This is a genomic window from Erwinia sp. PPS120 (genome assembly GCF_047918655.1).
Lineage (GTDB): Bacteria > Pseudomonadota > Gammaproteobacteria > Enterobacterales > Enterobacteriaceae > Erwinia > Erwinia tasmaniensis_A.
Window position 1 is genome coordinate 199,424 of record NZ_JBLREF010000034.1, and the last position, 53,255, is coordinate 252,678.

A 53,255-nucleotide genomic window follows, 5' to 3' on the forward strand; every position below is an offset into this window, starting at 1 on the left:
GGCAGGCGTACTCCCTGAGCTGACGGATATTACATTTGAACAGGCCATGATAAGCCGCATCAAAGCGGATCAGCGTCACGAACAGGCGAATATCCGCCTCGGTGAATCGCTCGCCGGTCAGAAAGCGGCGTCCGTCGCTTAAACGCTGCTCCAGCTTATCCAGCATGCTGAACACATCGCGACAGGCTTCCTGGTAGCTAACCTGGGTGGTGGCAAAACCCGCCCGGTACACTCCGTTGTTCAGCAGCGGATAAATCTCCGCGTTCAGTGACTCAATCTCCTGCTGGAGGTCGGCTGGGAAGAGGTCAAACTCCGCACTGGCCAGCTCACCAAAGCCGCTGTTAAACATTCGCACAATATCCGCGGACTCATTGCTCACGATGGTCTGGGTCTTTTTATCCCACAGCACCGGCACGGTGGCCCGGCCCGTATAATGCGCATCCGCGCGGGTGTATATCTGATGCATCCATTCGGCCTGATTCAGCGTATCGCGGTCGGCGCCAGGATAGTCACCAAAGTGCCAGCCCTGATCCAGCAGCCAGGGCTCTACCACCGACACGCTGACCACATCGCTAAGCCCTTTCAGGCTGCGGGCGATCAGGGTGCGTGAGGCCCATGGGCAGATTAGCGCCACATAGAGATGATACCGCCCCGCCTCGGCCTGAAAGCCACCCTTGCCGGTCACCCCTGGCGCGCCGTCAGGGGTTATCCAGCTGCGAAAGCTTGACGTCTGGCGGACAAAGCCGCCCTTCTCATCTTTCGCCTGAACGGGATGCCAGTCGGCGCTCCATTGTCCATTTACCAGCATGGGTCTGCTCCTTATCCTCTGACAGTGGTGGGCTTGAGGGCATATTTTCCGTCGCCGATCAGGGCAAGCGCAATCAGGCCAACGATCCAGAATGCAGGGAATTCCCAGCCGCCGTTAGGGTTAGTAAAGAAGAAGCCCGCCGGACCGTGAACGGTGAAAATGGCGCCAAGCAGGATGGGGATAAGCACCACGGCAGCGATGCGGCTATAAATCCCTAAAATCAGCGCGATAGCGCCTGCCAGCTCCACGGCCATCGTCAGCCAGGCCAGAGCACCCGGCAGTCCGAGTGAGACAAAGAACTTCTCGGTACCTGCGGGAGTGAAAACGAAAAACTTCAGGCCGAAGTGAGCAAGAAACAGGATACCCAGCGCAAGGCGCAGGATCAAAGCAGCCCAGGGGGCAGTACGGTTATCATTCATGGTCTTTCCTCCCAGTGAGTTGATATGAGAAAAGTACCTTATTTCCACTGAGATGATTATCCCCTCAAAAAGGGGATGTTTTGTTCCAAACTGGAAATAGTTACCAGCCCTTCTCCCACTCCGGCTCACCTGCGAACGCCTCGACCAGAAAATCAATCAGGGCGCGGGAACGATGCGCCAGATATTTTGCGGGAGGATAGAGGGCAAAAAGGCCCAGCGGCGGGATTTCATAGGATTCCAGTACCGGCACAAGGGTTTTATTGCGCAGGACTTCCCCCGCGACAAAGGCGGGCAGACGGGCAATGCCCAGCCCTGCGCATGCCGCCTGTAAACACACTTCGGCGTTAGAAAACTTCAGGCGGGCGTTGACCGGTTCCTGAACCATCTGTTCACCCTGTAAAAACGGCCAGCGGAAAGGATCGCGGAAGTTGGTGTCAATAATACAGTCATGCTGTGAGAGTTCACCCCAGTGGGAAGGCGTCCCCCGCTTTATCAGATAGTCCGGCGAGGCCACGGCGATAATGCGGATATCACACAGCTTTCTGGCCATCAGCGCGCTGTCGTTGAGCTTGCCGATGCGCAGCGCCAGGTCAAATCCTTCGTCTACCACGTTGACAGCCCGGTCGGCAAAGCTGACGTCCAGCTCAATACCCGGGAAGCGCCGGGCAAAGTCGATTAGCGGCTGGGTAAGCTGGGTGGTTCCAAAGGTCACCGGCGCGGAAACCCGCACCCTGCCAGCGGGGGAGTCTGAGGTGGTGCGCACGGATTCATTCAGGGCGTCGTACTCAGCCAGCAGGATCCTGACCTTTTCATAGTAGGCTCTTCCGACATCGGTCGCGGTCAGCGCCCGGGTGCTGCGCCGAAAAAGCTGCACGCCCAGCTCCCTTTCCAGACGTGAAATTAATTTGGACGCCTGGCCGTGGCTGGTGCCTAAACGCTGCGCGGCGGCGGTAAAACTTCCCGTCTCCATCACGCTAATAAACATCCTGTCGCAATCCAGTCTTTCCATTTTGCATCCTCACCACTCGCTGAGCCGGGAACTAACATAGCCCTATCGGCGCAGTGAGTCATCCGACAGATGCACAATCTGCCGTTTTGCCTTTAATGTAACAAGGATTTATCACCATGATGAGGAGCAAACTCCGCACTTTTTTTCGGCGCAGACGGCGTGCGCGTTAAGGCTATCGGCGCCGGTCTGACCATGACGGCCCTGACCGAACGGATCAGGAACGCGCCACGGCTGTTGGAAAAGCGCCACCAGCGTATCCCTTTAAATCGCGCCAGGGAAATCGAGGATATCGCCTGCGCCGCTGCCTGTAACGCCTGTGCCATTACTTATATCGCCTGCGCCGCGGCCTTTAACGCCTGCGGTGATGCGCGCTATATCACCAGCGTTAACCTGTCGGTGGTGGGCGGCGTGACCGCCCCTAACGGTTAGCCCGTCCAGGGCGCGCCTTACCTGCGGCACGGAATGATTTATGCAAAAAACCCTGAGCAATTACAATTAATTAGCTCGCCCGCACCCTGCCTTCACTTGCACTTCGCGCTAAGCCTGCCAGGCTTACACCCATGATTTAATTCGGTAATAATGATGAACAGGAGTTCAAAATGGCACGTTTTCAGCAAAAAGTAGTCGTCATCACCGGGGCAGGTTCAGGTATTGGCGAAGCCGCGGCGCAGCGCTTCGCCCGCGAAGGCGCATCGGTGGTACTGGTAGGCCGTACCGCTGAAAAGCTGGAAAAAACGCTGACCACGCTGACCCAGGGCGATCATCTGGTGGCCCCCTGTGACGTCGCCGACGCGGGCCAGGTCCAGGCGCTTGCGCGCAAGGTGCAGGATAAGTATGGCCGGGTGGACGTGCTGGTGAATAACGCCGGCATTATCGTTCAGGGGCGCATTCATGAAATCGCGCTTGAAGACTGGAAAAAGCTGATGGGCGTGGATTTGAACGGTGTATTCCACTGCGTCCACTACTTTATGCCCGCGCTGCTGAAAACCAAAGGCAACGTGGTGAATATCTCCTCCGTTTCCGGCCTGGGCGGCGACTGGGGTATGAGCGTCTATAACGCAGCGAAAGGCGCGGTGACCAACTTTACCCGTTCGCTGGCAATGGATTACGGCGCAGACGGCGTACGCGTCAATGCCGTCTGTCCCGGTCTGACCATGACCGATCTGACGGAAGGGATGAAGGATGACCCGCAGCTGCTGAATAAATTCTATGAGCGTATCCCGCTAAACCGCGCGGGTGAGCCGGAAGATATCGCTAACGCGATTGCCTTTATCGCCAGCGATGACGCCCGTTACATTACCGGGGTCAATCTGCCGGTAGACGGTGGCATCATGGCCTCAAACGGACAGCCTAAGCAGGCATAAGCCCGCCTTCCCTGCGCAGGGCGGCTTAATGGAGAGAGGCATGTCGGCTCGTCTACTGGTTGTCGCCCTTGCCCTGTTTCTGCCCTTCTCCGCGCTGGCGAACCTGTTTACGGTTGGCCAGCGTCTTCCCCCTGTAAGCGTACATGATGCAGGGGAAGTCATCGCAAGCCCGGGTGAAACGGGCTATCGGCCCTGGAGCAATAGCGGGTTAACCGGCAGGGTGCGCGTAGTGATGCATCTGGCCGGACGCCTCTCCGCAAGAGACGAAAATGCGCCGCTGAGTGCGGCACTCGCCGCGGCGCATCTGTCGTCGACGCGCTTTCAGACATCAATTATTGTTAACGCTGACGATGCCATCCCCGGTAGCGCCGTATTTGTGCGCGCCAGCCTGCGGTCCGCCAAACGCGAGTCGCCCTCGACACAGTTTATTATCGACAATCGCGGCGCGGTTAAGCGCGCCTGGCAACTGACCCCCGGCAGCGCAGCCGTGGTGGTGGTCGATAGCGCTGGCCTCATTCGCTTTGCCAAAGAGGGCGCGCTGACGCCTGCAGAGATCAATCAGGTTTTGTCGCTGCTGCACCAACTGCTGCAATAAGTCGCTGAAACGCAGGCGCGGATTGCTCCATACGGCCCCCATCCTGCATCAGTTAAGCTTTTTTTCATCGTTTATCAGCGCAATTTCTTAATAATACTCTAGCCTTATCAACAAGGACCGTGCATTTATTCCTGTAGCGTCCGTTCATTTTCCGGCCCATTAATTTACTGATTCGATTAAGAGTGACCATGACAGTGTTAGCAGAAAAATCCCCCGATATGGATACCGAATTGCTGGCGCTGCGTGAAGCCCTGGAGCGGCGACTCGACTCGCTGCTGCCTGCCGGTGGCGAGCGGGACCGCGTAAGGGCCGCTATGCGCGAAGGCACGCTGACGCCCGGAAAGCGCATGCGTCCCCTGCTGCTGCTGCTGGCCGCCTGTGATTTGGGGTGTGATAAAAGCCACCCCGGCCTGATTGATTTAGCCTGCGCCGTGGAGATGATCCATGCCGCCTCGCTGATCATTGATGATATTCCCTGCATGGATAACGCCCTGCTGCGCCGTGGCCGGGCCACCATTCATCGCCAGTTTGGCGAGGACGTGGCGGTGCTGGCTGCCGTCGCCCTGCTAAGCAGCGCCTTTGGCACCGTCGCGGCCGCAGAGGGGTTATCAGGAAACTGTCGCGCGCAGGCGGTGGCGGAGCTTTCTGCCGCCGTCGGTTTACAGGGTCTGGTACAGGGTCAGTTTCAGGATCTTAAGGAAGGCGGTGCATGCCGCAGCAGTGAAGCTATCGCCACCACAAATGATTTGAAAACCAGCATGCTGTTTGACGCCACCATCCAGATGGCGGCGCTGGCCGCCGATGCGCCCCCTGTCGTGCGCCAGAAGCTGCGCGGCTTCGCACAGGATCTGGGGCAGGCGTTCCAGCTCCTTGACGATCTGGCCGACAGCCATAGCGGCTCCGGCAAGGACCTTAATCAGGATGCGGGCAAATCGACGCTGGTGGCTCTGCTGGGAGCAGAAGAGGTGCACCGCCGCCTGCAAAATCACCTGCAAAGTGCCGATCGGCACTTTGCCTTCGTCTGTCATCAGGGGCTGGCGACCCGGCACTTTATGCACCGCTGGTTCAACCAGCAGCTGGCTACGTTGCGTTAACGTCTGTTTAAACGGGTGCCTGCGCGGGTATTGACGCCTGCGGTTGGTCAAAACTGCCCGCCGTAGTGATGCCTGCTAATGACCGAATAATGGATTCACCGGAGTACCCATGAAGGACGCGGATCTGATTCAGCGTAAAAACGACCACCTTGATATCGTGCTTAACCCGGCGCGCGCTGTCAGCAGGATCCGTACCGGATTTGAGCGCTGGCGTTTTGAGCACTGCGCCCTGCCCGAGATTGACTTTGATCGTATCGACCTCAGTACCTCCCTGTTTGGCCGGCCAATGAAAGCGCCGATTATGATCGGGTCAATGACCGGGGGAGCACGTCGCGCCCAGGAGATTAATCTTCATCTGGCGGCCACGGCGCAGGCGCTGGGACTGGCGATGGGCGTCGGCTCACAGCGCGTGGCGCTGGAGAGCGACGTCAACTTTGGCCTGAACAAGAATTTACGCACTATTGCGCCGGACATCCCATTAATGGCCAACCTCGGCGCGGCGCAGATTGTCGGCCCGACCGGACTGGACTATGCGCGTCGTGCCGTAGAGATGATCGAGGCCGACGCCCTGATCGTGCACCTCAACCCGCTCCAGGAAGCGCTGCAAAACGGCGGGGACCGCGACTGGCGGGGCGTACTGTCAGCGATTGCCGGGCTGGTTGACCAGCTGGCGGTGCCGGTGGTGGTCAAAGAGGTTGGGGCCGGACTCTCACCTGACGTGGCCCGTCGCCTGGCAGAGGCGGGCGTGGCCCTGCTGGACGTGGCTGGCGCGGGCGGCACCAGCTGGGCGGCGGTGGAGGGCGAGCGCGCTGCCAGCACACAGCAGCGTGCCGTGGCCATGGCTTTCGCCGACTGGGGCATCCCCACCAGCGAGGCGCTGCGGGGAATACGCGCCGCCCTGCCCGACCTGCCCCTGATCGCCTCTGGCGGAATTGTTGACGGCATTGATATTGCCAAAGCCATAGCCCTGGGCGCGGATATTGTCGGCCTTGCCGCCGCGATACTCCCCAGCGCCACCGCGTCAGAGCAGGCCGTCACGGCTTTTTTCCAGACGCTGATTGCGCAGCTGCAAACCGCCTGTTTCTGCACCGGCAGTGCTAACCTGCGCGAGCTGCGCCACGCGCCGATGCACGACACAGGACGTGGGGCATGAGCCACTATGCCGTGGTCGCGCCGCCGCTTTTCAGCCACGTTCGCGCGCTCCAGGCGCTGGCGCAGGCGCTGATGGCGCGGGGACATCGCATCACCTTTATTCAGCCGCCCGAAGCGCGAAGCCTGCTCAGCGATGTCAACATCGCCTTCGAGCCGGTGGAGAACCTGCCAGCAGGCACTCCCGCCCGCGCCTTCAGGCTGACCGTTAACCCGCGTAGTCTCTCCCTCTTCGGCGTGATTGATGATATGGCACACGCCACCGATCGGCTCTGCGGCGCCCTGCCTGCCATCCTGAACAGACTGGCAGTGGACGGCCTGATCGTCGACCAGATGGAGCCTGCGGGCGGGCTGGTCGCCGACGCGCTGGGGCTCCCCTTTGTCTCGGTTGCCTGCGCCCTGCCGGTTAACCGCGAGGCGGGCCTGCCGCTGCCGGTTATGCCGTTTGCCTGGGGCACAGACCACCGGGCGCAAAAACTCTATCATACCAGCCAGCAGCTCTATGACTGGATGATGCGCGGCCATACCAGGATCATCAACCGCCATGCACGCGCCTTTGGCCTGCCGACCCGTCAGGGACTGCACGACTGCCTGTCGCCGCTGGCGCAAATCAGCCAGACCCTGCCCGCGCTGGATTTCCCCCGCCGCGCGCTGCCCGCGGGATTTCATGCCGTGGGGCCGCTGCGATCACCCGGCAAAACGGACACGTCGCCCTGGCCCCTGAATCCATCGCGCCCTTTTATTTTTGCCTCGCTCGGCACCCTGCAGGGGCATCGGTTCCGCCTGTTTAACACCATTGCCCGCGCCTGCCGCCGCCTGGACGCCCAGCTGCTGATCGCCCACTGCGGCGGCCTGAATTCGCGCCAGGCGGAAAAATTACGCCGCGCCGGTGCCGGCTGGGTCACAGACTTTGCCGATCAGGATGCCGTCCTGCGTCAGGCGCAGGCGGTGGTAACGCACGGCGGCCTGAATACCGTGGTCGACGCGGTGAAAAATGCCACGCCGATCCTCGCCATCCCGATCGCCTTCGATCAGCCAGGGGTTGCCGCCCGCGTTGCCTGGCGCGGCATTGGCCGACGCGCTTCACGTTTCAGCACCACCAGCACGCTGGCTCGCCATCTCAATACGCTGCTAAGCGATAATCGCTACCGCGAGAACCTGTCAGCTATGCAGGCTCAGCTCAGCAGCGCGGGTGGCGCATCCGCCGCCGCACTCATCGTCGAGCAGGCATTAAGCCCCGCTTTCCCCACAGCGGATAAGGTGGCACCGTGAGAAAAACGGATGTGATCCTGCTGGGCGGCGGCCTGGCCAATGGCCTTATCGCCCTGCGCTTAGCGCAGCGTCAGCCCGCGCTCCGCGTGTTAATGCTGGAGGAAAGCGCGCGGTGCGGCGGTAATCACACCTGGTCCTTTCATCAAAGCGACCTGACGCCTGAACAGCAGGCGTGGATCGCCCCGCTGGTGGCCCACCGCTGGGACGGCTATGACGTGCAGTTTCCGCAGCTGACGCGCACCCTGCCCGGCGGCTATATGACGGTGACCGCCGATCGCTTTGCCGGCGTTGTCGAACAGGCCCTGGGCGACAATCTGCTGACGGCGTGTCCGGCCATCCCACTCTCCGCGAACAGCGTCCAGCTCGCTGACGGGCAGATCCTGCGGGCAAAAGCGGTGATTGATGGCCGTGGCTATCAGCCCGGCCCGGCGCTGACGGTCGGCAGTCAGGCCTTCCTGGGCCAGCAGTGGCGGCTGGCGCGGCCGCATGGCCTGACCCGCCCCATCCTGATGGATGCCACGGTAGATCAGCTGGCGGGCTATCGCTTTGTCTACACCCTGCCGCTGACGCCAGATACGCTGCTGATTGAGGATACGCACTACATTGACAGCGCGGCGCTGGACGCCGAACGGGCACGGCAGCGTATTGTGGACTATGCCGCTGAAAAAGGCTGGCTGTTACAGAAGCTGGTGCGCGAGGAGCAGGGCATTCTGCCCATTACGCTGGCGGGTCAGCCTGGGGCATTCTGGCGACAGCGCGACGGACTGCCGTGCAGCGGCCTGCGCGCCGGGCTTTTTCACCCGACCACCGGCTACTCACTGCCGCTGGCTGTTCAGCTGGCCGATCTGATCGCCAGCCAGCCTTCGCCGGATAGCGCCCAGCTGTTCCGGCTCATTCAGGATTTCGCGCTACGCCAGTGGCGGCATCAGCGCTTTTTCCGCCTGCTAAACCGTATGCTTTTTCTGGCCGGTCCTCCGGCCAGGCGCTGGCGCGTCATGCAACGCTTTTACGGCCTTAGCGACGGGCTGATTGCCCGCTTCTATGCCGGTCACCCTACCCGCATTGACCGGGTACGGATCCTGTCGGGTAAGTCGCCGGTTCCGGTGGGTGAAGCCCTGCGCGCCATCCTTAAACATCACCCAAGGCTGCGAGCCCCCAAATGAAAAGAACAATTGTTGTAGGAGCCGGCTTCGGCGGGCTGGCATTAGCCATCCGGCTTCAGTCGGCAGGCATTCCCACGCTGCTGCTTGAAGGACGAGACAAGCCCGGCGGGCGCGCTTACGTCTATCAGGATCAGGGTTTTACCTTTGACGCCGGCCCAACGGTGATCACCGACCCCACCGCCATCGAGGAGCTGTTTGCTCTGACCGGTAAACGTATGGCGGATTACGTCGAGCTACTGCCGGTTAAGCCCTTTTATCGCCTCTGCTGGGAAACGGGCCCTGTGCTGGACTACGATAACGATCAGCCCGCGCTGGAGGCGCAGATCGCCCGCTTCAATCCCCGTGATGTGGCGGGCTACCAGCGTTTTCTCGACTATTCGCGCGCGGTGTTTAAAGAGGGCTACCTGAAACTGGGCACCGTCCCCTTTCTCTCTTTCCGCGATATGCTCCGTGCCGGGCCTCAGCTGGCCCGCCTGCAGGCCTGGCGCAGCGTCTACAGCATGGTTTCCTCATTTATAGAGGATGAGCATCTGCGTCAGGCCTTCTCTTTTCACTCGCTGCTGGTCGGCGGGAACCCCTTTACCACCTCCTCCATTTATACCCTGATCCACGCGCTGGAGCGGGAATGGGGCGTGTGGTTCCCCCGGGGCGGAACCGGGGCATTGGTGCAGGGCATGGTGAAACTGTTTGAGGATCTTGGCGGCAAAATGGAGCTGAACGCTGAGGTTGATCGGCTGGAAACCCAGGGCAATAAGATTTCTGCGGTTCACCTGACCGATGGTCGCCGTATTGATACGCCCGCCGTCGCCTCAAATGCGGATGTGGTGCATACCTATGAAAAGCTGCTCGGCCACCACCCACGAGGTGCGGCGCGCGCGACCTCTCTTAAGCGTAAGCGCATGAGCAACTCTCTGTTCGTGCTCTACTTCGGGCTGAACCATCATCATAGCCAGCTGGCGCACCATACGGTGTGCTTCGGCCCGCGCTACGAAGAGCTGATCAGCGATATTTTTACCCGCAACAGCCTGGCCGACGACTTTTCGCTCTATCTGCATGCCCCCTGCGTCACCGACCCGTCGCTGGCCCCGCCGGGCTGCGGCAGCTACTACGTGCTGGCCCCCGTGCCGCACCTGGGTACTGCCGATCTCGACTGGGACGTGGAAGGGCCGCGCCTGCGCGATCGCATCTTCGCCTATCTGGAGGAGCGCTATATGCCGGGCCTGCGCCAGCAGCTGGTCACCCACCGGATGTTTACCCCCTTCGATTTTCGCGACCAGCTCGGCGCACATCTTGGTTCCGCCTTCTCGGTAGAACCCATTCTGACGCAGAGCGCCTGGTTCCGTCCGCACAACCGCGACAGTCACATTACTAACCTCTACCTGGTCGGTGCAGGCACGCACCCTGGCGCAGGCGTACCGGGCGTAATCGGTTCCGCCAGGGCCACCGCGGGTCTGATGCTGGAGGATTTAACCCGTTGAATCAGCCTTTACTTAATCACGCTACCCGGACCATGGCGGTTGGCTCAAAGAGCTTTGCCTCCGCCTCAAAGCTGTTTGACGCGGATACGCGTCGCAGCGCGCTGATGCTCTATGCCTGGTGCCGTCACTGCGACGACGTTATAGATGGCCAGGAGCTGGGTTTTAGCCGCGATGCGGCGGCATACAGTCCGCACTCTGCGCTTAGCCGCCCGCTATCTGACAGCCCGGCCGCTGGCGCGGGCTACGTAACCGCTGACGGCAGCCCGGAGCAGCGGCTGGAAAGGCTTAAAGTCCTCACCCATCAGGCGCTTAGCGGTGCCCCTGTGTCGGAGCCCGCCTTTGCCGCCTTTCAGGAGGTCGCCCTGGCCAGCGCCATTCCAGAACGGCTGGCTTTCGATCACCTCGAAGGTTACGCCATGGACGTGCGGGGCGAGGCTTATTACACCCTTGATGACACCCTGCGCTACTGCTATCACGTAGCCGGGGTCGTCGGGCTGATGATGGCGCAGGTGATGGGCGTTCGCGATCCCGCCGTGCTGGATCGCGCCTGCGATCTTGGACTGGCCTTTCAGCTCACCAATATTGCGCGTGATATTGTGGAAGATGCGCAAAATGGACGCTGCTACCTGCCCACCCGCTGGCTGGCTGAAGAGGGGATGAGCCTGGCGAACTATGCCGAACCGGTCAATCGCGCCGCGCTGGCAAGAGTAGCAAAGCGGCTGGTCGACGCCGCCGAGCCTTACTATCAGTCGGCCCGGGCGGGCCTGGCCGGATTGCCCCTTCGCTCCGCCTGGGCGATTGCTACCGCCCGCGGCGTCTACCGGGAGATCGGCGTCAGGGTCAGCAACGCCGGAGAACAGGCCTGGGATCGGCGTCAGGGCACCAGCAAAGGCGAGAAGCTGGGGCTGCTGCTGTCAGGGGCTGGGCTGGCGCTTACTTCCCGTTTTGCGAAGACGAGCCCACGCCCGGATCCGCTCTGGCAGCGTCCTCGCTGATCGGCCTGCCGTGCCGCTGGCGCAGCGTTTTTTGCAGCTTCGACAGCGGCGGCGCATACAGGAAACCAAAGGAGACGCAGCCCTCGCGCCCCCGGACGGCGTGATGCAGACGATGCGCCATATAGAGGCGCTTAAGGTAGCCGCGCCGGGGAATATAGCGAAACGGCCAGCGCTGGTGCACCAGCCCGTCGTGAACGATAAAATAGAGCGCGCCGTAGGCGGTCATGCCTGCACCAATCCACTGTAGCGGCCAGATGCCGGTACTGCCCAGATAAATCAGTACAATGGCAAGTAGCGCAAAGACCACCGCATAAAGGTCATTTAACTCCAGTCCGCCCTTATGTGGCCGGTGATGAGAATGATGCCAGCCCCACCCCCAGCTATGCATAATGTACTTATGGGCCAGCGCCGCCACCACTTCCATCACGATGATGGTAAACAGCACGATTAATGCGTTGTACAACAGCTGCATCTTATTCGCTCTTCTCGGGTTCGATGGCAGTAAGCTTAATAGATAAAACGCCCGACGACTGAGTTTTACTGAATTAACGCTTTCATTCTGAGCCAGGCTGAGCCATATGCTGAATTAACCGCGTGACCTGACGGCGAAGGGGGGAATGCTAACCGCGAAGGTCAGTGAAAACCGCAAATTGGGGAAGTTGCGCTAAAGAGGCTACCGCTTATGGGGAGCAAAGCTGACGTGTGCTGAACGGAAGGTTTAACGGTAAGTGCAAGTGCGAAAAGGTTTTTATCGTTTTTTTATTAATTATATTGCGTATTCCCTGGTGGATCTCTTAGCTATCGATGTGGGTAAGGCCAGCTATGATCGACGCCTGCTGCAGAAAAAACGCCTGTTATTATCAGATAACCCAGCAGGACAACAAACAATAACAATGCGATTTTTTCAAATAATACAAACACATTTGCTAACTTCATGGCGAGCACCTCAACGTTTACAGGGTTAAAGAACATTCTGAAAAGTTAGAGTGTTACCGGTAAAATCGCAAGCGCTGAGGCCGTGATAACTCATTAAGTTTGTTAATTGATATTTCTACCCGGCCGCGCCTGGAAAGGAACGGGGCTGGCGTAGGTCGTTATGGTGCTATCAGGCTTCATCGGATGAACGACCTTCATTCCGGCATAGCGCTGATAAAAATCGATACTCTTCGCGATATCTCTCACCTCAAAGGCAACGTGGGTCAGACCAATATCAGTCTCTGTCATCATCTTTATCCTGCGGCGTTTATGTCCTGCAAGAATATGATATCGCGCACGGCGCATTTATCCGCCAGTGCGCCCGGGGTAGCGGAAAGCACGGCGGGAGCGTGATTGATAAAGCCGTCTTCCTCGCACCGGGCATTAATACCGAAGGCCATAAAGAGCTCCTTGGCATGTGGCTGGCAAAACCAAGGCGCAAAGTTCTGGCTCAGCGTGCTGACAGAGCTTAAAAACCGGGGCCTTCAGGATATCCTGATTGCCTGCCTGGACGGTCTGAAGGGCTTCCCGGATGCGATAAACAGTGTTTATCCCCAGACGCATATCCAGCTGTGCATTATTCACATGGTGCGCAACAGCCTGAAATACGTGTCGTGGAAGGACTACAAAGCCGTCACTGGCGGGCTGAAAGCGGTGTTATCAGGCTCCAACAGAAGAGGCGGCGTTAATGGCTCTTGAGCAGTTCGCAGGGGGCTGGGACGATAAATACCCGCAAATCAGTAAAAGCGGGTATGCACACTGGGAAAATCTCAATACGTTTTACAATTATCCACCGGATATCCGTAAAGCTATTTACACTACGAACGCCATCGAATCGCTGAACAGCGTGATCCGTCAGGCAATAAAGAAACGCAAGGTGTTCCCGACGGATGACCCGGTGCGGAAAGTCATTTATCTGGCGATCCGCGATGCTTCAAAAAAAAATGGAATATGCCGATCCGAAACTGGCGGCTGGCGATGAGTCGCTTTATTATCGAGTTCGGTGACCGCCTGAGCGATCACCTCTAATACGTTAGCAGTTACACAGAATTATTTACAGGGTCGGCAAGGAGGTAATACTGCTTTTAGTGCTTCTGCTATCGTTTCACCAGTTCCACTTACCAGATAAATCTCAAACATCACTGTTTGGGAAAACTGATCTGGCATAATCTCAGCAAGAAGACGATCTTAACTTTCTTTATTAATCACATGCTCATCCTCTTCGTCCCAAGAAAACAGGCTACGTTGCATTGATACAATGCACATCTGAGCAAATATCCTGGTCGTCGTGAGTAATAAATGGGGTGGTTGAAAAAGCTTATCTGTTGGTATGGTGTAACCAAGTTGCTCTTATCTGATTAAGAACGGATAGCCCGTGAAAAGTTTATTCGAAGTGACCATCATGGCATTGGTTTCTTCAACTGAGCAGTTTTAATCTCCACACTCCACTGTGAGTGGCTATTGTCTGGTAGTATACTGACGGTTATTTTTTAATCATTAACTTACTGTTTTTTATGCAGCCACATGACACAAAAAACTATAATTCAACCGTTGATATTAATGTTGGAACAATTATGACTACCTATAAAAATACTCTTTTAAATCATGAAAATATTTATACGTTCGATTCATATAGGGAATGATCTAAAGCGTTGAGAATGCGGGGTAACGGCTTGAAAAATAAGCTGTCTTAAAAGAGCTACTCATTGCCCCACTGATTCAGAAACGTCGCGATATCATCAATACGAAGCGCGTCGATGCCCGCCTCCCTGGCCAGCTCAGTTTGTGTACTCTCGCTGATCTCTTCGTTATTCATTAAGCGGGTGACCAGCCGCTGGAAATAACGCGCCAGAGGGTCACGCTCCGGGTCGCTTACTGGCTTTGCGGATTCCGTCGAATACTCATCCACGATGTCATAAAATTTTAGCGGTACGTCATTGTTCATCATTCATCCCCGGGGGTTATGGTCTGTGTCAGTTACTGCCTGAGTCGGCTGGTGAGAATGATAGCATTTTAAGGGGAGGCATGAGGCATAATGATAAAAATATGGTGCCGATACCAGGAGTGCATATAACGAGTAATTGATTGATTTTAATAACAAAAAAAATAACACCCCCGCAGGTGCCCCCTTTGATGCCCCAATTCAAACAACCTTATTCTTAAGTCATAAAATTTTTCTATAAGAATCGGTAAAAATCCCCCTCCAATATATATAAAATAACCCGTTCTAAAATAATTAACAATCCTGATTTTGATCTTTTGAAACTTTGTTTTGCTTTGATTTTACTGCACTTTTGTCTTTGGGTGCATAAAATAATGGTATAAACAAATGCCTTATATTAATATTTATGCCAGTGCACTCATCTTCGCATTCCGTAAAAAAGGCAAGTTCCGATATTTCACAATTTTTTTTACTTTTAAGTGACTCTTTATCTTTTAAATAATCCCACCACTCAGACACTCTGAACTTTGCTTTATCTTTCTTATTGAAAACAATTATCCCGTGCTCACCATACTCTGCAAAAGAATAACGTGTGGTAAGCTGTAAGTATCCTTGATGTATGTCCCAGTTACTTCCATCTAATGCAAGTATTTTGCATTCTCCATACCATTCGATATCTTCGTCATCAATATTAGTTCTAACAATTATATCTACATGCCCAGTACGGTCGCCTTCTCTTTCAGAATTAAAGAGCATTCTTTCAAGTTCACCTGAGAAAAAACTAGCTAGCTCTTCCTCAGAATGATGTATTTTATAGTTACGTAGTCTGTAAGCTTTTTTTGAAATTGAATTCAAAGCTTTATATAAGCTTGAATAGAAAGATTCATGTGAAGCGGGGCATTTATTAGCGTAATATTCTAAGAGCTCTGGCGCGTTCTTTTCTATCATTTCTATTGTAACTTTCTGAGCACTCATGAACCTCACACTCCCTTTCATCAAAAAAATCTACTCTAAGCTCTTCCAGTTTCTGGGTAGGAAAATAAACCGGATATACATAATCCCTAAAATTAGATATTCTCTCTTCCGTAATAGGGTGGATGAGGATATTATCACTTAGGTACCGGATCATCACCCTTGGGTCAAATATATATTCTTTGCTAAACCTAGAATCAAAATAAATGAATTTTAAATTTAACAAGCCTTTTTTGGGCATGGAAAAATAACTTAAGTTTTTTTCTATTTCGTAAACATTATATTTTGATCTATTTGAGTTAATAAACGCATGCTTATTATCACCAGCCTTTTTTATCAGTGATTTTATTCCAATTTCCACAAAGGAACAATCCACTACTGATACCGTTTTTACTAGCAACAGATATGCAAGCACCTGCATATTCAAGCTATCTTCTTGATTGCAAGATTTTTTTTCTTTATCAGGGCATTCATGCAGACCGTCATAAATACGCCTGATTTTATTATAAGTCTCATCATACATATTCGTGTATCGCCGCTATAACGTAATTAAATTCTTTCTCAGCGAGAGTATTGTTCACTATCGCATAGTCAAGTATTATAGCGTTAGATTTAGACATTATCAATGATCCTGAAAGCATTAATTCAGGTTCGCCTGAAACAGCACCTTGAGTATTTTCAGAATCCCAATAAACACATATTTTATATGGAATAAAAACATTGTCTATTTTTTTAGTGCCTGCAACATGATACTCTTCAAGCCTAAGATCTTTAACATTTAAATCTTTCCTGTAACTACTTAACGTTTCCGTCCTGTTTGCTCCAGTAGGGCATTTGAATGTAAGCTCTGAAACATAACCATCATCCTTTGTTTGATATAACTTTTCTATAATAGGGAACAAATCTACTTTTCCAACAGGAAGTGGAACCTTATACTTATCAAAATATAATGAATCCAATTTACGCTCAAATATATCCAACACATCTTTGAGTACAGTAATTCCCATTACTGACGCAAGGTCAACACGCAACTCTATTTTTTCATAATCAGCGTGAACAAAGATTGAGTTAAAAAACTGAATATCTTTTTCTTTTATCGCAATAATTTTATCATATTCATTGTTTTTCAATCCAAAATCATCAATATCACTACCTTCAAAAACATCTCGCAAAGTTATAATATTTCTTGAACTAAACACATATAGAGTACCTAAAGGAGAAATGTATTTCTTAATAAAACATGGCTCATGGAGCGACTCTTTTTTTAATGTGCTTTCTTTTAAGGGCTTTGGATAAAATTTATATGAAGAAATATCTTCATTAGGAACAAATGATTCAAAAAAATCTTTTACATTCTCTACTTCACTTTCTTTAATTTTTAAAATGCGTAAAGCTTTAGCCCCAAAAAGATGAAAATCTTCTACAGAAGAAAGCAACTTTTTATATGTAACTTCTGCACGATCAGGTTTAATACATTCAACGTAAGCAATAGTATCTTCTAACGTGCGCCCAGTTCTAAGCCCTGATCTTTTGATTACTTTTTGCGCAACCCTGGCTGATGCTCTCGATGATAAATGCTCTATTAATATTTTTATTTTCTTATTGTAATCGATCATTCTAATCCACCTGTATCTCTTAAATAAAATCCTAAAAAACTTTTTAGCACCAAGATTACTCTCAAATGGTAGCCAAAAGGCTTTTCATGAATATGCGCATTTTTAATCCCTGCGCGCAATGCTATCCCCGCCACGCCTGCCCGCTTTATGCACCGCTTTTCATGCAGCTGCATGCACAGGCTCGGGCCGCGTCAGCACTGGCCCCGTTAGTGCTTCTGACCCGCATTTTTTGCATGCAAAACCATGCAGCTCTTGCATGCATCACTCTTTATACTCGTCACCGTGTAGAAAATCTTTAGCTTTGCGTAAAAAAAATCCCCGCCGGATGGCAGGGAGTGAGTGAGGTTTTGGGTCAGTGGCGGAAAGCACTTCCGTAGCGGCCCAGCGTCTGGGACTGGCGCTGAGGCAGCGGTGGGGGCGGAGCCTCGCAGGTTTCGGGCCGCGGCGGTGCGGTGATTACCTTCGTAATGCTCTCGCTGGTTTTGAACGCGCAGGAACAATCGTGATTGGTGCACTGATGATAACGTTCCTTAACCTGTTCGGACATGTAGCGGCTTGATTTGGCGTGCGCCGGGCTTTTGCAGTACGGGCAGTGCATCATGCCTGGTTTTCCTTCTGCCGTTTTCTTTCAAGCTTCTCTTTACGCCCCTGTAGCAGCAGGTGCATGGAGCACGGACTTTTATACAGGCGCATATCCACGCCGGTCAGCGCGGGCCGGTAGATACCAATTTCCGACAGCACCGGCTCGGCGTCCATATCCAGTCGCGCACTCTCTGCTTTGCCAGTCAGCAGCTTACCGACCTCGCGGGCGAGTATCGCTTCCGGCTCTTCATGCTGCGGGTCGGTATGGCGTCCGCTGTCGTTGAGTTCGAGTGACAGCAGCTTGAGGCGGACGGCACGTACCAGCGTCGGGCTGAGGTTGCGCATGGCGGCCTCCCACTGGCCCTCCACGTACTGCGTGAAGGCCGCGTTGTGCGCGTTGACGTAAGCATGGCCGGTGTGCACGGCCTTTATCACCTCCCCCTCGTGCTCGAACTCCAGCTCCTCAATCAGACCGGTAAACTCCTCAGCCAGCTCGCGGCTGGCGATGCGCTCGCTGTGCTGGGCGCGCAGCTCCAGCGTCATCGCCCCGCGCAGGTCGCGAAAACGGGTGCGCCAGTTCGTTTCGGCCTCCTTCCCGTTCTCGATGGCCGCCTCACGCTCTTTTTTGCTGCGGGTAATGGCGGCGGTGATGTCGTTGATTTTCATCATCTGCGCCGTGTGTTCGGCTTTGGCTTCCCTGAAGCGGATGACGGCGGGGCTTTTATTCTCGCTCATGATAATTCTCTCTCTGTAAAGGATGTTTGTATTCTGCCGTGGCCCAGCGGACAACGCCTGCCTTCCCCGTCTGCTCATGGCTCAGCAAACAAACCCGGTGGCCCGCCAGGAAAAAGGCTCTGAAGGGCGTGTTGCCCGCGTCTCTGTTGGCAATGGGGTGTAACAGGGGTAACACGGGTTACATCGCTGTTTTAAATGGACTTTCAGGAAATGTCTCTGTGTAACAACAGGGGTTACAGCGGGTAACAGATGAGGTGTTACACCTGTTAAGCTTTGTTGGCGATAGGGATGTCAGATATTTCAGTCTGGAAACGTGAGCGCGTGCTTTCGAACAGGTCTATCCATTTCTGGCTCAATTTCGCCGCCATGGCATTACCGGGGCTGTATTGGGATACCTGCTGACGTGATACCTGAACGTTGAACTCAGCCTTTACAAGCTCAATGACTTTTGTTGGCGGCTCAAAGCACGCCAGAGACTGCACGATGAAGGCTTTAACCTCTGTCGATAATGCTGCCACAGGCTACCTCCATGACAATCTGAATAAAGCGTTATGCCAGCTTCATGAGGCACGTACCGCACGCTCTGGCTATGTTGATTTTCGCCACCTCAGCCGGTTGGCTGGCAGCGTCGATAATTTCCTGTACGTCAGCGCTGGCACCATATCGGCGAACCACACCAACGAACTCTTCTACATCGTGGCCTCGCATGCAGAGCTTAGGTTGTCCGTCGCGGGTGAACTTAGGTGCGCCGAACTCATCAGTGTCCTGAGCTATGTGGTAAAGCTCATGCTCTACGAGTGCGCAAAACTCCATATCGCTGCATTGAGAGCAGAAGTCAGCAGCCAGCGTGATGATGTAATCCGGTATTTGACCGAACCACTCATACAGCTGCTGTTCCATTCTGGCCTTTTGCCATCCTCCTGCACGCATCATTACCTCTTCAGCCTGGCCGAGTACGGTACGGCCTTTCTTGCTGAAGGCCGATGCAGCCCACATGAATGCAATGTCAGCATCAATCAGGTGCGAATGATCGGGATTGTGCAGACTGCCGTTACCATCGAGGATTTGGCCTGTTACCCACTCATGAATGTCAGTAGCGGGAATCAGTTTGATGTAGGGAGCGAACTCTTCTACGAATTCAGCTGGAGGGTATGGCCGACTCAGATTGCTATCTTGGCTTGTCATATTTTCTCCAGAAAAAACCACAGACTCGATTTGCTGTTCAAATATCAGGATTACAAATTGTCGTTAGTCGATTTATGTTAACCACTCGGAATATTCTTAATGGTGAAAGCATGCTGCATACTGTTCATTTTCTATGCCCTGTTACAGCTAGTACGGTCAGTCATTTCCAAGGCGTTTGCCTAGAGGCGCTTCGCAATCAGGCAACATCATTACAAATTCATTTATCCAGTGGAGGTGGCGATCTCATATCTGGCTTTACTGCCTATCACTTTTTGAAATCCCTGCCAGTACCTGTAATAACCCACAACATAAGCAACGTTGAATCTGTTGCTAACATCATTTTCATGGCAGGCTCTGAGCGTCGCGCTAATGCAGGATCTCGGTTTCTTCTTCATCCATTGCATTGGGAATTCACCACTCAGGCAGCAGATCACGCTAGGATGGTTGAGTGGTCCAAATGCCTCGATAATGACTTCGTACGCTTCGTTGATGTTCTCAATAGCGAGACACAGCGCAATGACATTGACTGGGGAGCATTGATTAATGCTGCTACTATTTTAGACGCCGACGCAGCTGCTGCCAACGGCATGGTTACCTCTGTAGCAAAAGCAACTCTGTCCGATTCCGCCATAAATTGGTGGGTAACCTGCTGAACGGCTCAAATAAAAAAACCTAATATGCCGCTTGCGTGGCGTTCAAATCAATGAGGTACTCGCGACAGAACATGTCTTGTTTGTCGGTGAGTGCCATTTTCTTACCCTTGGGAGGTTATGATGTCCGATGATTTTAAAAATAAACATGAGCTACAGGATGAGATTTTAGACTTGCGTTCTGAATTAATGGCGCAAAATATAATCATCCACACGTTATTAAATTTTCTCAAGTCTGTTCATGGGAAAGAATTAAAGGAGGCTATATCAGATACTGTGGATTCAAAAGATACTGGCTCTCTCAGCGATTCACTCGACGAAGATGGGAAAGAAAGACTGGTTGCGATAAAAAACAAGCTCAGAGAATATAGTTTATAAATAATCATCAACAGGCGCACTAGCAAATGCGCCTTGTGATGGTCACTTCCTGAGGCCAGGCAGAGTGATCTGCCCTTGCCTCTCTATCTTCTCTATTCTCGCCAGCAGCAATGGCTTCTTCACTCTTCCCCATCGGTTAAGCAGCCGACCGGACATGCTGGCGACATCCTTTTCTTTCATGTATTCAAGCATTACAGCATTGCGCTCCGCTTCATAGCTCTCACTGTATTTGCGCATCTCTGCGGTCATCCAGTTGAAGGCATTGATATATGCCTCTTTTACGCGCGCAGCTGCTGGCCCGCTAAAGCCCATTACAACCATAACAAAACCGCTGAAATCCATTCGGTAGAACTTCTGCTTTTTGTCGAAAATACCTAACTCATTGATTTTCTCGGAAACGCAAAAATGCGCTGTCTTGAATTCAGCAGAGCAATGACTGTTTTCCACGGCGCGCAGCACATCGGCGTGTCGCTTACCAAATGCCTTGGCGATCTGGAAAGTGTCCGTTACCGGCTCACCATCAGCAGCTGCTACAAGTTGGCGAAAGTCGAATTCAGTGGCTACTGAAAGATTTTTCATAGCGATTACCTTTTAGTGAATAAGCCTCGTTGCCCAGATAACCGCCCACAGAGAAGCCGCCGCTTATAACGGTTATCTCCGAAGCTGATTCCTGAAAGGCTCTGTGTGATTTGATACGCCGGGCATGGCGCGGTGAAATGCATATAAAAAAGCCCCGCACGATGGCGAGGCCCTTGTGATATGGACTTCTGCTTACAGGTATTTCTTCGCCAGCGCTTTTAACTCGTCTTTGGCCGCTTCGCCCAGTTGAGTTACGCCACTCTCTACGAATGTCAGGGCTGCTTCAAAGTCCTGAACGCCAGCCTTAACCTCTGCTGCCGGGGTAGTAACTGCTGGTACTTCTACGACTTGATCGGTCATTGTGTTTGTCTCTTTGGGATGGATGAACAGGCTTTTCAGCCACGTAATAAGTTGTTTCATTGTCGTGGTGCCTCTATCTGCCTAATGCCCGCGCGATCAATGTTGCACTGACCCAGCAGGCCGAATAGCTCAGCATTGAGCGCCACACTGTTGCCGAAAGTCATCGCATTAGGCACCGATGGAACGTCAATGGGACTAATTAGTTCCGCTGGTAGGCTTACCACTGGTTGCTTTATTGTCCTGTACTCCACCTGCGGCTTTTGCTGCGTCGCGCAGCCGGTCAGCAGCGTCAACGGGAACAGGAGAAGCAGCGCACTTGTCAGCCGCGAGGTATTGTTTAATTTCATTCTGTAGTTTCCGGTTCTGCTGTGCTGTAACTGCCCGCTGCTCTGCTACCTGCGACATTACGGTATTCTGCTGCTTCACGGCGGTAACCAGGTCGTTAACGCTGGCGGCTACCGTTAACTAACAGGACTAAGGACGCAATATGAAAATTACGCCAGACCTACTTAAAAAAATGCGGGCTTGCACCACTTTCGATATGCCCTCAGATGCGCAGATAGCGCTGCTTGACCACGTTGACGCACTACAGCAGCAGGTTAACGCGCTGGAAGCAGCAGAGAAGCGCGTCGCTGAATTGGAGGAAAGCGTAACGCTTGTTGGTCATGACATGGATACAGTCAGATACATTAACGGCCTGTCAGAGAATAAAATCACACAGCTTGAGGCCGAATTAGCACGGCGAGATGCGGCAGCGGGTGAGCCTGTAGGATATGGTGTACAGCACAGGGAAACGGGCAAGTTTGGCTCATGGTTAAAACCTAAGAGCCTCTGCTCTGCCAGTGATGATTATATCGCAGTTCCGCTCTACACCGCCCCACAGCCCGCCGTGTTGCCGCCGAAAGAGTTCGTTGTGAATATGCCTGATGTTGAGAAATGGCGCTCTCCCGATGCGGTACGTGCTCAGGGTGCATATCGCGTATTAGTTGAAAAGGAAATTAAAGCCGCTGGCGGGAGTATTGCAGATGAATAACAAGCCGATGAGGGATAAATGATAATCCTAAACATCGCATCCATAGCCCTTTTCATTGTGGCTGTGTGGAAAGATTGAGTCGCTGATGCGGCTTTTTTTTGGCCCATAATTCGGAGTATCAAATATGTACGCAGACCAGATAGATGAAGCCGCAGCCCGTCAGCAGCAGATGATTGATAACGCCCTGGCTAACAGGCAGCGTCCGACAATGACGTATACCGGCGAGTGCCACTGGTGCGAGGAACCCATCGATAAGGGCCATTATTGTAACAGTGATTGCAGAAAGGACCATGAGGTATTTATTTGGGCAGGAAGTCAGAGGAAATTAGCATGACACTATTAGAGCTATTAGTTAAAGAATTACCTAAGCGTGGTGGCTGGCCTGAGTCGAAATGTGATGTTAGTGCAGTGCAGGATAAAGATAATGAAGTGAAATTTCACTACACAGGCAAATTACTCAAGTTTGGGAAAAATAAGGCTGGAGTATGGGGTTCCAATTCACCAGATAGCTGGCTGGAAATCAATATACCTGGCTGCAGTTTTCACGCTGATAAGATGGCTGATGACTTTAGTACAGCGATTGTCACCCGCGAGCAATATGAAGCAGCACTTGCCGCATCTCAGCAGCCTGTATGGTCTGGCGAAGGGTTTCCGCCAGTTGGGGTGGAGTGTGAATCCGCTCAACCAGGTCAAATTAACTGGGCTAAGTTTAAAGTTGTAGCCGTTGAATCAGGGTCGGTGTTTGGCTTTTGGGATAACGGAATATCTTCAGCATTAGATGGTGATAAATGGCTTTTCCGCCCAATCCGCAGCGAAGCGGAGCGGAAGAGGGAAGAAGTCGCAATTGCGCATATGAAGCAGTTGAATATCGGAGATTGCGAAGACCCTCAGATTATCTACGACGCCATAGCAGCCGGTAAAATCCCCGGAATAAGGCTCACCGATGAATGAATCATTTGAACGATACCTCGACGAGGTGATTTACAAAGAGGCTGGAATACCGGTTACCCGCCGCAATGGCTGGAGTATAACCCGCATACAGCAGGCAAGGCAGGTATGGGCCGACTGCACGGAGAGAGCGAATGCTGCCAGCACAAGAGAACGCGCTAAGGTCGGTGGCGAGGCAATGCAGAGCTGAGATAGTCCAGGCGACAAAAGGCAAGCCCCGCTCTGAGCACGACCGTATAACTACCCTTCTGCTAGACAAATACACTAAGAAAATAATCGCACTGCCGCCCGGTACGTTCTCGGCCAAGAGATGGCTGACGTATTACGTGCGCGTGGTGGATAAGGAGATGATCAAGTGACAAAGGCATACATTACAAAATATGCATTAACCAAAGGCATCTACGAAGCTCAAGGCCGCCTTTCTGAGTACTTCCCTGATATGTTTATTGAAGAGCATTACCGTCAGCACCATCACGGTAATGACTGGCATATTACCCTGGAAGATGCCATTAGCCGGGCTGAAGAAATGCGTATCAAGAAACTGCAATCTCTGGATAAGCAAATGAAAAAGCTATCTGCATTGAAATTCGAAATTAAGTAACCCCACCCCAGCATTTAATCAGAGGTAACAAGGATATTTTATGAGTTCAATTCTGACGCGAGAACTCCAGAATGGATATCTGGAGAAATTGGAAAGGGACAGGGTTTGCGAAGTAATCAAAAGATCTGAGATTCTCCATTATGGATATGTTAGTGCGAAGAAGGCTCTAAATAAAATAGATGTTGAGTACCACAGTAACGGTATGGCGCACATTTACTGCGATAAGAATTTTCTTTATAGTATGGCTAGATTGAGATCTTTCAAGAAAACAGGGTGGACCTATTATAAGCACTTTTCAGGCAGGATAGGCCTGTACATCACGGATGTAATTGGTGACAGGTGTTACATAGAGATAAACATCAATCATTCCACATCAACCTGAATTACCAACCCCTCGTACAATTGCATAGATAAATATATGCGTTCGCCGATCACATAGCATTTGAAAATATCATCTGGCGTTAATCGCCTGAATTAACACTGAGGTCACTATGTCAGCGTACTCACTCACGCTTGATGAGGCCTGCGCGTTCCTCGGCATCTCCCGGCCAACTGCCAGCAACTGGATCAGGACCGGGAGACTTACGGCCACACGCAAAGACCCGAGCAAATCAAAATCACCCTATCTCGTTACCCGCCAGGCATGTATTGCCGCACTGAACAATCCGTTGCACACTGTCGCCGTGAGCGCGGGTGATGCACATGAGGAGAAAACATGTCGCTATTCCGCAGGAATGATACCTGGTACGCCAGCTTCATACAGCCGGACGGTAAACGCTTTAAGCGATCTCTTGGAACAACGGACAAAAGGAAGGCAACTGAACTCCACGACAAGCTGAAGGCTGAGGCCTGGCGAGTGAGCTATCTCGGTGAAACGCCGAACATGACTTTCGAGGATGCATGCGTTCGTTGGCTTGAAGAGAAAGCGCATAAGAAATCGCTGGATGATGACAAGAGCCGGATTGGATTCTGGCTTCAACATTTTTCGGGGATGCAGTTAAAAGATATTACGGAGTTGAGGATTTATGCCGCCATCCAGAAGATGACGAACAGGAGGCATGAGGAGAATTACCGCCTGATGGCCGAGGCAGCAAAAAAGAGAGGGAGGGAGGTGGAGCCATTTAAGGCTAAGCCAGCAGCGACTGCAACCAAGGCAACACACCTGGCCTTTATTAAGGCGCTACTGCGTACAGCTGAACGGAGCTGGAAGATGCTGGAGAAGGCACCTATCGTCACTGTCCCTCAGCCGAAGAATAAGCGCATTCGGTGGCTGGAACCACATGAAGCGCAGAGGCTGATAGATGAATGCCCGGAGCCACTAAAGTCAGTGGTGCGATTCGCGCTCGCAACCGGACTAAGGCGATCAAACATCATCAATCTGGAGTGACAACAAATCGACATGCAGCGCCGGGTGGCATGGATACACCCGGAGCAGAGCAAATCAAACCAGGCTATTGGCGTAGCCCTGAATGATACCGCATGTCAGGTACTGAAAAAGCAGATCGGCAGGCACGGCAAATGGGTGTTCGTTTATACGGAAAGAAGCACCCGGCCAGATGGTACAAAAACGGATATTGTCAGAAAAATGCGCTACGACGCAAACACGGCGTGGAGGGCTTCACTTAAGCGGGCAGGAATAGAGGATTTCCGCTTTCATGATTTACGGCATACCTGGGCTAGCTGGCTGGTCCAGGCGGGAGTTCCAATATCGGTATTGCAGGAGATGGGTGGCTGGGAGTCAATCGAGATGGTTCGAAGGTATGCACACCTGGCACCAAATCACCTGACCGAGCATGCGAAGCAAATCGACGCCATTTTTAGCGCCTGTGTCCCAAATCTGTCCCACTTTGAAATCAGGGAAGGAACTAATGATGCCTAACCACTTGATTTTACTGGTGCCGATACCAGGAGTCGAACCTGGGACCTTCGCATTACGAATGCGCTGCTCTACCAACTGAGCTATATCGGCTTTGGGGAGGTGTACTACGGGGCGTTACGTTAAGAAAAAATGCCCGGGGAGTCAAGGGGGGCGCAAATCAGTCGCCGCTTTTTTCATCTGGCAGCAAGGCAAACCTCGGGTGATTCTCCTCCCTCCCTACCCTGCTGCTCTTTCTCTGCCCCCAACTTGCCTCCCCCAACTTACTTCCCCCACTCACTACCTTACTTCCTTCCCCCACTCACTACCTTACTTCCTTCCCTCCATAACCATTCTTACCGCCAGGCCTGCCAGCACCGTACCCATTATCCCGCGCTGGAGCTTCTGCCAGCCGGGGCGCTGGGCGAGGAATGAGGCGATAGTGCCGGCGGCGAAGATAATCATACTGTTGACAATAATGCTGGTCACAATCTGGGTGAAGCCGAGTATAAGCGACTGCATCAGCACCTGCCCCTGTTCGGGACGGATAAACTGCGGCAGCAGGCTGAGGTAGATGACGGCGGTTTTGGGGTTTAACAGGTTGGTCAGCAGGCCCATGGTAAAGAGCTTAGGATCGCTGTCGGGCGGCAGGTTGCGCAGCTGAAAGGGCGATCTGCCGCCGAATATCGCCTGCCAGGCCATATATAACAGGTAAAGCGCCCCCACAATGCGCAGCGCGTCGTACGCCAGCGGCACCGCCATAATCAGCGCGGTGATGCCCATTGCGGCACAGAGCATATAAAATATAAAGCCCAGCGCCACGCCGCTTAGCGAGATATAACCCGCGCGGCGGCCCTGGCACAGCGAGCGGGAAATCAGGTAGATCATATTTGGCCCCGGCGTCAGCACCAGCCCGAGGGCGATGGCGGCGAAGGGAAAAAGCTGTGAAAACGTCACCATACTTAACTCTCCTGCGCACCTGACGCCGGCGGTTATGATGCTAAAGCGTTAACCGCGCACGGTATCGCTGCCAAAACCTATCCATTTATAGGTCGTGAGCGCCTCCAGACCCATCGGGCCGCGCGCATGCAGCTTCTGCGTGCTGACCGCCACCTCTGCGCCCAGGCCAAACTGGCCGCCATCGGTGAAGCGCGTGCTGGCGTTAACGTACACCGCCGAGGAGTCGACCTCATTCACAAAGCGGTTTGAGTTATGCAGGCTGCGGGTGAGGATCGCATCCGAATGCTGGGTGCCGTATTCGCGAATGTGCGCGATACCCTGATCCAGAGAGTCCACCAGCACCACGTTCAGATCCAGCGACAGCCATTCGTCGCGGAGCTGGGCGTCGGTGACTGGGGTAACGTCGGCCGGGCCGTTTTGCAGCAGCGGCAGCGAGCGCGGATCGGCATGAAGCCTGATGCCAGCCTCCGCCATGCTGTGGCTCAGCACGGGCAGGAAGCTTTCTGCCACGTCCGCATGGACCAGCAGCGTCTCCAGTGAATTACAGGCGCTGGGACGCTGTTTTTTGGCGTTGATAATCACCTTCAGCGCCGCCTGCTGCTCGATATCGCTGTCGACAAAAATGTGGCAGACGCCAATGCCGCCGGTGATCACCGGGATGGTCGACTGTTCGCGGCACAGCTTATGTAGATTCGCGCCGCCGCGAGGGATCAGCATATCCACATAGCGATCCAGCTTCAGCAGCTGATTCACCCATTCGCGATCGGGGCTTTCAATCGCCTGGACGGCCCCGGCCGGTAAACCATGCTGACGCAGCGCGTCCTGAATAACGCGAACCGTTGCGCCGTTAGTGCGCCAGGTTTCCTTACCCCCGCGCAGGATAGAGGCGTTGCCGGTCTTCAGGCAGAGCGCAGCGACGTCGATAGTCACATTGGGGCGCGCCTCATAAATAACCGCCACCACGCCCAGCGGCACACGGCGACGCTCAATACGCAGGCCGCTGTCCAGCAGACCGCCGTCTAACACCACGCCGACCGGATCGGCCAGGCGGCAGACCTGGCGCACATCGTCAGCGATGGCTTTCAGCCGCGCCGGGTTGAGCATCAGGCGATCCAGCAGCGCTTCGCTCAGTCCGTTCTGGCGCGCATCGGCCAGATCGCGCTCGTTGGCCGTGAGGATTTCAGCGCTCTGCGCTTCCAGGCGGTCGGCGATGGTCATCAGAACCCGGTTTTTCTCTGCGGTGGAGAGCACCGACAGCACGTAAGATGCCGCTTTCGCGGCTTTACCCATTTCTTCCAGCATGCCCTGCTCCTTAGCTGACGATCATATCGTCGCGGTGAACGGCAACCGGACCATATTCATAACCTAAAATCTCGCTGATTCGCTGGGAGTGATGCCCGGCAATCATGCGCATCGCATCGCTATTGTAGCGGCTGACGCCGTGCGCCACATCGCGTCCCTGGAGACTGCGGATACGGATCACTTCGCCTCGTGAGAAGTTGCCGCCGATATCGCGAATGCCCTTTGGCAGCAGCGAGCTGCCCCGCTCGAGGATCGCCGAGAGCGCACCGTCATCGACGGTGAGTTCGCCCGCTGGCGGCGCGCCGAAGATCCAGCGCTTGCGGTTCTCAAGCGGCGTTTCCAGCGCGTGAAAGCGGGTACCGACCGGGTTGCTGGCGATAACGTCACCAATAACGCCTGCACGGCTACCGGCGGCGATAATCGTATCAATGCCCGCCCGGCAGGCGATATCCGCTGCCTGAAGCTTGGTGGTCATACCGCCGGTGCCCAGACCGGAGACGCTGTCACCCGCCAGCGCGCGCAGCGCATCGTCAACGCCGTGCACGTCGCGGATCAGCTCCGCTGACGGGTTGTTACGCGGATCGGCGGTAAACAGCCCCTGCTGATCGGTCAGCAGCAGCAGCTTATCCGCACCGGCCAGAATCGCCGCCAGCGCTGAGAGGTTGTCGTTATCGCCCACTTTGATTTCCGCCGTGGCAACCGCGTCGTTTTCATTGATCACCGGCACGATGTGGTTATCCAGCAGCGCCCGCAGCGTATCCCGCGCATTCAGAAAGCGTTCGCGATCTTCAAGGTCGGCGCGGGTCAGCAGCATCTGCCCAATGTGGATGCCGTAAATAGAGAACAGCTGCTCCCATAGCTGAATCAACCTGCTCTGCCCCACCGCAGCCAGCAGCTGCTTTGAGGCGATGGTCGGCGGCAGTTCCGGGTAGCCAAGATGCTCACGTCCGGCGGCCATCGCCCCGGAGGTCACAATCACAATGCGGTGGCCCGCCGCGTGCTGCTGCGCACACTGACGCACCAGTTCGACGATATGTGCCCGGTTCAGCCGACGCGATCCGCCGGTTAATACGCTGGTCCCCAGTTTCACTACCAGGGTCTGGCTGCTGCTCATTATTTCCTGCCGTTACGTGAGAGGTCTGCAAGAAGACGTTTTATCAGGTGTGGTGCTGGAAGCCAACAGGGGAGCGGGAAAAAGGGAAAAAACAGCAGCAGGGAGGGCAAGGGTTGTACATGTCCGGCGAACGTCAACGTGCTGCACCGGTCAGCAGCAAATACTGCTGATCGGTGATACATGCCAGCGTCCTGCCGTCAGGCGGTCAGCTTTACCGGTTCGTCCGCAAAGTCGGCAGCGGGCTTCAGGCCCAGCTCCAGCTCTTCCAGCAGCGCTTTTAAGCGCACGTGGAAATTACGCAGCGTCTCTTCCAGTCGCTCGTTATTTTCCTTACCCTTAATGGCGCTCGGCTTCCAGTTTCCTTCTTTGTCGAACAGACCAAAGTAGTATTCGTAGGTGAAGTGATCGCTTTCAGCATTCAGCTCCATCCACCAGCCCCAGAACTCACGCAGCTCCGGTGCCGGTTTCACATTGACGCAAACGGCCAGGCAGTCAAAGAAAAAGCGATCGCCTTCGCACTTAGCTTCACGGATATAGGGTCCCAGAGAACCAAAGCGCTTCATTAAGCGGCTCTTAGGATGCCCACTTGGTAACGTCATTGTAAAACCTCCATCATTGAGCCTGTTATCATCCCGCTCAGGAGCAGGAAAGTGCTGAACTATAGCAAATCATCGCAGCAACCGCTTTGCTATCCACGCAACAATATCACGTAATGCCTTATCGAAGTTATGCATCGCCGGCGTCAGCGATACCGGCAGCAGCCTGCCGTCGCTGGAGGATTGCACAATCAGCTTCGACTCCTCCTCCGGGCTGAAGAGGTCGTTCGGCCAGAAGGCGGAAAGCAGAGGCGTGGTGGTGCGTCTGCCCAGCAGCCCCTGGGTTTTCAGGGAGTATCGGCCCAGCTCGGCGCGCAGGGCTGAGTCTGCCGCATTCATCATGCCCAGTCGGCTGGCGAGCACGTCCATCATCATCTCCGGCATCGGGTCCTGGAGCGCGCTGTCACTGAGCAGATGATGCACCACCGGGCCGACGCAGGCGACCGCGCGCAGACGCTGTGACTCAAGATAGGCCAGCCGCACCGCCACGTTAGCGCCAAAGCGGAAGCCGAAGGCCGCCACGCGGGTGTGATCGATCCAGGGTACATTTTCCAGCTGATGCAGCACCTGCTGATGCAGAAAGCTGGTGTCCTGGGTGAGCGTCCACTTCGACGAAAACCCCACTGAAGGCATATCAATGGTTAGCATGGCGATCCCGCGCGGGGCGAGGTAGTCATGAAACAGGCGATAGCTGTCGGTTTGCAGCGCATCCAGCGTGCCGCACAGCAGCACCGTAGGATAAGGCGCACTGACGCCCGCAGGCATGTGCAAAAAGCCTTCAATCGGACTGCCGCCAGGGATAGCAAACGTCAGCGCCTTCAGCTCGCCCGACAGACGCTTTGTGGCCTCTTCGTAGGCGCGGTTAGCCATCAGCTGCGCCTGGTCGGCCAGCTCATCACCTTTCAGATGCGGGTAGCCCGCCACGCCGAGCAAATTGGCAGCATGCAGCCAGCAGCGCCCCGCCTCTTCATCGCTGTTGGCGGCGCTGGCCCGTTGCTGCCACTGCGCCGCCTGTGAAGACCACTCGTATATCCAGTTGCCGCTGCGATAGCCGATCACCGTATCCAGCAGGCTTTCGTCGGTGTGCTCCGCGCGGCTGTTGGCGATTCTGGCAAGCACCTCGCCGATCTCAAGCGGCGGCAGGCCGCGCCATGTCCAGAGTACGCGGTTAATCATCCGGTACCAGCCAGCGTGGCTCTCCCCCTCCAGTGCCGAATGAACCGGCAGCGGCTTATGCCGATGTTGGCGACGTACTAAGGATGAGGTTTCAGGGTGTTTGAAGCGCGGTTTGAACAGCTCTTCGCTCAGATTTTTCGGTGACATAGCGTGGCGGTCCTCCGGCGCACAGGGCATGGCATCAGTCTACCCCAGGCCCTGCGGCTGCGCTAACCGTAAAAACAGCAACGCCCGGCAGAACCGGGCGTTGCGTTGATCGGGATCAATCAGCCTTTAACAATAGGCGGAATATAGACCACGCCCATATCCCACGGCTGTTCAATCCAGGTGTTCTGCGGAATATCAACCACATAGTCATCAACCAGCGGACGACCGGCAGGCTTGGCGAAAATGGTCACAAAGTGGGCTTTCGGATACATCTCGCGGATCGCCTGCGCGGTACCGCCGGTATCAACCAGATCGTCAATAACGATAAAGCCTTCACCGTCGCCTTCAGCGCGCTTAAGGATTTTCATTTCACGCTGATTGTCGTGATCGTAGCTGGAGATGCACACGGTATCCACATGGCGAATACCCAGCTCACGGGCCAGCAGGGAAGCGGGAACCAGTCCGCCGCGGCTGACCGCAATAATGCCTGTCCACTGCTCAACGGGAAGCAGGCGCTGAGCCAGTTTACGGGCATGGATCTGCAGCATGTCCCAGGTGACGATGTATTTTTCGCTCATAAAGGTGTCCCGACCAATGGTGTTGGCTTAAAAATGTACTATGGGTGAGGTTGCGCGGAATTATAGAGATCTGAGGCGCTAAAAACCAGCACCGATCGGCCTCCAGCCCGCTTTTTTGCTGTTGCGAAGTAAGCATCCCCGTTGAAACGATGATATTCTTTGCCAACAGCGTCAGATCCGCTGACGCGAGCTGTTTAACCGCTAATCTTGCTCGCCATCCACGGCTCATGCTGAACGATGGTGCTGGCACAGGAGAGTTATCGTGTCTGAATTATCTCAACTGTCACCACAGCCGCTGTGGGATATCTTTGCCAAAGTCTGCTCTATTCCACACCCCTCTTACCATGAAGAAGCGCTGGCGCAGTATATTCTGGGCTGGGCGAAAGAACAGGGTTTCTGGGCCGAACGCGATGAAGTGGGCAACATTTTGATCCGCAAACCTGCCACCGCCGGGCTGGAAAATCTGAAGCCGGTGGCGCTGCAGGCGCACCTGGATATGGTGCCGCAGAAAAACAACGACACGGTTCACGACTTCACGAAAGATCCCATCCAGCCGTGGATCGACGGCGAATGGGTTAAAGCGCGCGGCACCACCCTGGGCGCGGATAACGGTATTGGCCTGTCCTCTGCGCTGGCGGTGCTGGCGGATAAAAACGTTGAGCACGGCCCGCTGGAAGTGCTGCTGACCATGACCGAAGAGACCGGCATGGCGGGTGCGTTTGGCCTTCAGCCCAACTGGCTGCAGGCAGATATCCTGATCAACACCGATTCGGAAGAAGAGGGTGAAATCTATATGGGCTGCGCGGGCGGCATTGATTTTACCGCGACGCTGCCGATCGACCGTGAAGCGGTACCCGAAGGCTTCGCGCATATTCAGCTCTCCCTTAAGGGCCTGAAGGGCGGTCACTCCGGCTGTGATATTCACGTCGGCCTGGGTAATGCTAACAAGCTGCTGGCCCGCTTTCTGTTCACCCAGGCTAAAGCACTGGATCTGCGCCTGGTCGACTTTACCGGCGGTACGCTGCGTAACGCGATCCCGCGAGAGGCCACGGCGACGCTCGCCGTCCCGGCAGACAAGCTGGACGCGCTGAAAAGCCAGGCGCTGCACTATCTGGAGACGCTAAAAAGCGAGCTGGCGCTGAAAGAGAAGAACGTAAATCTGGTGGTGGAGAACGTGGCGGCCAGTGGCCCGGCGCTGACCGCAGCCAGCCGCGACGCCTTTATTGCCCTGCTGAACAGTACGCCAAACGGCGTTATCCGCAACTCTGACGTAGTGAAAGGCGTAGTCGAAACCTCGCTGAACGTCGGTGTGGTGGCGATCCGCGAAAACGAAGCGGTAATCAACAGCCTGATCCGTTCACTGATCGACAGCGGTAAAGAGTACGTGGTGGAAACCCTGACCGCGCTGGCCGAACTGGCCGGCGCAACGGCGCGTGCGAAAGGCAGCTATCCTGGCTGGCAGCCGGACGCGACTTCGCCGGTGATGGCGCTGGTGGGGGAAACCTACAAAAAGCTGTTTGGCAGAACGCCGAACATTCAGGTGATCCATGCGGGTCTGGAGTGCGGTCTGTTTAAGAAGCCTTATCCGGATATGGATATGGTTTCCATCGGACCAACGATCACCGGGCCGCATTCGCCGGATGAGCAGGTCCATATCGCCAGCGTGGGTCTCTACTGGCAGCTGTTGACGGCGCTGCTTAAGGCGATCCCGACGAAGTAAGACTGACCGGCAGGCGGAATGAACTCCGCCTGCCGCTTCCCTGCGGGCCATGCGCCTGCCCCCGTTACTATCCGCTCTTACCCGCTATAAACCCAACAGCAGCTGACGTTCAATCTGGGGATTGAGCAGCGTCACGTGCAGGCCAACCAGCCTGACGCCGCGGCCACCCCGCCGCTCCTCCCAGGCCTTCTTCGCCACCGCAATCATGTCGTCTTTATTCAGCTCGGGCCAGACGTGCTCCTGCGTGGTCTGCTGAAAATCGTTGAATTTGAGCTTTACTCCCTGACGGGCGATCAGCCGGTCCGGCTTGATTTTGATGAGTCGACGCTCCAGCTCCTCATAAAGGAAGTCGATAATCTTCAGGCACTCTTCCCAGCTGTGAATGTCCTCCGACAGGGTACGCTCAACGCCAAGGGATTTGCGCAGACGATCGGTAACTACTTCCCGCTCATCAATGCCGTTACAGCGCTCCCACAGCACCCGACCAAACTTGCCAAAGCGCCTGAGCAGCGCGGCGAGATCGGTTTTCTGCACGTCGCCGCAGGTCATCAGCCCCATTTCTTCCAGCTTTTTAGCCGTCACCTTGCCGACGCCGGGGATCTTAGCCAGCGGCAGCGTCAGCAGAAACTGCGGCATTTCATCGGGGGTAATCACGAACTGCCCGTCGGGTTTATTCAGGTCGGAGGCAATTTTGGCGACAAATTTCACCGGCGCGACCCCTGCCGAGGCGGTCAGATTCAACTCCCGACTGATGGTCTGGCGAATTTCGCGCGCCATCAGCGTGGCCGACCCGTGGCAGTGCAGGCTGTCGGTGACGTCAAGATAGGCTTCATCCAGAGAGAGCGGCTCAATCAGCGAGGTATAGCGCAAGAATATTTCACGAATATGAGCGCTGGCTTCTTTGTAGGCATCGAAACGGCCAGGCACCACCTTAAGGTGCGGGCAGAGCTTAAGCGCCATCGCGGTGGACATGGCGCTGTGCACGCCAAACTTGCGCGCCGGATAGTTAGCGGTACTGATCACCCCCCGCTTAAGATGACTGCCGCCGATGGCAATCGGGATATTGCGCAGGCTGGGATCGTCGCGCATCTCTACTGCGGCATAAAAGCAGTCCATATCGACGTGAATGATCTTCCGCATATCCCCCTCCAACTGTACTGGATAAGTATACAGCGAAATAAGCGAATGACAATATAACTGGTTGAGCCAAAGCACAGCGGTAAAGGGCTGAGCCACACTTTTATTCAGTATTTTATACTCTGCTCTCTTGATAAAAAAATAGACAATGCTAATGTGACGCAGCAATAGCGGCTATTAACTGATATTGCCAGTAAACGCGTCCCGGACGCCGCATCCACCCCTCCTTTTTCAAGGGAACCAGAATGGGCAAAATCGCACTCCTTTTTGCGATGTTTTTTCTGCCAGCCGTAGTTTTTGCCAGCGTACCCACCACTCCGGTACTGCCGCTGGCACCGGTAAGCAAAGAATTAAAGAAACAGCTAATTGGCACGCCTGTGTATATTCAGATATTTAAAGAAGAACGCACGCTTGAGCTGTATGGCAAAATTGGCAATGATTATCGTTTAATAGACAGCTATCGAATTTGTAATTTCTCTGGCGGGCTGGGTCCTAAGCGGCGTCAGGGAGATTTTAAAAGTCCGGAAGGGTTTTACAGCGTCGGCCTTTCCCAGTTAAAACCGGACAGCCGCTTTTATCGGGCCATTAACGTCGGTTTCCCCAACGCCTACGATCGTCAGCAGGGTTATGAAGGTAAATACCTGATGATCCATGGCAGCTGCGTATCTATCGGCTGTTATGCGATGACTGATACCAATATTCAGGATATCTATCGCTTTGTGGAAGCCGCGCTGCGCAACGGTCAGCCGCGTATTGAATTGAGCATTTATCCGTTCCGCATGACCGAAAGCAATATGCAGCGGCACCGCAACTCGGTGTATTACAGCTTCTGGCAGCAGCTGCAACCGGGATACGCGCAGTTTGTGCAGACCCACCAGCCGCCTTCGGTTAGCGTCAGCGACGGCCACTACGTGCTGAATAGCCCGGGGTCACTGCTGAGTGCCCCGGCTACCGGTTCAACGCTGGCGCTCACCCAGGCAAAATAGCGCCCAGTCACCTGGCGCGATTTTGTGCCAGGTTTCATTGCCCGTCAGGGGCTGGGTAGCGATCACCGTGACCACGTCATTTGGCGTGGTCTGCTTCTGAAAATCAATCTCAACGTCCTGATCCAGCAGTGTCGCCCTGCCGAACGGCGCCCGGCGGGTTATCCAGAACAGATTCGTCGAACAAAACGCCATCAGATAGCGGCCGTCCGACAGCAGCATATTAAATACGCCCTTTTTCCGCAGCTCCGTCGCCAGTTCGGCAATGTAACGAAATACCGCCGGCCAGTTGCCCGGCGTACGCGGATAGCGCGTAGTCAGCTTGTGCAGCAGCCAGCAAAATGCCTGCTCGCTGTCGGTTTCGCCCACCGCCCGAAATGGGCCGGTGTCCAGCGTCCGGTAGCCCTTCAACTGCCCATTATGCGCATAGGTCCAGTTGCGGCCCCACAGCTCACGGGTAAAGGGATGCGTATTTTCCAGCGCCACCTCACCCCGATTCGCCTGACGGATATGTGCCACCACGGAATGCGATTTAATCGGATACTCCTGCACCAGCCGCGCAACAGGCGAATTAAAGCTGGGCTGCGGATCCTTGAATGTGCGACAGCCTTTCCCTTCATAAAAGGTAATCCCCCAGCCATCCTTGTGCGGACCGGTTCCCCCACCGCGCTGGACAAGACCGGTAAAGCTGAAACAGATGTCCGTAGGAACGTTGGCGCTCATCCCGAGCAGTTCACACATAGCGACTACCTCGCAGTAAGGCCCTGCAACCAGGGCCGGGAAAGGGTTACTTCGCCATCTCTTTTTCAATCAGCAGGATCAGGATATGAATAACCTTGATGTGGATCTCCTGAATGCGATCGGCATAGCCGAAGTGCGGCACGCGGATCTCTACGTCAGCCAGGCCATCCATTTTGCCGCCATCTTTGCCGGTCAGGATGATCACCTTCATGCCCTGCGCCCGCGCGGCGTCAATCGCCTTCAGGACATTGGCCGAATTCCCCGAGGTAGAGATGCCAAACAGCACGTCTCCCGTGCGGCCCACCGCCTCAACGTAGCGTGAGAAGACATAATCGTAGCCGAAGTCATTGCTGACGCAGGAGAGATGGCTGACGTCCGAGATAGCAATGGCCGGATAGCCCGGACGGTTCTCCCGGTAACGACCGGTCAGCTCCTCGGCAAAGTGCATCGCGTCGCAGTGCGATCCGCCGTTGCCACAGGAAAGGACTTTGCCTCCCGCTTTAAATGCATCTGCCAGCAGCACGGCTGCGCGCTGAATGGCATGGATATTAGCGTCATCGCTCAGGAAATGGGTGAGCGTTTCGGCGGCTTCATTGAGTTCTGCACGAATGATGTCCTGATACATAGAGAGATCCTTTTAAGTGAGGTCGCCGCCAGTTTATCAACTTGCAGGTGGGGGGAACAGCTTCCTTCCAATCCGGCCAGCTCTTTCGCCAGGGATGCACGCGGAGTGTGAGCCAGGTTGTAATTATTATGTAATCAGATTGCTAATAAAAACCATCTCATCTACACATACACTTAACAGGTCAGACCTCTTACTTCTGGAGAAATTCTATGCTGGCTCTTAGCTGCCTTGCGACGATCGTCCTGATTGCCGCTCTGTTTTATCATCGCGTCAGCCTGCCGTTAAGCAGTCTCGCCCTGCTGGTATGGTGTATTGCCTGGGCTGCTGGCGGCGTCTGGACCCCGTGGCTGCTTATTCCGCTTGCGGTCATTCTGCTGCCGTTAACCCTGCTGCCCGTCAGGCGGGCGATGTTCTCAAAGCCGATGCTGCGCACCTTTCAACAGGTGATGCCGCCAATGTCGCGTACTGAAAAGGAGGCGATTGAGGCGGGCACCACCTGGTGGGAAGGCGAGCTGTTTCGCGGCAAACCAGACTGGCAGAAGCTGCATGACTACCCGCAGCCGCGCCTCACCGCCGATGAACAGGCTTTTCTGGCAGGCCCGGTAGAGGAAGCCTGCCGTATGGCAAATGACTTCGCAATCACCCATGAAATGGCCGATTTACCGCCTGAGCTGTGGGCCTTTCTGAAAGAACATCGCTTCTTCGCGATGATCATTAAGAAAGAGTACGGCGGCCTGCAATTTTCCGCCTATGCCCAGGCGTTGGTGCTGCAGAAGCTGGCCGGCGTCTCAGGCATTCTGGCGATCACCGTGGGCGTGCCGAACTCACTTGGCCCCGGTGAACTGCTCCAGCATTACGGTACCGACGCACAGAAGAATCACTATCTGCCGCGCCTGGCGCGCGGAGAAGAAATCCCCTGTTTTGCCCTGACCAGCCCGGAAGCAGGCTCCGATGCCGGCGCCATTCCCGACACCGGCATTGTCTGCATGGGTGACTGGCAGGGACAGCAGGTATTGGGTATGCGCCTCAGCTGGAATAAGCGCTACATTACCCTTGCGCCGATTGCCACGGTGCTGGGGCTGGCGTTTAAGCTTTACGATCCCGACCACCTGCTGGGCGACACCGAGTCGCTGGGTATTACCTGCGCGCTGATCCCTACCCATACGCCGGGCGTGGAGATCGGTAAACGTCACTTCCCGCTCAACGTGCCTTTCCAGAACGGCCCGACGCGCGGCAAGGATATTTTTGTTCCTGTTGATACCATTATCGGCGGGCCGAAGATGGCCGGACAGGGCTGGCGCATGCTGGTCGAGTGTCTTTCGGTGGGACGCGGTATCACCCTGCCCTCTAACTCAACGGGCAGCCTGAAAAGTATTGCGCTGGCCATTGGCGCCTACGCCCATATTCGCCGCCAGTTCCGCCTGCCGATAGGCAAAATGGAAGGCATTGAGGAGCCGCTGGCGCGTATCGCCGGTAACGCCTGGATGATGGATGCCGCCGCTTCGCTGATCACCTATGGCATTGTGCTGGGTGAAAAACCGGCGGTGCTCTCCGCCATTGTTAAATACCACTGCACCCATCGCGGGCAGCGGGCAATTATTGATGCGATGGATATCGCCGGCGGCAAAGGAATTATGCTCGGTAAGGGCAACTTTATTGCCCGTGCCTACCAGGGCGCACCGGTAGCTATCACCGTGGAAGGGGCAAATATCCTCACCCGCAGCATGATTATCTTTGGCCAGGGGGCGATTCGCTGTCATCCATATGTGCTGACCGAAATGACCGCGGCACAGAATCACGACCTTGATACTTTTGACCGCGCGCTGTTCAGCCATATCGGTCACGTCGGCAGCTGCGCCGTGCGCAGCCTGTGGCTGGGTATCACCGGCGGGCGCACCAGCCGCGCGCCAACGCGCGATGCTACCCGCCGCTACTATCAGCACCTTAACCGCGTGAGTGCCAATATGGCGCTGCTTGCCGATGTCGCGATGTCGGTCATGGGCGGCAGCCTGAAGCGGCGTGAACGTATCTCTGCCCGTCTCGGCGACGTGCTCAGTCAGCTTTATCTCGCCTCTGCGGCGCTCAAGCGCTTTGAAGATGAAGGCCGCAATAAAGCCGATTTGCCACTGCTGCACTGGGGCGTTCAGGATGCGTTAAAACAGGCGGAAAACGCCACGGATGCGCTGCTGCGAAATTTCCCTAACCGCGCCGTCGCGGCCCTGCTGCGCCTGACGATATTCCCGCTGGGCCGTCGCTGCCTGTCGCCATCAGACCGGCTTGATCACCAGCTGGCGCGCATTCTTCAGGTCCCGTCCGCGACCCGCAGCCGCATTGGTCGCGGCCAGTATCTGGCTCCGTCAGATCATAACCCGGCCGGACAGCTGGAAGAGGCCCTGCTGGACATTATGGCAGCCGAAATCATTCACGACCGTCTGTGCAAAGAGCAGAAAAAAAACCTGCCCTTTACCCGGCTGGACGCGCTGGCAAAGCAGGGGCTGGAGCAGCAGTGGCTGAATGAAGAGGAAGCCGCCATCCTGACCCGCGCCGAAGCCAGCCGCCTGCGCGCGATTAACGTTGATGAGTTTGAAGCCGATGCGCTGGCGACCCAGCCGCTTAACAGGGCATCCGGGACTCAGTCTGCGTCTGAGGAGCAGGAGCATGAGCATGAGCATGAGCATGAGCATGAGCATGAGCATGAGCATGAGCATGAGCAGAGAGAATCGCTAAAGAAAACTGACGATGCAAGAAAAACGGCAGTAGCCTGACGTCATCAGGTCAACCGCCCTCCCCCTTCGGTGGTAAATAAGCGGTCGAAGGGGGAGGACAACGACTAAAGGAAGTTGTACAGCGTTAATCATTCTGCCGCACGCGAGTCATCGGTATCTCACCCCTTATGCCGCACGCGGGCAATCCCTCTCTTAACCCTTCTGCAACACGCCAGTCATCGGTATCTCAACCGTTCTGCCGCACTCGGGCGATCAGCGCGTCGATATTGTCCACATGCTCAGCGGCGAGGATCAGCGTTCTGCCCAGCGCGATCGCCTGACGTACGCACTCTACCTTCATCACCTCATCTTCAATCGTTTTGATATCGGCCACCTGCGACATCCCTACCGTACGGCGGATTAGCTCGGTACCGCAGTAGCCCAGGGTATCGCACCACACCTTACGCAGAAAAGCCGCGCCGTAGCCCGGCCAGGCCAGCGCCCGATCGCGCGACTTCTCCGCGGTCAGCGTCAGGAAGCGGTCCGCAAAGCTTTGCCAGGTCACGCGCACGTCGCTCAGCCGTTTCTCTCGGGCGTCGGCCGCCTCGCGGGGGGCCATCAGTCCCGGGAGCGCGCAGTAGTTAATCAGCAGGTTGCCAAGCGCGCTGCCCACATCGAAACCGATCGGGCCGTAGTAGCCAAACTCTGCATCAATCAGCTTCAGCGTATTGTCACCCACGAAGATTGAACCGCTGTGAACATCCCCATGCAGCAGTGCTTCAGCATGAGAGAAAAAGCGGTGCTTCAGCGCAGCTACCCTGAGGCGAAGCTCGTCGTCGTCCCGCAGGGAGGCGGCCAGCGGCTCCAGGGCGCGCGGATAGCCGTTACGCTCATGCACTTCGTACGGCTCGTTGAAAAACAGCTCTTCGGTAATGTCGCACAGCTCGGGATTGGTAAAACGGATCACCTCCGCTTTTTTCTGATACGGATGCTGGTAAAAATCAGAGGTATGAAACAGCGCCTGCGCCAGATATTCACCAAGCTGCGCGGATGCCTGCGGATAGTCCCGGCCTTTAACCTGCTCGCCGCGCCAGATCGCCAGATGGGAGAGATCTTCCATCACCATGACCGCCAGCTCGGGATCGTGATGCAGGATCTTCACCGTATATTCCGGGCAATACTGACCGTGGATCTGCAGTACCTCGGCTTCAATGCGCGCGCGATCAAGCGTCAGCGGCCAGGATTCACCCACGCAGCGCACATAGGGTAGCGCCTGTTTGACAATGACCCGGCTGTTGCCGTCGCGGTCGAATATCTTAAATACCAGATTAAGGTTACCGTCACCGATCTCCTGCGACTCAACCAGACTTTCCGGATTTTCAACACCGCCATACTGGCGGGCATATTCCACGGCATCAGCTGCAGTGAAAGTACGATATTGCGACATCAACTCACCCTCATTAGCCCATTGCTGCCTGCCCGCTGCCTGACAGAAACATCCGTATGACGTTAATTTGTTGCAAACAAGCCGTGCAGACGTCTATACATCCGTCAAGCATGTTGGCACAATATCGCCTGACGACGCAACCAGGATTTTACTTCTCATGCAGACACTGAGCACAACCAGCTTACAAGTTCGTGACAATCAGCTTTGGATCCTCGACCAGCAGGCGCTCCCGCAACAAAAAAACTGGTGCCCGACGCCTGATGTGGCCTCGCTGGTGGGTCATATCAAAGCCCTGCGGGTGCGTGGTGCGCCGCTCATTGGCCTTTCTGCCAGCCTGCTGCTGGCGCTGCTGGCGGAGAACGGGTTGCCAAAAACCGAACTGGCGGCGGCGCTGGAGGTCCTGCGGGCCGCCCGACCCACCGCAGTCAATCTGATGAATAATCTCGACCGCATGAAGCAGGTACTGGCTCAGGCACCGGACAACCTGGCCGTCGCGCTCAGCAGGGAAGCTCTGCGCCTGGTTGAAGAGGATAAGGCGCTGTGCGACCGTATTGCGGCCGCAGGCGCCGCGCTGATCGAACCGGGCAGCCGCCTGCTGACCCACTGCAATACCGGCGGGCTGGCGACTGCCGGTGTGGGCACCGCGCTGGGGGTCATTGCGCGCGGCTGGCAGCAGGGCAACGTTGAAAACGTCTGGGTAGACGAAACCCGCCCGCTACTTCAGGGTGGACGCCTGACGGCCTGGGAGCTGGGCGAACTGGGCGTGCCCTACCAGCTGATTTGCGACAGCATGGCCGCCAGCCTGATGGCGCAGCGGCAGGTTGACGCCATTTGGGTCGGTGCCGACCGCATTGCGGCCAACGGCGACGTCGCCAATAAAATTGGCACCTACAGCCTTGCGGTGCTGGCTCACTATCACCGCATTCCCTTTTACGTTGCCGCCCCGCACACGACGCTCGACAGCAGCTGCCCTGAAGGTAACGCCATTCCTATTGAGCAGCGCGCCACCAGTGAAGTCACCGGCGTGGCGGGCAGCTTTGGTGACGTGCAGTGGGCCCCGGAAAACGCCCGGGTTTATAACCCCGCCTTTGACGTCACGCCCGCCGCACTGATTAGCGGCTGGGTGCTGGATACCGGCGTGGTCACCCCGGCGCAGGTTGCCGCAGGCGCTTTCTACGGCAGACGCGGATAAGCATCCGCTATCGCGTCGCCGGTAAAGTTGGCAATCCAGCCTTCCTGATTATCGAAAATACGGATAGCGGTAAAGTGGGGTGATGAGCCCATATCAAACCAGTGCGGCGTGCCTGCCGGAACGGAAATCAGATCGTTCTTCTCGCAGAGGATCTGATAAATATGGCCATCCAGATGCAGGCAGAACAGACCCGCGCCCTCCACAAAGAAACGCACCTCATCTTCATCGTGCGTATGCTCAGACAGGAACTTCGTGCGCAGCACCTCCTTCTGGGGGTTGTCTGCGCGCATGCTGATAACGTCCCAGCTCTGGTAGCCTTTCTCCGCCACCAGCCGGTTAATCGCATGCTGATAAGCGTTAATCACCGTGTCTGCATCGGGGTTTTCACCCAGATCGCGATCCGCTTCCCAGCGCTCAAAGCGCACGCCTTTTGCATTTAGCTGCTGGCGGATTTCGTCAGCATCAGTGCTGTGCCACACCGGCTTAGTGGCTTCGCTGTCGGTAAACAGGGTCAGTGCACTCATAGTGAAAACGACTCCAGGTTAATCTGATCAAAACGGTTTACCTGACGGTGCCGACGCTGTGTATCTGCCCCGTCACGCACCAGCTGTAAGGTCTGCCAGCCCGCGTCTTGCGCGGCATCCAGCTCCTGATGAATATCGGATAAAAACAGGTGTTCGTGCGGCTGTAAGCCGGTCTCATTGGCGATATTGCGGTAGGAGAGCGTGTCGCGCTTGGCTCCCACATGGGTGTCAAAGTAGCCGCTGAACAGTCCAGTAATATCACCCTCGTCGCTGTAGCCAAATAACAATTTTTGCGCAGCGACGGAGCCTGAGGAATATACATAGAGATCAATCGCCTGCTGCCGCCATTTTTCCAGCACGGGCAGGACATCCGCATAGAGATGCCCCGTAAAGCTGCCGTTAACATAGCCATCGCGCCAGACCATGCCCTGGAGCGCCTTCAGCGCGGTGGACTTACGATCCTCGTCCATAAATTCGAACAGCACGGTAATCAAATCTTCCGTGGTGGCGTGCGGCTGGGCTATCTCATCGCGCAGATCGTTCAGCGCCCGGGCCACCTCATCACGATGCTGAAAGGCGGCAATAAAGGCCGCGAGGTTTTCCCGCGCGTAGGGGAAAAGCACATCATGAACAAAGCGAATATCGCTGGTGGTTCCTTCAATATCGGTAACAATTGCGCGGATCATTTGGCCTCCAGTAGCCGACGTTGTAGTTCGCACTGGAAGAGAAACTCCAGCCCTTCCAGATGGCGCCTTGCCTCACTGACGTCCCGTCCCCAGCACGTCAGCCCGTGCCCCCGCAGCAGAAAGCCATAGCTCAGAGGCTGATGCTCAGCATACTGATCAATACGGCGCGCCAGGGCATCAATATCCTGATCGTTATCGAACAGTGCAATCGACACCTGGTCAAGATGCGAGGTCTGTCCGGCCAGCGTTTTCTGCATTTCATAGCCCTGCAGTTCTACTGTGGCCCCCTTCGCAATACGCGAGAGGACGGTCGAATTGACGGTGTGGGTATGCAGCACCGCGCCCGCGTCGGGAAACAACCGGTAAATCAGCGTGTGCAGCCCGGTCTCTGCCGAGGGCTTTCGGCCAGAGGGAACGCGGTTACCGGCGATTTCAACCTGCATAAAGTCGTCGCGTGTCAGCGCGCCTTTGTCTTTGCCGGACGCGCTGAGCAGGCAATACTCAGCATCCTGGCGTATTGACATATTGCCGCCGGTGGCCGGTGCCCAGCCCCTGGTACCGATCCAGTGGCAGGCGGTAACCAGCTGATCTAACTGCGGAGTGAGGGTCATAGGTTTCCTTTTCTCTGCCGCATCGGCGAGCATAACGTTAGCGTTTAGACGTCTAAGCGTCTCGATTGCCAAATATTAACATCGAGGCTATAGTGGCAGCAAGACACCTCCAACACATCATTAATTCCCAACGGATTTCACTCTGCCGCAACAGTCACAGGGTGCCAGTCCGGGATAAGCGTTTCGCAAGGGTTACCGATAATGAGCCAGACGTCACTGACACCGCAGAGCAAACTTCCCGCTCTGGGCACCACTATTTTCTCGCAGATGAGCGCGCTGGCGCAGCAGCACAACGCCATTAACCTTTCTCAGGGCTTTCCCGATTTCGACGGGCCGGACTACCTGAAAGCGCGTCTGGCCCACCACGTCAGCGCGGGCGCAAATCAGTATGCGCCCATGACCGGCGTGCAGCCGCTGCGCGAGGCCATTGCCGCGAAAACAGCGGCGCTTTACGGCCACCAGCCCGACAGTAACAGCGAAATCACGGTCACCGCCGGTGCTACCGAGGCGCTCTTCGCCGCCATTACCGCCCTGGTGCGGCCGGGTGATGAGGTTATCTGCTTCGATCCCAGCTATGACAGCTATGCGCCTGCCGTCACCCTCGCGGGGGGCATCATGCGGCGCGTGACTCTCCAGCCGCCGGGGTTTCACGTCGACTGGTCGGCGTTTGCCGCCCTGCTCTCGCCGCGTACCCGACTGGTTATTCTGAATACGCCGCACAATCCCTCTGCCACCGTCTGGCAGAAAAGCGATTTTGAATCCCTGTGGCAGGCCATTCGCGGGCAGGAAATTTACGTGTTAAGCGATGAAGTGTATGAGCATATCTGCTTCGCGGAGGCGGGCCACGCCAGCGTGCTGGCCCATGCTCCGCTGCGCGAGCGCGCTATTGCCGTCTCTTCGTTCGGGAAAACCTACCATATGACCGGCTGGAAGGTGGGCTACTGCATAGCGCCGCCCGCGCTGTCGGCTGAGGTGCGCAAGGTACATCAGTATCTGACCTTTGCGGTAAATACGCCGGCCCAGCTGGCGCTGGCCGACATGCTGAATGCCGAGCCGGAACACTATCGCGAACTGCCCCAATTTTATCGTGCCCGACGCGACCGCTTTATTCAGGCGCTGGAAAAAAGCCGCCTTAAAGTACTGCCCTGCGAGGGAACCTACTTCCTGCTGGCCGACTACAGCGCGGTTTCCGATCTGGATGATGTGGCGTTCTGTCACTGGCTCACGAAAGAGGTGGGCGTGGCGGCTATTCCGCTGTCGGTATTCTGCGCCGGACCTTTCCCTTATAAACTGATCCGCCTGTGCTTTGCCAAACAGGAAGCCACGCTGGATGCTGCCGCGGAGCGCCTGTGTCAACTTTAAATCTGACCGTTCTCCAGCAGCCGCTGGTCTGGATGGATGGCGAAGCCAACCTGCGCTTTTTCGATACGCTGCTGGCCGACCTGAAGGGGCGCGATCTGATTGTGCTGCCGGAGATGTTTACCACCGGGTTTGCCATGGAGGCGGCGAAAAGCTCCCTGCCGGAAGCGCGGGTGACAGACTGGCTGCATGAGAAAGCGAAGGCCACCGGGGCGCTGGTCGGGGGCAGTGCTGCCATTCAGACCGCAAAAGGCGCGGTTAACCGTTTTCTGCTGGTGGAGCCGGGCGGTAAGGTGCATCGCTATGATAAGCGACATCTGTTCCGCATGGCCGATGAGCATCACCATTACCTGGCGGGCGACCGTCGGGAGATAATCGAGTGGCGCGGCTGGCGGATCCTGCCGCAGGTCTGCTATGACCTGCGTTTCCCGGTGTTCTCACGCAGTCGCAATGATTACGATCTGGCGCTTTACGTGGCTAACTGGCCCGAAGCGCGGGCCGCCCACTGGCAGGCGCTGCTGCTGGCCCGCGCCATTGAGAATCAGGCGTACATCGCCGGGTGCAACCGCGTGGGCAGCGACGGCAACCACCATCACTACAGCGGCGACAGCCGAATTATCAGCCCGCAGGGTGAGATCCTGGCGGCGGGCGAGCCGCATCAGCCCGCCGTGTTAAATGCTGAACTGTCTCTGGAAACGCTGAGCGACTATCGCGAGCGCTTCCCGGCGTGGCGCGATGCGGATACCTTTACCCTCTGAGCGGGTGTTCTGTACGCGCCAGCTGACCGCCAGACAGGTAAAACGAAGGCGGCTGGCCGGTAACCCGGCGGAACATGGTGGAAAACGACGATCCGCTGTCGTAGCCCAGCGCCAGCGCCACCCCGGATACCGGCGTTCCCTCCACCAGCCTGCTGAGCGCGACAACCACACAGGCCCGCTGCCGCCAGGCCATAAACGACATCCCCGTCTGCTTAAGGAAGTAGCGCCGGAAGGTGCTCTGGCTCATAAACAGCATGGCGGCCCAGTCATCCGCCGCATCGTGGATATCCGGCGCGGCCAGAAAGGCCTGACACCGCTTCAACAGCTTTTCCTCACGTGGCAGGGGGATATCAAACTGGCGGCAGGGCATCAGTGCCAGCTCTTCCAGCAGCAGCGAGATCAGCAGGCGATCGCGCGGTGAGTCGTAGAGCGGATCCAGCATTACCGCCTCAATCAGTAGCTGCCTCAGCAGCGGCGACACGCTGATAATTTTGCACGCCTCCCCGACGTTCAGCCTGCTGGCGCTGGCGGGTTCGATATAGAGGCTGCGCGTTGAAACGCCGGTAAACTTCACGCTGTGCGCCATCTGCGGCGGGATCCATACCGCGTGCTGCGGCGGCACGGTCCAGCGCCCCATATCCGTGGTGACTTCCATCAGCCCGGTAGCGCCATATAAAAGCTGCGCCCGCCGGTGGCGGTGCGTGGGAAGCCGATACCCCTCCGGATAGTCGTTACCCACCGCCACCACTTCGCGGGCGAGCGCATCATAATCATCAATATGCACGTTACGCATCTACACCGTCACCACCCAGCCTGACCGATTCGCAAGGGTAAATGAGCGCCGCAGAAATGGGAAGCGCCAGGTTCCCACGTTAGGATCGTCGCTTAACGCATCTGATGGAATAAATGAATGGCGGAGTTAATAACGATTTTACTCGCGGGTTTTGCCACCGGCATCACCACGGTGCTTTTTGGCTTTGGCGGCGGCTTTGTGGTGGTGCCTTTTATCTATCAGATGCTGGTGCGCCAGCCCGACCTGTCCGACAGCGCCATGCATATTGCCGTCGCGACCTCCACGGCGGTGATGATATTTAACGCCGGCTGGGCAAGCAGGCAGAACTGGCGGGCGGGCAGGCTGTCAGCCGCCATGCTGTTTCCGCTGGCAGGGTACATCGCAATAGGGGCTGTAATGGGATCGCTGCTTGCCGGAGAGATTGCCGATCGGACCATCCGGCTGCTGTTTATGATTTATATGCTGGTTACCCTGGCAGACTGCCTGATGCGCAAAGGTTTTCTACACCGCCCCGCCCGGCGCAGGCTTTCGGCCTTAACCTCTGGCGTCGGCGGGGTGGCGATCGGCCTGGTGGCGGCACTGCTTGGCGTGGGCGGCAGCGTGATGACCGTACCGCTGCTCAGGCGACATGGCTACACAATGCGTGACTGCGTAAGCGCGGCGAATCCGCTCTCCCTGCCCGTTGCCGTTTGCGGCGCGGCTGTCTATATCGTAAGCGGGCTACAGGCGGTCAAGGCCCCCGGCTACCTCGGCTTTATCAATCTGAAAATCCTGGCGCTGCTGACGCTGGCAGGCTGGCTGGGCATTCTGTTTACCCGCCGCGTTATTCCGGCCGTACCGGATGCCCTGCACGCCCGCGTTTATATTGCCCTGCTGTTGGCGGTGCTGGTTGCGATTGTGCTGTGACGTGGCCAGCACACGACAGAGAGTGTTATGCCGGAACCGCTGAAATTTCCGAACGGTGATTTTTTCAGTACCCTCTTCTTTAAAGGATGGCCTCTACCGATGCCCGCCGTCGTCAGGCACAGACGCGATCGTTCCATGCGTCGCGGTAGATAATATTTCCTTCCGTAAACGTCCAGGTGATCGCCTCATAACGCACTTCAAGCGTTTCAAGGTGGGTGCTACTTATGCCGTTAGGGGCAAGATAAGGCGAAACCGTGGTAATTTTGACGTTTTCCATGATGATATTGAAATATTCAGACTCAATGCCTGATTCAAAAATTCGGTACATCCTGACCAGGGCTTTTTTCAGTTTGCGACCTTCACATACAGCGCGATAAAGGAGTGGCGTTGTCTGATCGAACTCTTTCACTATTACGACAGGCCGATGAACGCGCGTGCCCGTAAGTTTTCCCCAGCCCGACTCTACAGGAATGGTTACACCATGCGAAAAAGATTTTAATTCGATCGAGCCTAAGCGTTGTGGAATTAAACAACTGCCAACAACAGGAGAGCCATTTTCATCTTCAAGCCACAAATGTGCGGGAGCAGACATGTTATTTCCTTATAAATAAATTTTGAAGGGCGCTAACGTTCAGTAGGTTACCATCTCACGTAGCGGCCAAAAATAAATAGCATGAAAAGGAGAAATATGGGTACCGGCCATATTGGGCCATCAGGGAAAAAATGCACCAGAACGACGGCAAAAATCAGTGTTAGCACTGCGGGACCGTACATCGAAAACAATGACCTGAACAATCGTCTAAAAAACCTTCGGATAAGATTCATCATGGCTATCTAATCATGTTGATAATGATATCTTTAATGTCATCATCCGACGCCCACCTTGCTTTAAGCGCACCCGCTCTTTCAAACAATGGCTCTGTCAGGAAGTACATCATTTCCAACTCTCGAGCATAGAGCGCAGCGTAGAATGCAGGGTAAGTAAATTGAAGGCGATGTGCGCTTTCTGCTGCTTTCTGAATGATGCCATATATGCCAACAGCCGCGATCCCCCTCGAAGCCCAGTTGCCTAAGAGTGCGCTGATTTCGAGATTTAGGTTCAAACCAACGGCGACGGACGATGCTGCCGCTAAGGCGAATCCGGCGTTGGTGAGTGAGCTGGCGGCTATATGGACATTCACTGCCATAAGCATTTTTTTGATATGCTCAAGTTGTTCTGAGGTCCTGTATCGGAAGAGTTCTTCAAAGTAAATCTTAAGCATTTCATATACAACATCTTCATGTCGCAGAAGATAATATACCCCTTTAGCAAATCGAATATCTTCGATCTTTTGCTGCTGGCAGACGTCCTGATATTCGTCAGTAAAGCAGGATGTGTAATACAGCGCACGTTTTGCACCTGCGCTTATTGTATCCACCTTCTTTGATACCACCTTGCCGACGCCTGTAAAGGCGTGGTCGAGCTTCAGTGCGAGGATTTTATTGGACTGTAAAAAGCCTATAATTTCATTACCGTAATACATTATCGCTCCGTGATAATTTTTATTCATCCCTTTCGGAGAGTATATGCCTTCGGTACTGATGAGTAAATGAGCATTTATTTCATAAAATGAGAGGCAAGTCTGAATTATAAAAAATTCCGCTCTTTTATTTTCAGTAATATTCCAGTCATTCCAGTCATTGCATCTGTAATAGCTGAGCATCACCCATCATTCTTTGAGGGAATTGGCAGGGATGCGCAAGCCGGGGCGGATAAGGTGAGTTCACGGCCGGTTTAACTGCCCCGGTAGGTGGACCATGACCAGGGGGAGATCAGAAATGGCAGATGGTAGTGACTGCCCGATTCAGGCAGGACAAAATCAATCTGTGCGCTGACGTAAAGGGCATCGCGCCCGCTGGCTGCGAAGTAGTCGCCAATCTCTGCCGTCAGGCGATAGCGCCCCGGCGGCAGCGGGTTCGGGGTTAAAGCCTTAAGCCGCCCGTCACTGTCCGTACAGCCCTGAGCGACTGGCCGCCAGCCACGCTGTTCATGCTGTTCCAGCGCAATCGCGACGCCCGCCGCCGGTGTGCCCAGCGCGGTGTCTAATACATGCGTGCTAATCGTGCTCATTAAACGTCTCCTTCAGGCGCAGCAGGGTGATTTCCCGCAGCTGATCGAGCGCTTCCTGGCGTTCCTGCTGCGGCGTATTAAGCAGGCGGCGATGCAGCTCGGTCAGGATCTCTTCGCCGCTGCGTCCCCGGGCGCGGATTAAAAATACCTGGGCGAAACGCTGCTCGTAGGCCATGTTCCCTGCGCGCAGCGCCTGCCGGAGTTCGCTATCCTCGCTGCTGACCTGCTGCTGCTCACCTCTGGACAACCGCGCCTCTTTGCTACTCCCCGGGGCTTTTTCGCCTATGCGCGGATGCGCAGAGAGCGCAAGGGATAGCGCCTGCTCGTCCCAGTCACGGGCCAGCTCGCTTCCGGCCCTGAGTAAATCGTCCAGCGAGGCAAAGGGACGGGCCACGACCAGCGCGGCGGCCCACGCCTCCAGCGCCACGCAGTGTGCAATCTGCTTTTTAGCCTCGTCAGCCGTCGCCTGATTAAAATGTTCCAGGGTCATAAGTTCCTCTAAACGCGCCCATCCGATTATTCACTTAACGATCGCGCCACATGGCATACGGCCAGCTGATACGCCTGGATCGCCAGCGCCACATCGCTTTCCATCACCGATTCCGCCGGATGGTGGCTGATCCCCCGATCGTTACGCACGAACAGCATTCCCACCGGCCAGCGCTCGGCGATGGCGATGGCATCATGGCCCGCGCCGCTGGGCAGCGACAGGCTGCATCCCTGTACCTGGTCCACAGCGAGGCTCAGCGCCGCCTGGAGTTTCTCATCGCAGCCCGTCGCCGGGATGTGATAATACTCATCGGCGCTGAAGGTCAGCCCCCGGCGCAGGGCAATCGCTTCTCCCTCGTGCAGTAATTCCGCCAGCAGTTCAGCCAGCACCCGATCGTCCGGCCCGCGCACGTCCAGCGTCAGCTGAACCTCACCGGGGATAACGTTTACCGCGCCCGGCTGGCACTGTAGCGTGCCGACGGTGGCAACCAGCTGCGGATGGCGTTTTTGCGTGGCCTGTTCAATAAACACCATCCACCCGGCGGCGGCGGCCAGCGCATCCTTACGGTGCGTCATCGGCACCGTTCCGGCATGGCCCGCCTCGCCGGTGAACCGGCAGTTCAGCCGACGTGCGCCGTTGATGGCGGTAACCACGCCCAGCGCCAGACCCGCCTGCTCCAGGCATGGCCCCTGTTCAATATGCAGTTCGAGATAGGCAGCGATATCCTCTGCCCTGCGCGCGGCGTTCTGCACCGCGGCCCCGTCCAGGCCGACCTGAGCCATCGCCTGCGCCACCGTGACCCCGTTAGCATCAGGATGGTTAACCCAGCTCTCCGGCCAGCGGCCGGTCAGCCCCCGGCTCCCCAGCAGCGTAATGCCAAACCGCGTGCCTTCCTCATCACCAAAGCCTGTCACCTCAATCGCCAGCGGCAGACGCTGGTTTTGCTGATGCAGCGCCTGCACAACTTCTATTGCCGTCAGGACACCCAGCATGCCGTCGTAGCGACCGGCGTTACGCACGGTATCAAGATGCGACCCCAGCAGCAGCGCGGGTGCGCCTGCCGTCTGCCCCTCATAGCGACCACAAATATTGCCGACGCTGTCCTGCCAGACCCGCATGCCCGCCGCTGCCATCCATGCTCCCACCTGCGCATTGGCGCGCAGATGCTCGGGCGACAGATAGACGCGGGTCAGGGCGCCTGCCGTTTCACTGATTTCAGCCAGTGCGTCACAGCGCGCCATCACCCGTGCAGCGGCCAGCGTGGCGCTGGCTTCGCTCATCTGGCCATCACTCATCAGCCATTCTCCTGCGCATAGCGATCCCATGCCAACTGCATGGCCGCGCCCTGGGTTGTCTGGTAGCCAAGATGCGTCAGCACCGACTCCAGCGCGCTCAGGGTGGTCATCACGCACGCTTTGCGGGCGTTGTAGCCCATGGTGCCAATACGCCATACCCTGCCGTGCAGCGGGCCAAAAGAGGTGCCGATTTCAATGCCGAAATCCTCCAGCATCAGATGTCTTACCTGGTCGCCGTTGATCCCCTTTGGGATCACCACCCCCAGCACGTTGCTCATCTTATGCTGCAGATCGCCAAAGACCTCCAGTCCCATACCCTGAATGCCTTTCAGCAGGGCGTCGCCGTGCAGCTGGTGGCGGGCAATTCCCTTTTCCAGCCCCTCTTCCAGAATCAGCCGGGCGCATTCGCGGGCGCCAAACAGCGCGCTGGTGGCCTCGGTATGGTGATTCAGCCGCTCCGGTCCCCAGTAGTCCATGATCATGCCGAGATCGAAATAGTTCGACCAGATCATCTCCTCTTCACCCTGCTGGTGATCGGCTGTGCGGATCCCCTGCTCCACGCATTTACGCCGGCGGATCGCCGCCTCCATTTGCGGACTGAGGGTGATGGGCGAGGTGCCGGACGGACCGCCCAGGCACTTCTGCATACCGGCGGAGACCGCGTCCAGCCCCCAGGCATCGGTTTCAAGCACGTTACCGGCCAGCGAGGCGGTGGCATCGGTGTAAAACAGCACGCCATACTTTTTACAGATGGCGCCCAGCTCGTTCAGCGGCTGCAGCATCGTCGTGGAGGTATCGCCCTGCACGGTCAGCAGCAGGCGTGGGCGCACGGCTTTGATCGCGTCCTCGATCCTGTCCGGCGTAAAGACCTCGCCCCAGGGCACCTCGATGGTGTGCACCTCCGCGCGGCAGCGGCGGGCAATTTCACACAGCAGATGACCAAAACGACCGAATACCGGCACCAGCACTTTGTCGCCGGGGCGGATCGCCGACAGTAAAATCGCCTCGATCCCGGCGCGGGAAGTACCGTCAATCAGCAGCGTCCAGCGGTTTTCGGTGCGAAACACGCCGCGATACAGCGCCATCACCTCGTTCATGTAATGGGTCATCGCCGGGTCATACTGGCCGAGCAGCTGGCTGGACATCGCGCGCAGCACGCGGGGGTCGGCATTGATCGGGCCGGGGCCCATCAGCAGGCGCGGGGGCGGGTTAATCTGCGGGTAGTGGCTTAATTCCATCTGTTCTCTCCTTTGTCAGTCGCCCTGCGCCTGGCCGAGGCCGCGCACGGACGAGATAAACTGTTTCAGTTCCTGGGTCTGCGGGTTGGCAAATACCGTCCTGCTTTCTCCCTGCTCCCAGACGCGGCCCTGATGCATAAACACCACGCGATCGCCCACTTCCCGGGCGAAGTTCATTTCGTGAGTGACCAGAATCAGGGTCATGCCCTCGCGGGCCAGCTGCTCAAGCACCTTTAACACCTCGCCGACCAGCTCGGGATCGAGCGCAGAGGTGATTTCGTCGCACAGCAGCACCTTTGGCGACA

60 protein-coding genes, 1 tRNA gene and 6 pseudogenes (2 of these 67 running past the window's edge) are annotated in these 53,255 nt (G+C 55.8%); 26 read left to right on the forward strand and 41 right to left on the reverse strand.

Annotated elements, in window-relative coordinates:
• From ACLRGG_RS16845 to ACLRGG_RS16855, 3 genes are all read right to left on the reverse strand, one after another.
• A protein-coding gene (locus ACLRGG_RS16845) for a glutathione S-transferase family protein (protein ID WP_416250851.1) crosses the window boundary here: on the reverse strand, nucleotides 1-808 show its 5' portion. The gene continues 164 nt to the left of window position 1, outside the view; the window shows 808 of its 972 coding nt (coding positions 1-808); it begins with the start codon at nucleotides 806-808; the stop codon falls past the left edge of the window.
• Between the two features lie 11 nt (nucleotides 809-819).
• Entirely contained in the window at nucleotides 820-1,227 is a 408-nt protein-coding gene (locus tag ACLRGG_RS16850) for a DoxX family protein (RefSeq protein ID WP_416250852.1), read from the reverse strand.
• A 100-nt stretch (nucleotides 1,228-1,327) separates the two neighbouring features.
• Nucleotides 1,328-2,236 carry a LysR family transcriptional regulator gene (locus ACLRGG_RS16855; RefSeq protein ID WP_416250853.1) on the reverse strand — a complete coding sequence of 303 codons (909 nt, stop codon included), beginning with the start codon at nucleotides 2,234-2,236 and terminating at the stop codon, nucleotides 1,328-1,330.
• 147 nt (nucleotides 2,237-2,383) lie between these two features.
• Between ACLRGG_RS16855 and ACLRGG_RS16860 the strand changes: the two are divergent.
• The 9 genes and pseudogenes from ACLRGG_RS16860 to ACLRGG_RS16900 form a co-directional block, all read left to right on the forward strand.
• Nucleotides 2,384-2,665, forward strand: a pseudogene (locus ACLRGG_RS16860) (SDR family oxidoreductase); the annotation flags it as partial.
• A gap of 170 nt (nucleotides 2,666-2,835) precedes the next feature.
• Complete coding sequence (gene budC / locus ACLRGG_RS16865) at nucleotides 2,836-3,600, forward strand: meso-2,3-butanediol dehydrogenase (RefSeq protein WP_416250854.1); 765 nt, start codon at nucleotides 2,836-2,838, stop codon at nucleotides 3,598-3,600.
• Between the two features lie 40 nt (nucleotides 3,601-3,640).
• Entirely contained in the window at nucleotides 3,641-4,195 is a 555-nt protein-coding gene (locus tag ACLRGG_RS16870; protein WP_416250855.1) for a YtfJ family protein, read from the forward strand.
• Nucleotides 4,196-4,383: 188 nt separating this feature from the next.
• Entirely contained in the window at nucleotides 4,384-5,289 is a 906-nt protein-coding gene (locus ACLRGG_RS16875; protein WP_416250856.1) for a polyprenyl synthetase family protein, read from the forward strand.
• Nucleotides 5,290-5,398: 109 nt separating this feature from the next.
• Entirely contained in the window at nucleotides 5,399-6,442 is a 1,044-nt protein-coding gene (gene fni, locus ACLRGG_RS16880; RefSeq protein ID WP_416250857.1) for a type 2 isopentenyl-diphosphate Delta-isomerase, read from the forward strand.
• Nucleotides 6,439-7,710: a glycosyltransferase gene (locus tag ACLRGG_RS16885; protein ID WP_416250858.1), complete on the forward strand. Its 1,272-nt coding sequence runs from the start codon at nucleotides 6,439-6,441 to the stop codon at nucleotides 7,708-7,710. The genes fni and ACLRGG_RS16885 overlap by 4 nt, the downstream gene beginning before the upstream one ends.
• Nucleotides 7,707-8,873 carry a lycopene beta-cyclase CrtY gene (gene crtY / locus ACLRGG_RS16890; protein ID WP_416250859.1) on the forward strand — a complete coding sequence of 389 codons (1,167 nt, stop codon included), beginning with the start codon at nucleotides 7,707-7,709 and terminating at the stop codon, nucleotides 8,871-8,873. The genes ACLRGG_RS16885 and crtY overlap by 4 nt, the downstream gene beginning before the upstream one ends.
• Nucleotides 8,870-10,351: a phytoene desaturase gene (locus tag ACLRGG_RS16895; RefSeq protein ID WP_416250860.1), complete on the forward strand. Its 1,482-nt coding sequence runs from the start codon at nucleotides 8,870-8,872 to the stop codon at nucleotides 10,349-10,351. The genes crtY and ACLRGG_RS16895 overlap by 4 nt, the downstream gene beginning before the upstream one ends.
• Nucleotides 10,348-11,346 carry a phytoene/squalene synthase family protein gene (locus ACLRGG_RS16900; protein WP_416250861.1) on the forward strand — a complete coding sequence of 333 codons (999 nt, stop codon included), beginning with the start codon at nucleotides 10,348-10,350 and terminating at the stop codon, nucleotides 11,344-11,346. The genes ACLRGG_RS16895 and ACLRGG_RS16900 overlap by 4 nt, the downstream gene beginning before the upstream one ends.
• Here ACLRGG_RS16900 and ACLRGG_RS16905 read toward each other — a convergent pair.
• From ACLRGG_RS16905 to ACLRGG_RS16915, 3 genes are all read right to left on the reverse strand, one after another.
• Entirely contained in the window at nucleotides 11,285-11,818 is a 534-nt protein-coding gene (locus tag ACLRGG_RS16905; RefSeq protein ID WP_416250862.1) for a sterol desaturase family protein, read from the reverse strand. The genes ACLRGG_RS16900 and ACLRGG_RS16905 overlap by 62 nt on opposite strands.
• Before the next feature lie 326 nt (nucleotides 11,819-12,144).
• On the reverse strand, nucleotides 12,145-12,282 hold the full coding sequence (locus ACLRGG_RS16910; RefSeq protein ID WP_416250863.1) for a hypothetical protein: 138 nt from the start codon (nucleotides 12,280-12,282) through the stop codon (nucleotides 12,145-12,147).
• 102 nt (nucleotides 12,283-12,384) lie between these two features.
• Nucleotides 12,385-12,573, reverse strand: a complete 189-nt coding sequence (locus ACLRGG_RS16915) for a VOC family protein (protein ID WP_416250864.1) — start codon at nucleotides 12,571-12,573, stop codon at nucleotides 12,385-12,387.
• A gap of 98 nt (nucleotides 12,574-12,671) precedes the next feature.
• Here ACLRGG_RS16915 and ACLRGG_RS16920 point away from each other — a divergent pair.
• Nucleotides 12,672-13,350: pseudogene (locus ACLRGG_RS16920) on the forward strand (IS256 family transposase); the annotation flags it as partial.
• A gap of 670 nt (nucleotides 13,351-14,020) precedes the next feature.
• On the opposite strand, the gene ACLRGG_RS16925 reads toward ACLRGG_RS16920, so the two are convergent.
• The 9 genes and pseudogenes from ACLRGG_RS16925 to ACLRGG_RS16965 all read right to left on the reverse strand — a co-directional run bounded on the left by ACLRGG_RS16925 (nucleotide 14,021) and on the right by ACLRGG_RS16965 (nucleotide 19,353).
• Nucleotides 14,021-14,266: a YmjA family protein gene (locus ACLRGG_RS16925; RefSeq protein ID WP_416250921.1), complete on the reverse strand. Its 246-nt coding sequence runs from the start codon at nucleotides 14,264-14,266 to the stop codon at nucleotides 14,021-14,023.
• A 291-nt stretch (nucleotides 14,267-14,557) separates the two neighbouring features.
• The gene (locus ACLRGG_RS16930; protein ID WP_416250865.1) at nucleotides 14,558-15,238 is read right to left on the reverse strand and encodes a hypothetical protein; all 681 of its coding nucleotides are present in this window, start codon (nucleotides 15,236-15,238) and stop codon (nucleotides 14,558-14,560) included.
• On the reverse strand, nucleotides 15,168-15,758 hold the full coding sequence (locus ACLRGG_RS16935) for a hypothetical protein (RefSeq protein WP_416250866.1): 591 nt from the start codon (nucleotides 15,756-15,758) through the stop codon (nucleotides 15,168-15,170). The genes ACLRGG_RS16930 and ACLRGG_RS16935 overlap by 71 nt, the downstream gene beginning before the upstream one ends.
• A complete protein-coding gene (locus tag ACLRGG_RS16940; protein WP_416250867.1) occupies nucleotides 15,751-16,851 on the reverse strand; it encodes a hypothetical protein in 1,101 nt (366 codons plus the stop codon). The genes ACLRGG_RS16935 and ACLRGG_RS16940 overlap by 8 nt, the downstream gene beginning before the upstream one ends.
• Entirely contained in the window at nucleotides 16,848-17,024 is a 177-nt protein-coding gene (locus ACLRGG_RS16945; RefSeq protein WP_416250868.1) for a hypothetical protein, read from the reverse strand. Before ACLRGG_RS16945 ends, ACLRGG_RS16940 begins: the two co-directional genes overlap by 4 nt.
• A 179-nt stretch (nucleotides 17,025-17,203) precedes the next feature.
• On the reverse strand, nucleotides 17,204-17,452 hold the full coding sequence (locus tag ACLRGG_RS16950; RefSeq protein WP_416250869.1) for an ogr/Delta-like zinc finger family protein: 249 nt from the start codon (nucleotides 17,450-17,452) through the stop codon (nucleotides 17,204-17,206).
• On the reverse strand, nucleotides 17,449-18,168 hold the full coding sequence (gene sid / locus ACLRGG_RS16955; protein WP_416250870.1) for a capsid size-determining scaffold Sid: 720 nt from the start codon (nucleotides 18,166-18,168) through the stop codon (nucleotides 17,449-17,451). The genes ACLRGG_RS16950 and sid overlap by 4 nt, the downstream gene beginning before the upstream one ends.
• Before the next feature lie 269 nt (nucleotides 18,169-18,437).
• Nucleotides 18,438-18,686: pseudogene (locus ACLRGG_RS16960) on the reverse strand (DUF2280 domain-containing protein); the annotation flags it as partial.
• Nucleotides 18,687-18,717: 31 nt separating this feature from the next.
• Nucleotides 18,718-19,353 carry a putative metallopeptidase gene (locus tag ACLRGG_RS16965; protein ID WP_416250871.1) on the reverse strand — a complete coding sequence of 212 codons (636 nt, stop codon included), beginning with the start codon at nucleotides 19,351-19,353 and terminating at the stop codon, nucleotides 18,718-18,720.
• On the opposite strand from ACLRGG_RS16965, the gene ACLRGG_RS16970 reads away from it, so the two are divergent.
• The gene (locus ACLRGG_RS16970; protein WP_416250872.1) at nucleotides 19,320-20,006 is read left to right on the forward strand and encodes an ATP-dependent Clp protease proteolytic subunit; all 687 of its coding nucleotides are present in this window, start codon (nucleotides 19,320-19,322) and stop codon (nucleotides 20,004-20,006) included. The two genes, ACLRGG_RS16965 and ACLRGG_RS16970, sit on opposite strands and share 34 nt — an antisense overlap.
• Nucleotides 20,007-20,031: 25 nt before the next feature.
• Here ACLRGG_RS16970 and ACLRGG_RS16975 read toward each other — a convergent pair.
• A pseudogene (locus tag ACLRGG_RS16975) lies at nucleotides 20,032-20,103 on the reverse strand (terminase small subunit); the annotation flags it as partial.
• A 23-nt stretch (nucleotides 20,104-20,126) separates the two neighbouring features.
• On the opposite strand from ACLRGG_RS16975, the gene ACLRGG_RS16980 reads away from it, so the two are divergent.
• Complete coding sequence (locus ACLRGG_RS16980) at nucleotides 20,127-20,381, forward strand: hypothetical protein (protein WP_416250873.1); 255 nt, start codon at nucleotides 20,127-20,129, stop codon at nucleotides 20,379-20,381.
• A 42-nt stretch (nucleotides 20,382-20,423) separates the two neighbouring features.
• Here the strand turns inward: ACLRGG_RS16980 and ACLRGG_RS16985 are convergent, their stop codons facing one another.
• The 3 genes from ACLRGG_RS16985 to lysC form a co-directional block, all read right to left on the reverse strand.
• On the reverse strand, nucleotides 20,424-20,960 hold the full coding sequence (locus ACLRGG_RS16985) for a Rha family transcriptional regulator (RefSeq protein ID WP_416250874.1): 537 nt from the start codon (nucleotides 20,958-20,960) through the stop codon (nucleotides 20,424-20,426).
• Between the two features lie 192 nt (nucleotides 20,961-21,152).
• Nucleotides 21,153-21,380, reverse strand: a complete 228-nt coding sequence (locus ACLRGG_RS16990; protein ID WP_416250875.1) for a hypothetical protein — start codon at nucleotides 21,378-21,380, stop codon at nucleotides 21,153-21,155.
• Entirely contained in the window at nucleotides 21,377-21,667 is a 291-nt protein-coding gene (gene lysC / locus ACLRGG_RS16995) for an Rz1-like lysis system protein LysC (RefSeq protein ID WP_416250876.1), read from the reverse strand. The genes ACLRGG_RS16990 and lysC overlap by 4 nt, the downstream gene beginning before the upstream one ends.
• 140 nt (nucleotides 21,668-21,807) lie before the next feature.
• Between lysC and ACLRGG_RS17000 the strand changes: the two genes are divergently transcribed.
• From ACLRGG_RS17000 to ACLRGG_RS17030, 7 genes and pseudogenes are all read left to right on the forward strand, one after another.
• On the forward strand, nucleotides 21,808-22,353 hold the full coding sequence (locus ACLRGG_RS17000; protein ID WP_416250877.1) for a hypothetical protein: 546 nt from the start codon (nucleotides 21,808-21,810) through the stop codon (nucleotides 22,351-22,353).
• Nucleotides 22,354-22,683: 330 nt separating this feature from the next.
• Nucleotides 22,684-23,304 carry a hypothetical protein gene (locus tag ACLRGG_RS17005; protein WP_416250878.1) on the forward strand — a complete coding sequence of 207 codons (621 nt, stop codon included), beginning with the start codon at nucleotides 22,684-22,686 and terminating at the stop codon, nucleotides 23,302-23,304.
• A complete protein-coding gene (locus tag ACLRGG_RS17010; protein ID WP_416250879.1) occupies nucleotides 23,297-23,491 on the forward strand; it encodes a hypothetical protein in 195 nt (64 codons plus the stop codon). Before ACLRGG_RS17005 ends, ACLRGG_RS17010 begins: the two co-directional genes overlap by 8 nt.
• Before the next feature lie 165 nt (nucleotides 23,492-23,656).
• Nucleotides 23,657-23,902, forward strand: coding sequence for a hypothetical protein (locus ACLRGG_RS17015; protein ID WP_416250880.1), 246 nt, complete (start codon nucleotides 23,657-23,659; stop codon nucleotides 23,900-23,902).
• 40 nt (nucleotides 23,903-23,942) lie between these two features.
• A complete protein-coding gene (locus tag ACLRGG_RS17020) occupies nucleotides 23,943-24,284 on the forward strand; it encodes a hypothetical protein (protein WP_416250881.1) in 342 nt (113 codons plus the stop codon).
• A 109-nt stretch (nucleotides 24,285-24,393) separates the two neighbouring features.
• Nucleotides 24,394-24,741, forward strand: a complete 348-nt coding sequence (locus ACLRGG_RS17025; RefSeq protein ID WP_416250882.1) for a helix-turn-helix domain-containing protein — start codon at nucleotides 24,394-24,396, stop codon at nucleotides 24,739-24,741.
• Nucleotides 24,660-25,781 (forward strand): annotated as a pseudogene (locus ACLRGG_RS17030) (site-specific integrase). Before ACLRGG_RS17025 ends, ACLRGG_RS17030 begins: the two are co-directional and overlap by 82 nt.
• Nucleotides 25,782-25,795: 14 nt before the next feature.
• Here the strand turns inward: ACLRGG_RS17030 and ACLRGG_RS17035 are convergent.
• From ACLRGG_RS17035 to gpt, 7 genes are all read right to left on the reverse strand, one after another.
• A tRNA-Thr gene (locus ACLRGG_RS17035) sits at nucleotides 25,796-25,871 on the reverse strand.
• 216 nt (nucleotides 25,872-26,087) lie between these two features.
• On the reverse strand, nucleotides 26,088-26,717 hold the full coding sequence (locus ACLRGG_RS17040; RefSeq protein ID WP_416250883.1) for a LysE family translocator: 630 nt from the start codon (nucleotides 26,715-26,717) through the stop codon (nucleotides 26,088-26,090).
• 48 nt (nucleotides 26,718-26,765) lie between these two features.
• Nucleotides 26,766-28,019, reverse strand: coding sequence for a glutamate-5-semialdehyde dehydrogenase (proA, locus tag ACLRGG_RS17045; protein ID WP_416250884.1), 1,254 nt, complete (start codon nucleotides 28,017-28,019; stop codon nucleotides 26,766-26,768).
• Nucleotides 28,020-28,029: 10 nt separating this feature from the next.
• Entirely contained in the window at nucleotides 28,030-29,133 is a 1,104-nt protein-coding gene (gene proB / locus ACLRGG_RS17050) for a glutamate 5-kinase (RefSeq protein WP_416250885.1), read from the reverse strand.
• Nucleotides 29,134-29,330: 197 nt separating this feature from the next.
• Nucleotides 29,331-29,732: a sigma factor-binding protein Crl gene (crl, locus tag ACLRGG_RS17055; RefSeq protein WP_067704923.1), complete on the reverse strand. Its 402-nt coding sequence runs from the start codon at nucleotides 29,730-29,732 to the stop codon at nucleotides 29,331-29,333.
• A gap of 69 nt (nucleotides 29,733-29,801) precedes the next feature.
• A complete protein-coding gene (gene frsA, locus ACLRGG_RS17060) occupies nucleotides 29,802-31,052 on the reverse strand; it encodes an esterase FrsA (protein WP_416250886.1) in 1,251 nt (416 codons plus the stop codon).
• Between the two features lie 119 nt (nucleotides 31,053-31,171).
• Nucleotides 31,172-31,630, reverse strand: coding sequence for a xanthine phosphoribosyltransferase (gene gpt / locus ACLRGG_RS17065; protein ID WP_416250887.1), 459 nt, complete (start codon nucleotides 31,628-31,630; stop codon nucleotides 31,172-31,174).
• A 262-nt stretch (nucleotides 31,631-31,892) separates the two neighbouring features.
• Between gpt and pepD the strand changes: the two genes are divergently transcribed.
• Nucleotides 31,893-33,350 carry a beta-Ala-His dipeptidase gene (gene pepD / locus ACLRGG_RS17070; protein WP_416250888.1) on the forward strand — a complete coding sequence of 486 codons (1,458 nt, stop codon included), beginning with the start codon at nucleotides 31,893-31,895 and terminating at the stop codon, nucleotides 33,348-33,350.
• An 84-nt stretch (nucleotides 33,351-33,434) separates the two neighbouring features.
• On the opposite strand, the gene dinB is transcribed toward pepD, so the two are convergent.
• On the reverse strand, nucleotides 33,435-34,490 hold the full coding sequence (gene dinB / locus ACLRGG_RS17075) for a DNA polymerase IV (protein ID WP_416250889.1): 1,056 nt from the start codon (nucleotides 34,488-34,490) through the stop codon (nucleotides 33,435-33,437).
• A 242-nt stretch (nucleotides 34,491-34,732) separates the two neighbouring features.
• On the opposite strand from dinB, the gene dpaA reads away from it, so the two are divergent.
• Complete coding sequence (gene dpaA / locus ACLRGG_RS17080; RefSeq protein WP_416250890.1) at nucleotides 34,733-35,473, forward strand: peptidoglycan meso-diaminopimelic acid protein amidase; 741 nt, start codon at nucleotides 34,733-34,735, stop codon at nucleotides 35,471-35,473.
• Here dpaA and ACLRGG_RS17085 read toward each other — a convergent pair.
• Both ACLRGG_RS17085 and lpcA read right to left on the reverse strand, forming a co-directional pair.
• On the reverse strand, nucleotides 35,444-36,211 hold the full coding sequence (locus tag ACLRGG_RS17085) for a class II glutamine amidotransferase (protein WP_416250891.1): 768 nt from the start codon (nucleotides 36,209-36,211) through the stop codon (nucleotides 35,444-35,446). The two genes, dpaA and ACLRGG_RS17085, sit on opposite strands and share 30 nt — an antisense overlap.
• A gap of 46 nt (nucleotides 36,212-36,257) precedes the next feature.
• Nucleotides 36,258-36,836 carry a D-sedoheptulose 7-phosphate isomerase gene (lpcA, locus tag ACLRGG_RS17090; RefSeq protein WP_416250892.1) on the reverse strand — a complete coding sequence of 193 codons (579 nt, stop codon included), beginning with the start codon at nucleotides 36,834-36,836 and terminating at the stop codon, nucleotides 36,258-36,260.
• A gap of 209 nt (nucleotides 36,837-37,045) precedes the next feature.
• On the opposite strand from lpcA, the pseudogene fadE reads away from it, so the two are divergent.
• A pseudogene (fadE, locus tag ACLRGG_RS17095) lies at nucleotides 37,046-39,451 on the forward strand (acyl-CoA dehydrogenase FadE); the annotation flags it as partial.
• 337 nt (nucleotides 39,452-39,788) lie between these two features.
• Here fadE and mtnK read toward each other — a convergent pair.
• Nucleotides 39,789-40,988, reverse strand: a complete 1,200-nt coding sequence (gene mtnK / locus ACLRGG_RS17100) for an S-methyl-5-thioribose kinase (protein WP_416250893.1) — start codon at nucleotides 40,986-40,988, stop codon at nucleotides 39,789-39,791.
• Nucleotides 40,989-41,145: 157 nt separating this feature from the next.
• On the opposite strand from mtnK, the gene mtnA reads away from it, so the two are divergent.
• Nucleotides 41,146-42,180 (forward strand): S-methyl-5-thioribose-1-phosphate isomerase, encoded by a 1,035-nt coding sequence (gene mtnA, locus ACLRGG_RS17105; protein WP_416250894.1) that lies wholly within the window; start codon nucleotides 41,146-41,148, stop codon nucleotides 42,178-42,180.
• Here mtnA and ACLRGG_RS17110 read toward each other — a convergent pair.
• From ACLRGG_RS17110 to ACLRGG_RS17120, 3 genes are read right to left on the reverse strand one after another with little or no spacing between them, the layout of a single operon-like run.
• A complete protein-coding gene (locus ACLRGG_RS17110) occupies nucleotides 42,162-42,704 on the reverse strand; it encodes a 1,2-dihydroxy-3-keto-5-methylthiopentene dioxygenase (RefSeq protein WP_416250895.1) in 543 nt (180 codons plus the stop codon). The two genes, mtnA and ACLRGG_RS17110, sit on opposite strands and share 19 nt — an antisense overlap.
• Nucleotides 42,701-43,390: an acireductone synthase gene (mtnC, locus tag ACLRGG_RS17115; protein ID WP_416250896.1), complete on the reverse strand. Its 690-nt coding sequence runs from the start codon at nucleotides 43,388-43,390 to the stop codon at nucleotides 42,701-42,703. The genes ACLRGG_RS17110 and mtnC overlap by 4 nt, the downstream gene beginning before the upstream one ends.
• Nucleotides 43,387-44,001: a methylthioribulose 1-phosphate dehydratase gene (locus ACLRGG_RS17120; protein WP_416250897.1), complete on the reverse strand. Its 615-nt coding sequence runs from the start codon at nucleotides 43,999-44,001 to the stop codon at nucleotides 43,387-43,389. The genes mtnC and ACLRGG_RS17120 overlap by 4 nt, the downstream gene beginning before the upstream one ends.
• 201 nt (nucleotides 44,002-44,202) lie before the next feature.
• Between ACLRGG_RS17120 and ACLRGG_RS17125 the strand changes: the two genes are divergently transcribed.
• A complete protein-coding gene (locus ACLRGG_RS17125; RefSeq protein WP_416250898.1) occupies nucleotides 44,203-45,363 on the forward strand; it encodes a pyridoxal phosphate-dependent aminotransferase in 1,161 nt (386 codons plus the stop codon).
• Entirely contained in the window at nucleotides 45,351-46,118 is a 768-nt protein-coding gene (locus ACLRGG_RS17130) for an amidohydrolase (protein ID WP_067704889.1), read from the forward strand. Before ACLRGG_RS17125 ends, ACLRGG_RS17130 begins: the two co-directional genes overlap by 13 nt.
• Here ACLRGG_RS17130 and ACLRGG_RS17135 read toward each other — a convergent pair.
• Nucleotides 46,108-46,911 (reverse strand): AraC family transcriptional regulator, encoded by an 804-nt coding sequence (locus ACLRGG_RS17135; RefSeq protein WP_416250899.1) that lies wholly within the window; start codon nucleotides 46,909-46,911, stop codon nucleotides 46,108-46,110. The genes ACLRGG_RS17130 and ACLRGG_RS17135 overlap by 11 nt on opposite strands.
• A gap of 117 nt (nucleotides 46,912-47,028) precedes the next feature.
• On the opposite strand from ACLRGG_RS17135, the gene ACLRGG_RS17140 reads away from it, so the two are divergent.
• Nucleotides 47,029-47,817 carry a sulfite exporter TauE/SafE family protein gene (locus ACLRGG_RS17140; protein ID WP_416250900.1) on the forward strand — a complete coding sequence of 263 codons (789 nt, stop codon included), beginning with the start codon at nucleotides 47,029-47,031 and terminating at the stop codon, nucleotides 47,815-47,817.
• 112 nt (nucleotides 47,818-47,929) lie between these two features.
• On the opposite strand, the gene ACLRGG_RS17145 is transcribed toward ACLRGG_RS17140, so the two are convergent.
• The 7 genes from ACLRGG_RS17145 to ACLRGG_RS17175 form a co-directional block, all read right to left on the reverse strand.
• Entirely contained in the window at nucleotides 47,930-48,409 is a 480-nt protein-coding gene (locus tag ACLRGG_RS17145) for an Hcp family type VI secretion system effector (RefSeq protein ID WP_416250901.1), read from the reverse strand.
• Nucleotides 48,410-48,647: 238 nt separating this feature from the next.
• Entirely contained in the window at nucleotides 48,648-49,340 is a 693-nt protein-coding gene (locus ACLRGG_RS17150) for a hypothetical protein (protein ID WP_416250922.1), read from the reverse strand.
• 251 nt (nucleotides 49,341-49,591) lie between these two features.
• On the reverse strand, nucleotides 49,592-49,927 hold the full coding sequence (uraH, locus tag ACLRGG_RS17155; protein WP_416250902.1) for a hydroxyisourate hydrolase: 336 nt from the start codon (nucleotides 49,925-49,927) through the stop codon (nucleotides 49,592-49,594).
• Nucleotides 49,914-50,417: a 2-oxo-4-hydroxy-4-carboxy-5-ureidoimidazoline decarboxylase gene (gene uraD / locus ACLRGG_RS17160; protein ID WP_416250903.1), complete on the reverse strand. Its 504-nt coding sequence runs from the start codon at nucleotides 50,415-50,417 to the stop codon at nucleotides 49,914-49,916. Before uraD ends, uraH begins: the two co-directional genes overlap by 14 nt.
• A 26-nt stretch (nucleotides 50,418-50,443) precedes the next feature.
• Nucleotides 50,444-51,712 (reverse strand): allantoate amidohydrolase, encoded by a 1,269-nt coding sequence (hpxK, locus tag ACLRGG_RS17165; RefSeq protein ID WP_416250904.1) that lies wholly within the window; start codon nucleotides 51,710-51,712, stop codon nucleotides 50,444-50,446.
• Entirely contained in the window at nucleotides 51,712-52,950 is a 1,239-nt protein-coding gene (locus tag ACLRGG_RS17170; RefSeq protein WP_416250905.1) for a pyridoxal-phosphate-dependent aminotransferase family protein, read from the reverse strand. Before ACLRGG_RS17170 ends, hpxK begins: the two co-directional genes overlap by 1 nt.
• A gap of 15 nt (nucleotides 52,951-52,965) precedes the next feature.
• Nucleotides 52,966-53,255, reverse strand: partial view of an amino acid ABC transporter ATP-binding protein gene (locus tag ACLRGG_RS17175; RefSeq protein WP_416250906.1) — the 3' end only. It continues 463 nt past the right edge of the window; only the last 290 of its 753 coding nucleotides appear in the window; the start codon falls outside the window, past its right edge; it ends in the stop codon at nucleotides 52,966-52,968.

Excerpts from the sequence above, each read along its gene's own strand:
- ACLRGG_RS16950 (WP_416250869.1), bottom strand. The coding sequence starts at position 17,452 with ATGATGCACTGCCCGTACTGCAAAAGCCCGGCGCACGCCAAATCAAGC.
- ACLRGG_RS17120 (WP_416250897.1), bottom strand. The coding sequence starts at position 44,001 with ATGACCCTCACTCCGCAGTTAGATCAGCTGGTTACCGCCTGCCACTGG.
- ACLRGG_RS16855 (WP_416250853.1), bottom strand. The coding sequence starts at position 2,236 with ATGGAAAGACTGGATTGCGACAGGATGTTTATTAGCGTGATGGAGACG.
- lysC (WP_416250876.1), bottom strand. The coding sequence starts at position 21,667 with ATGAAATTAAACAATACCTCGCGGCTGACAAGTGCGCTGCTTCTCCTG.
- gpt (WP_416250887.1), bottom strand. The coding sequence starts at position 31,630 with ATGAGCGAAAAATACATCGTCACCTGGGACATGCTGCAGATCCATGCC.
- dpaA (WP_416250890.1), top strand. The coding sequence starts at position 34,733 with ATGGGCAAAATCGCACTCCTTTTTGCGATGTTTTTTCTGCCAGCCGTA.
- ACLRGG_RS16870 (WP_416250855.1), top strand. The coding sequence starts at position 3,641 with ATGTCGGCTCGTCTACTGGTTGTCGCCCTTGCCCTGTTTCTGCCCTTC.
- ACLRGG_RS16910 (WP_416250863.1), bottom strand. The coding sequence starts at position 12,282 with ATGAAGTTAGCAAATGTGTTTGTATTATTTGAAAAAATCGCATTGTTA.
- ACLRGG_RS17085 (WP_416250891.1), bottom strand. The coding sequence starts at position 36,211 with ATGTGTGAACTGCTCGGGATGAGCGCCAACGTTCCTACGGACATCTGT.
- ACLRGG_RS17000 (WP_416250877.1), top strand. The coding sequence starts at position 21,808 with ATGAAAATTACGCCAGACCTACTTAAAAAAATGCGGGCTTGCACCACT.
- ACLRGG_RS16990 (WP_416250875.1), bottom strand. The coding sequence starts at position 21,380 with ATGAAACAACTTATTACGTGGCTGAAAAGCCTGTTCATCCATCCCAAA.
- mtnA (WP_416250894.1), top strand. The coding sequence starts at position 41,146 with ATGCAGACACTGAGCACAACCAGCTTACAAGTTCGTGACAATCAGCTT.
- ACLRGG_RS17135 (WP_416250899.1), bottom strand. The coding sequence starts at position 46,911 with ATGCGTAACGTGCATATTGATGATTATGATGCGCTCGCCCGCGAAGTG.
- ACLRGG_RS16945 (WP_416250868.1), bottom strand. The coding sequence starts at position 17,024 with ATGCAGCTGCATGAAAAGCGGTGCATAAAGCGGGCAGGCGTGGCGGGG.
- ACLRGG_RS16850 (WP_416250852.1), bottom strand. The coding sequence starts at position 1,227 with ATGAATGATAACCGTACTGCCCCCTGGGCTGCTTTGATCCTGCGCCTT.
- ACLRGG_RS16875 (WP_416250856.1), top strand. The coding sequence starts at position 4,384 with ATGACAGTGTTAGCAGAAAAATCCCCCGATATGGATACCGAATTGCTG.
- ACLRGG_RS17140 (WP_416250900.1), top strand. The coding sequence starts at position 47,029 with ATGGCGGAGTTAATAACGATTTTACTCGCGGGTTTTGCCACCGGCATC.
- ACLRGG_RS17125 (WP_416250898.1), top strand. The coding sequence starts at position 44,203 with ATGAGCCAGACGTCACTGACACCGCAGAGCAAACTTCCCGCTCTGGGC.
- ACLRGG_RS17010 (WP_416250879.1), top strand. The coding sequence starts at position 23,297 with ATGAATGAATCATTTGAACGATACCTCGACGAGGTGATTTACAAAGAG.
- ACLRGG_RS16980 (WP_416250873.1), top strand. The coding sequence starts at position 20,127 with ATGTCCGATGATTTTAAAAATAAACATGAGCTACAGGATGAGATTTTA.
- ACLRGG_RS16905 (WP_416250862.1), bottom strand. The coding sequence starts at position 11,818 with ATGCAGCTGTTGTACAACGCATTAATCGTGCTGTTTACCATCATCGTG.
- hpxK (WP_416250904.1), bottom strand. The coding sequence starts at position 51,712 with ATGAGTGATGGCCAGATGAGCGAAGCCAGCGCCACGCTGGCCGCTGCA.
- ACLRGG_RS16925 (WP_416250921.1), bottom strand. The coding sequence starts at position 14,266 with ATGAACAATGACGTACCGCTAAAATTTTATGACATCGTGGATGAGTAT.
- ACLRGG_RS16930 (WP_416250865.1), bottom strand. The coding sequence starts at position 15,238 with ATGAGTGCTCAGAAAGTTACAATAGAAATGATAGAAAAGAACGCGCCA.
- ACLRGG_RS16970 (WP_416250872.1), top strand. The coding sequence starts at position 19,320 with ATGGCCGACTCAGATTGCTATCTTGGCTTGTCATATTTTCTCCAGAAA.
- uraH (WP_416250902.1), bottom strand. The coding sequence starts at position 49,927 with ATGAGCACGATTAGCACGCATGTATTAGACACCGCGCTGGGCACACCG.
- fni (WP_416250857.1), top strand. The coding sequence starts at position 5,399 with ATGAAGGACGCGGATCTGATTCAGCGTAAAAACGACCACCTTGATATC.
- ACLRGG_RS17020 (WP_416250881.1), top strand. The coding sequence starts at position 23,943 with ATGAGTTCAATTCTGACGCGAGAACTCCAGAATGGATATCTGGAGAAA.
- ACLRGG_RS17005 (WP_416250878.1), top strand. The coding sequence starts at position 22,684 with ATGACACTATTAGAGCTATTAGTTAAAGAATTACCTAAGCGTGGTGGC.
- ACLRGG_RS16885 (WP_416250858.1), top strand. The coding sequence starts at position 6,439 with ATGAGCCACTATGCCGTGGTCGCGCCGCCGCTTTTCAGCCACGTTCGC.
- proB (WP_416250885.1), bottom strand. The coding sequence starts at position 29,133 with ATGAGCAGCAGCCAGACCCTGGTAGTGAAACTGGGGACCAGCGTATTA.
- uraD (WP_416250903.1), bottom strand. The coding sequence starts at position 50,417 with ATGACCCTGGAACATTTTAATCAGGCGACGGCTGACGAGGCTAAAAAG.
- ACLRGG_RS16935 (WP_416250866.1), bottom strand. The coding sequence starts at position 15,758 with ATGTATGATGAGACTTATAATAAAATCAGGCGTATTTATGACGGTCTG.
- ACLRGG_RS16940 (WP_416250867.1), bottom strand. The coding sequence starts at position 16,851 with ATGATCGATTACAATAAGAAAATAAAAATATTAATAGAGCATTTATCA.
- ACLRGG_RS17145 (WP_416250901.1), bottom strand. The coding sequence starts at position 48,409 with ATGTCTGCTCCCGCACATTTGTGGCTTGAAGATGAAAATGGCTCTCCT.
- sid (WP_416250870.1), bottom strand. The coding sequence starts at position 18,168 with ATGAGCGAGAATAAAAGCCCCGCCGTCATCCGCTTCAGGGAAGCCAAA.
- ACLRGG_RS17025 (WP_416250882.1), top strand. The coding sequence starts at position 24,394 with ATGTCAGCGTACTCACTCACGCTTGATGAGGCCTGCGCGTTCCTCGGC.
- mtnK (WP_416250893.1), bottom strand. The coding sequence starts at position 40,988 with ATGTCGCAATATCGTACTTTCACTGCAGCTGATGCCGTGGAATATGCC.
- dinB (WP_416250889.1), bottom strand. The coding sequence starts at position 34,490 with ATGCGGAAGATCATTCACGTCGATATGGACTGCTTTTATGCCGCAGTA.
- ACLRGG_RS16915 (WP_416250864.1), bottom strand. The coding sequence starts at position 12,573 with ATGATGACAGAGACTGATATTGGTCTGACCCACGTTGCCTTTGAGGTG.
- budC (WP_416250854.1), top strand. The coding sequence starts at position 2,836 with ATGGCACGTTTTCAGCAAAAAGTAGTCGTCATCACCGGGGCAGGTTCA.
- ACLRGG_RS16985 (WP_416250874.1), bottom strand. The coding sequence starts at position 20,960 with ATGAAAAATCTTTCAGTAGCCACTGAATTCGACTTTCGCCAACTTGTA.
- ACLRGG_RS17150 (WP_416250922.1), bottom strand. The coding sequence starts at position 49,340 with ATGTATTACGGTAATGAAATTATAGGCTTTTTACAGTCCAATAAAATC.
- lpcA (WP_416250892.1), bottom strand. The coding sequence starts at position 36,836 with ATGTATCAGGACATCATTCGTGCAGAACTCAATGAAGCCGCCGAAACG.
- proA (WP_416250884.1), bottom strand. The coding sequence starts at position 28,019 with ATGCTGGAAGAAATGGGTAAAGCCGCGAAAGCGGCATCTTACGTGCTG.
- frsA (WP_416250886.1), bottom strand. The coding sequence starts at position 31,052 with ATGTCACCGAAAAATCTGAGCGAAGAGCTGTTCAAACCGCGCTTCAAA.
- ACLRGG_RS17110 (WP_416250895.1), bottom strand. The coding sequence starts at position 42,704 with ATGAGTGCACTGACCCTGTTTACCGACAGCGAAGCCACTAAGCCGGTG.
- ACLRGG_RS16965 (WP_416250871.1), bottom strand. The coding sequence starts at position 19,353 with ATGACAAGCCAAGATAGCAATCTGAGTCGGCCATACCCTCCAGCTGAA.
- ACLRGG_RS16895 (WP_416250860.1), top strand. The coding sequence starts at position 8,870 with ATGAAAAGAACAATTGTTGTAGGAGCCGGCTTCGGCGGGCTGGCATTA.
- ACLRGG_RS17040 (WP_416250883.1), bottom strand. The coding sequence starts at position 26,717 with ATGGTGACGTTTTCACAGCTTTTTCCCTTCGCCGCCATCGCCCTCGGG.
- ACLRGG_RS17170 (WP_416250905.1), bottom strand. The coding sequence starts at position 52,950 with ATGGAATTAAGCCACTACCCGCAGATTAACCCGCCCCCGCGCCTGCTG.
- mtnC (WP_416250896.1), bottom strand. The coding sequence starts at position 43,390 with ATGATCCGCGCAATTGTTACCGATATTGAAGGAACCACCAGCGATATT.
- crl (WP_067704923.1), bottom strand. The coding sequence starts at position 29,732 with ATGACGTTACCAAGTGGGCATCCTAAGAGCCGCTTAATGAAGCGCTTT.